At 61.9% G+C, this 55,343-nt stretch carries 55 protein-coding genes and 1 other RNA gene (1 of these 56 only partly in view); 42 read left to right on the plus strand and 14 right to left on the minus strand.

Going from position 1 to position 55,343, the window contains the following annotated elements; all coding sequences use genetic code 11:
* Positions 1-89: 89 nt before the first annotated feature.
* Positions 90-869, minus strand: coding sequence for a peroxide stress protein YaaA (gene yaaA, locus ACMCNM_RS06180; RefSeq protein WP_186702500.1), 780 nt, complete (start codon positions 867-869; stop codon positions 90-92).
* 136 nt (positions 870-1,005) lie between these two features.
* On the opposite strand from yaaA, the gene ACMCNM_RS06185 reads away from it, so the two are divergent.
* The 5 genes from ACMCNM_RS06185 (at position 1,006) to moaE (ending at position 5,126) form a co-directional block, all read left to right on the plus strand.
* A complete protein-coding gene (locus ACMCNM_RS06185) occupies positions 1,006-2,142 on the plus strand; it encodes a polysaccharide deacetylase family protein (protein WP_412764093.1) in 1,137 nt (378 codons plus the stop codon).
* 266 nt (positions 2,143-2,408) lie between these two features.
* Positions 2,409-3,803 (plus strand): PhoH family protein, encoded by a 1,395-nt coding sequence (locus ACMCNM_RS06190; RefSeq protein ID WP_027595314.1) that lies wholly within the window; start codon positions 2,409-2,411, stop codon positions 3,801-3,803.
* Between the two features lie 158 nt (positions 3,804-3,961).
* Entirely contained in the window at positions 3,962-4,432 is a 471-nt protein-coding gene (gene moaC / locus ACMCNM_RS06195; RefSeq protein ID WP_027595315.1) for a cyclic pyranopterin monophosphate synthase MoaC, read from the plus strand.
* The gene (gene moaD / locus ACMCNM_RS06200) at positions 4,432-4,677 is read left to right on the plus strand and encodes a molybdopterin converting factor subunit 1 (RefSeq protein WP_186677991.1); all 246 of its coding nucleotides are present in this window, start codon (positions 4,432-4,434) and stop codon (positions 4,675-4,677) included. Before moaC ends, moaD begins: the two co-directional genes overlap by 1 nt.
* Before the next feature lie 2 nt (positions 4,678-4,679).
* Positions 4,680-5,126, plus strand: a complete 447-nt coding sequence (gene moaE, locus ACMCNM_RS06205; protein WP_027595317.1) for a molybdopterin synthase catalytic subunit MoaE — start codon at positions 4,680-4,682, stop codon at positions 5,124-5,126.
* Between the two features lie 129 nt (positions 5,127-5,255).
* Here moaE and rhlB read toward each other — a convergent pair whose 3' ends face one another.
* Both rhlB and ACMCNM_RS06215 read right to left on the minus strand, forming a co-directional pair.
* Positions 5,256-6,719: an ATP-dependent RNA helicase RhlB gene (rhlB, locus tag ACMCNM_RS06210; protein WP_412764094.1), complete on the minus strand. Its 1,464-nt coding sequence runs from the start codon at positions 6,717-6,719 to the stop codon at positions 5,256-5,258.
* A 101-nt stretch (positions 6,720-6,820) separates the two neighbouring features.
* Positions 6,821-7,477 (minus strand): alpha/beta hydrolase, encoded by a 657-nt coding sequence (locus ACMCNM_RS06215; protein WP_027595319.1) that lies wholly within the window; start codon positions 7,475-7,477, stop codon positions 6,821-6,823.
* A 331-nt stretch (positions 7,478-7,808) separates the two neighbouring features.
* Between ACMCNM_RS06215 and ACMCNM_RS06220 the strand changes: the two genes are divergently transcribed.
* From ACMCNM_RS06220 to ACMCNM_RS06235, 4 genes are all read left to right on the plus strand, one after another.
* A complete protein-coding gene (locus tag ACMCNM_RS06220) occupies positions 7,809-8,837 on the plus strand; it encodes an amino acid ABC transporter substrate-binding protein (RefSeq protein ID WP_027595320.1) in 1,029 nt (342 codons plus the stop codon).
* Positions 8,838-8,904: 67 nt separating this feature from the next.
* Positions 8,905-10,083, plus strand: coding sequence for an amino acid ABC transporter permease (locus tag ACMCNM_RS06225; RefSeq protein WP_099455252.1), 1,179 nt, complete (start codon positions 8,905-8,907; stop codon positions 10,081-10,083).
* Between the two features lie 10 nt (positions 10,084-10,093).
* Positions 10,094-11,191 carry an amino acid ABC transporter permease gene (locus ACMCNM_RS06230; protein WP_027595322.1) on the plus strand — a complete coding sequence of 366 codons (1,098 nt, stop codon included), beginning with the start codon at positions 10,094-10,096 and terminating at the stop codon, positions 11,189-11,191.
* 10 nt (positions 11,192-11,201) lie between these two features.
* The gene (locus tag ACMCNM_RS06235) at positions 11,202-11,966 is read left to right on the plus strand and encodes an amino acid ABC transporter ATP-binding protein (RefSeq protein ID WP_003251792.1); all 765 of its coding nucleotides are present in this window, start codon (positions 11,202-11,204) and stop codon (positions 11,964-11,966) included.
* Positions 11,967-12,108: 142 nt separating this feature from the next.
* Here ACMCNM_RS06235 and algW read toward each other — a convergent pair whose 3' ends face one another.
* Positions 12,109-13,269, minus strand: a complete 1,161-nt coding sequence (gene algW / locus ACMCNM_RS06240) for a Do family serine endopeptidase AlgW (RefSeq protein ID WP_275747212.1) — start codon at positions 13,267-13,269, stop codon at positions 12,109-12,111.
* 214 nt (positions 13,270-13,483) lie between these two features.
* Between algW and ACMCNM_RS06245 the strand changes: the two genes are divergently transcribed.
* The 3 genes from ACMCNM_RS06245 (at position 13,484) to cysN (ending at position 17,344) form a co-directional block, all read left to right on the plus strand.
* Entirely contained in the window at positions 13,484-14,242 is a 759-nt protein-coding gene (locus ACMCNM_RS06245) for a Nif3-like dinuclear metal center hexameric protein (protein ID WP_027595324.1), read from the plus strand.
* 267 nt (positions 14,243-14,509) lie between these two features.
* Positions 14,510-15,427 carry a sulfate adenylyltransferase subunit CysD gene (gene cysD, locus ACMCNM_RS06250; protein ID WP_003251799.1) on the plus strand — a complete coding sequence of 306 codons (918 nt, stop codon included), beginning with the start codon at positions 14,510-14,512 and terminating at the stop codon, positions 15,425-15,427.
* A gap of 15 nt (positions 15,428-15,442) precedes the next feature.
* On the plus strand, positions 15,443-17,344 hold the full coding sequence (gene cysN / locus ACMCNM_RS06255) for a sulfate adenylyltransferase subunit CysN (protein WP_085273976.1): 1,902 nt from the start codon (positions 15,443-15,445) through the stop codon (positions 17,342-17,344).
* Between the two features lie 284 nt (positions 17,345-17,628).
* Here the strand turns inward: cysN and ACMCNM_RS06260 are convergent, their stop codons facing one another.
* Entirely contained in the window at positions 17,629-18,108 is a 480-nt protein-coding gene (locus ACMCNM_RS06260) for an Lrp/AsnC family transcriptional regulator (protein ID WP_027595326.1), read from the minus strand.
* A 127-nt stretch (positions 18,109-18,235) separates the two neighbouring features.
* On the opposite strand from ACMCNM_RS06260, the gene ACMCNM_RS06265 reads away from it, so the two are divergent.
* Complete coding sequence (locus ACMCNM_RS06265) at positions 18,236-19,432, plus strand: methionine gamma-lyase (protein ID WP_412764095.1); 1,197 nt, start codon at positions 18,236-18,238, stop codon at positions 19,430-19,432.
* Positions 19,433-19,494: 62 nt separating this feature from the next.
* On the opposite strand, the gene ACMCNM_RS06270 is transcribed toward ACMCNM_RS06265, so the two are convergent.
* Complete coding sequence (locus tag ACMCNM_RS06270; RefSeq protein WP_027593992.1) at positions 19,495-19,932, minus strand: YhcB family protein; 438 nt, start codon at positions 19,930-19,932, stop codon at positions 19,495-19,497.
* 135 nt (positions 19,933-20,067) lie between these two features.
* On the opposite strand from ACMCNM_RS06270, the gene ACMCNM_RS06275 reads away from it, so the two are divergent.
* The 3 genes from ACMCNM_RS06275 (at position 20,068) to zapE (ending at position 23,258) form a co-directional block, all read left to right on the plus strand.
* Entirely contained in the window at positions 20,068-20,703 is a 636-nt protein-coding gene (locus ACMCNM_RS06275; protein ID WP_027593993.1) for an alpha/beta hydrolase, read from the plus strand.
* A 25-nt stretch (positions 20,704-20,728) separates the two neighbouring features.
* Positions 20,729-22,078, plus strand: a complete 1,350-nt coding sequence (locus ACMCNM_RS06280) for a tryptophan--tRNA ligase (protein ID WP_412764096.1) — start codon at positions 20,729-20,731, stop codon at positions 22,076-22,078.
* Positions 22,079-22,163: 85 nt separating this feature from the next.
* Positions 22,164-23,258 carry a cell division protein ZapE gene (gene zapE, locus ACMCNM_RS06285; protein ID WP_027593995.1) on the plus strand — a complete coding sequence of 365 codons (1,095 nt, stop codon included), beginning with the start codon at positions 22,164-22,166 and terminating at the stop codon, positions 23,256-23,258.
* A gap of 116 nt (positions 23,259-23,374) precedes the next feature.
* Here zapE and ACMCNM_RS06290 read toward each other — a convergent pair whose 3' ends face one another.
* Together ACMCNM_RS06290 and ACMCNM_RS06295 are read right to left on the minus strand one after the other, a co-directional pair.
* Positions 23,375-24,295, minus strand: a complete 921-nt coding sequence (locus ACMCNM_RS06290) for a GlxA family transcriptional regulator (protein ID WP_172960431.1) — start codon at positions 24,293-24,295, stop codon at positions 23,375-23,377.
* Positions 24,296-24,508: 213 nt separating this feature from the next.
* Entirely contained in the window at positions 24,509-25,549 is a 1,041-nt protein-coding gene (locus ACMCNM_RS06295; protein ID WP_027593997.1) for an NADP(H)-dependent aldo-keto reductase, read from the minus strand.
* Positions 25,550-25,806: 257 nt separating this feature from the next.
* On the opposite strand from ACMCNM_RS06295, the gene rplM reads away from it, so the two are divergent.
* From rplM to ACMCNM_RS06330, 7 genes are all read left to right on the plus strand, one after another.
* Positions 25,807-26,235 (plus strand): 50S ribosomal protein L13, encoded by a 429-nt coding sequence (rplM, locus tag ACMCNM_RS06300; protein ID WP_008097538.1) that lies wholly within the window; start codon positions 25,807-25,809, stop codon positions 26,233-26,235.
* A gap of 14 nt (positions 26,236-26,249) precedes the next feature.
* A complete protein-coding gene (gene rpsI / locus ACMCNM_RS06305; protein ID WP_009404633.1) occupies positions 26,250-26,642 on the plus strand; it encodes a 30S ribosomal protein S9 in 393 nt (130 codons plus the stop codon).
* Between the two features lie 262 nt (positions 26,643-26,904).
* Positions 26,905-27,498 carry a ubiquinol-cytochrome c reductase iron-sulfur subunit gene (petA, locus tag ACMCNM_RS06310; protein ID WP_027593998.1) on the plus strand — a complete coding sequence of 198 codons (594 nt, stop codon included), beginning with the start codon at positions 26,905-26,907 and terminating at the stop codon, positions 27,496-27,498.
* Complete coding sequence (locus ACMCNM_RS06315; protein ID WP_027593999.1) at positions 27,498-28,709, plus strand: cytochrome b; 1,212 nt, start codon at positions 27,498-27,500, stop codon at positions 28,707-28,709. The genes petA and ACMCNM_RS06315 overlap by 1 nt, the downstream gene beginning before the upstream one ends.
* Positions 28,709-29,488, plus strand: coding sequence for a cytochrome c1 (locus ACMCNM_RS06320; protein ID WP_027594000.1), 780 nt, complete (start codon positions 28,709-28,711; stop codon positions 29,486-29,488). The genes ACMCNM_RS06315 and ACMCNM_RS06320 overlap by 1 nt, the downstream gene beginning before the upstream one ends.
* Positions 29,489-29,605: 117 nt before the next feature.
* Entirely contained in the window at positions 29,606-30,229 is a 624-nt protein-coding gene (locus ACMCNM_RS06325) for a glutathione S-transferase N-terminal domain-containing protein (RefSeq protein ID WP_412764097.1), read from the plus strand.
* Positions 30,230-30,239: 10 nt separating this feature from the next.
* Entirely contained in the window at positions 30,240-30,671 is a 432-nt protein-coding gene (locus tag ACMCNM_RS06330; protein WP_027594002.1) for a ClpXP protease specificity-enhancing factor, read from the plus strand.
* Between the two features lie 46 nt (positions 30,672-30,717).
* Here the strand turns inward: ACMCNM_RS06330 and ACMCNM_RS06335 are convergent, their stop codons facing one another.
* From ACMCNM_RS06335 to ACMCNM_RS06355, 5 genes are all read right to left on the minus strand, one after another.
* Complete coding sequence (locus tag ACMCNM_RS06335; protein ID WP_099430372.1) at positions 30,718-30,936, minus strand: YgdI/YgdR family lipoprotein; 219 nt, start codon at positions 30,934-30,936, stop codon at positions 30,718-30,720.
* 142 nt (positions 30,937-31,078) lie between these two features.
* Positions 31,079-31,657, minus strand: a complete 579-nt coding sequence (locus tag ACMCNM_RS06340; protein ID WP_027594004.1) for a BON domain-containing protein — start codon at positions 31,655-31,657, stop codon at positions 31,079-31,081.
* Positions 31,654-32,247 (minus strand): phosphoheptose isomerase, encoded by a 594-nt coding sequence (locus ACMCNM_RS06345; RefSeq protein ID WP_012274070.1) that lies wholly within the window; start codon positions 32,245-32,247, stop codon positions 31,654-31,656. The genes ACMCNM_RS06340 and ACMCNM_RS06345 overlap by 4 nt, the downstream gene beginning before the upstream one ends.
* 86 nt (positions 32,248-32,333) lie before the next feature.
* Positions 32,334-32,705, minus strand: coding sequence for a YraN family protein (locus tag ACMCNM_RS06350; RefSeq protein WP_027594005.1), 372 nt, complete (start codon positions 32,703-32,705; stop codon positions 32,334-32,336).
* A complete protein-coding gene (locus tag ACMCNM_RS06355; protein ID WP_412764098.1) occupies positions 32,705-34,522 on the minus strand; it encodes a penicillin-binding protein activator in 1,818 nt (605 codons plus the stop codon). Before ACMCNM_RS06355 ends, ACMCNM_RS06350 begins: the two co-directional genes overlap by 1 nt.
* Before the next feature lie 187 nt (positions 34,523-34,709).
* Between ACMCNM_RS06355 and rsmI the strand changes: the two genes are divergently transcribed.
* The 18 genes from rsmI to lpxC all read left to right on the plus strand — a co-directional run bounded on the left by rsmI (position 34,710) and on the right by lpxC (position 54,144).
* Positions 34,710-35,585 (plus strand): 16S rRNA (cytidine(1402)-2'-O)-methyltransferase, encoded by an 876-nt coding sequence (gene rsmI, locus ACMCNM_RS06360; RefSeq protein ID WP_186677744.1) that lies wholly within the window; start codon positions 34,710-34,712, stop codon positions 35,583-35,585.
* Positions 35,586-35,652: 67 nt separating this feature from the next.
* Positions 35,653-36,026: RNase P RNA component class A (rnpB, locus tag ACMCNM_RS06365), an RNA gene on the plus strand.
* Positions 36,027-36,334: 308 nt separating this feature from the next.
* Positions 36,335-36,790, plus strand: coding sequence for a division/cell wall cluster transcriptional repressor MraZ (mraZ, locus tag ACMCNM_RS06370; protein WP_004575120.1), 456 nt, complete (start codon positions 36,335-36,337; stop codon positions 36,788-36,790).
* Positions 36,787-37,734 (plus strand): 16S rRNA (cytosine(1402)-N(4))-methyltransferase RsmH, encoded by a 948-nt coding sequence (rsmH, locus tag ACMCNM_RS06375; protein ID WP_027594008.1) that lies wholly within the window; start codon positions 36,787-36,789, stop codon positions 37,732-37,734. Before mraZ ends, rsmH begins: the two co-directional genes overlap by 4 nt.
* The gene (gene ftsL, locus ACMCNM_RS06380) at positions 37,731-38,024 is read left to right on the plus strand and encodes a cell division protein FtsL (protein ID WP_099430370.1); all 294 of its coding nucleotides are present in this window, start codon (positions 37,731-37,733) and stop codon (positions 38,022-38,024) included. Before rsmH ends, ftsL begins: the two co-directional genes overlap by 4 nt.
* A complete protein-coding gene (locus ACMCNM_RS06385) occupies positions 38,024-39,760 on the plus strand; it encodes a peptidoglycan D,D-transpeptidase FtsI family protein (protein WP_172960429.1) in 1,737 nt (578 codons plus the stop codon). Before ftsL ends, ACMCNM_RS06385 begins: the two co-directional genes overlap by 1 nt.
* Positions 39,757-41,247: a UDP-N-acetylmuramoyl-L-alanyl-D-glutamate--2,6-diaminopimelate ligase gene (locus ACMCNM_RS06390; protein WP_412764099.1), complete on the plus strand. Its 1,491-nt coding sequence runs from the start codon at positions 39,757-39,759 to the stop codon at positions 41,245-41,247. Before ACMCNM_RS06385 ends, ACMCNM_RS06390 begins: the two co-directional genes overlap by 4 nt.
* On the plus strand, positions 41,240-42,607 hold the full coding sequence (locus ACMCNM_RS06395; RefSeq protein ID WP_186677737.1) for a UDP-N-acetylmuramoyl-tripeptide--D-alanyl-D-alanine ligase: 1,368 nt from the start codon (positions 41,240-41,242) through the stop codon (positions 42,605-42,607). Before ACMCNM_RS06390 ends, ACMCNM_RS06395 begins: the two co-directional genes overlap by 8 nt.
* Complete coding sequence (gene mraY, locus ACMCNM_RS06400) at positions 42,607-43,689, plus strand: phospho-N-acetylmuramoyl-pentapeptide-transferase (protein WP_027594013.1); 1,083 nt, start codon at positions 42,607-42,609, stop codon at positions 43,687-43,689. Before ACMCNM_RS06395 ends, mraY begins: the two co-directional genes overlap by 1 nt.
* A 6-nt stretch (positions 43,690-43,695) precedes the next feature.
* Positions 43,696-45,042 (plus strand): UDP-N-acetylmuramoyl-L-alanine--D-glutamate ligase, encoded by a 1,347-nt coding sequence (gene murD, locus ACMCNM_RS06405; RefSeq protein ID WP_085273655.1) that lies wholly within the window; start codon positions 43,696-43,698, stop codon positions 45,040-45,042.
* Positions 45,039-46,253 (plus strand): putative lipid II flippase FtsW, encoded by a 1,215-nt coding sequence (ftsW, locus tag ACMCNM_RS06410; protein WP_027594015.1) that lies wholly within the window; start codon positions 45,039-45,041, stop codon positions 46,251-46,253. Before murD ends, ftsW begins: the two co-directional genes overlap by 4 nt.
* On the plus strand, positions 46,243-47,322 hold the full coding sequence (gene murG, locus ACMCNM_RS06415; RefSeq protein ID WP_412764100.1) for an undecaprenyldiphospho-muramoylpentapeptide beta-N-acetylglucosaminyltransferase: 1,080 nt from the start codon (positions 46,243-46,245) through the stop codon (positions 47,320-47,322). The genes ftsW and murG overlap by 11 nt, the downstream gene beginning before the upstream one ends.
* Positions 47,315-48,763 carry a UDP-N-acetylmuramate--L-alanine ligase gene (gene murC, locus ACMCNM_RS06420; protein ID WP_027594017.1) on the plus strand — a complete coding sequence of 483 codons (1,449 nt, stop codon included), beginning with the start codon at positions 47,315-47,317 and terminating at the stop codon, positions 48,761-48,763. Before murG ends, murC begins: the two co-directional genes overlap by 8 nt.
* On the plus strand, positions 48,760-49,716 hold the full coding sequence (locus tag ACMCNM_RS06425) for a D-alanine--D-alanine ligase (protein ID WP_027594018.1): 957 nt from the start codon (positions 48,760-48,762) through the stop codon (positions 49,714-49,716). The genes murC and ACMCNM_RS06425 overlap by 4 nt, the downstream gene beginning before the upstream one ends.
* 5 nt (positions 49,717-49,721) lie before the next feature.
* On the plus strand, positions 49,722-50,591 hold the full coding sequence (locus ACMCNM_RS06430; RefSeq protein ID WP_027594019.1) for a cell division protein FtsQ/DivIB: 870 nt from the start codon (positions 49,722-49,724) through the stop codon (positions 50,589-50,591).
* A 14-nt stretch (positions 50,592-50,605) separates the two neighbouring features.
* Complete coding sequence (gene ftsA, locus ACMCNM_RS06435; RefSeq protein WP_027594020.1) at positions 50,606-51,868, plus strand: cell division protein FtsA; 1,263 nt, start codon at positions 50,606-50,608, stop codon at positions 51,866-51,868.
* 55 nt (positions 51,869-51,923) lie between these two features.
* A complete protein-coding gene (gene ftsZ, locus ACMCNM_RS06440) occupies positions 51,924-53,120 on the plus strand; it encodes a cell division protein FtsZ (protein WP_003251871.1) in 1,197 nt (398 codons plus the stop codon).
* Between the two features lie 112 nt (positions 53,121-53,232).
* On the plus strand, positions 53,233-54,144 hold the full coding sequence (gene lpxC / locus ACMCNM_RS06445) for a UDP-3-O-acyl-N-acetylglucosamine deacetylase (RefSeq protein ID WP_027594021.1): 912 nt from the start codon (positions 53,233-53,235) through the stop codon (positions 54,142-54,144).
* A gap of 52 nt (positions 54,145-54,196) precedes the next feature.
* Here lpxC and ACMCNM_RS06450 read toward each other — a convergent pair whose 3' ends face one another.
* On the minus strand, positions 54,197-54,652 hold the full coding sequence (locus tag ACMCNM_RS06450; protein ID WP_027594022.1) for a DUF721 domain-containing protein: 456 nt from the start codon (positions 54,650-54,652) through the stop codon (positions 54,197-54,199).
* A gap of 308 nt (positions 54,653-54,960) precedes the next feature.
* Between ACMCNM_RS06450 and secA the strand changes: the two genes are divergently transcribed.
* Positions 54,961-55,343: the 5' end (the start) of a preprotein translocase subunit SecA gene (gene secA / locus ACMCNM_RS06455; protein ID WP_085273642.1), read on the plus strand. The gene runs 2,353 nt beyond the window's last position; the window shows 383 of its 2,736 coding nt (coding positions 1-383); its start codon is at positions 54,961-54,963; the stop codon falls past the right edge of the window.

Here is a 55,343-nt window from a genome sequence, read left to right on the forward strand (position 1 = left end):
GGGATGGCGGGGATTTTCTCTGGTTTCGAGATCGAGCGCCGCCCGCGCGGCGCTCGATCTCAACGGCGACGATACCGTCGGGGAGAGCTTCAAGCCTGCGCGTGATCCCGCAAAAACACCAGGTGATCCGCCTTCGACTGCTCGGCACTGTAGTAGTACCCCTGCACGTCGAACTGCTTCAACTGCTCTGGGTCGTTGATGCGCTGCTCGATCACGAAGCGGCTCATCATCCCGCGGGCTTTCTTGGCGTAGAAGCTGATGATCTTGTACTGGCCGTTCTTGAAGTCCTTGAAATCGACGTTGATCACGCGGGCCTTCAGGGCGCTGCGTTTTACCGCGCTGAAGTACTCATTGCTGGCCAGGTTCAGCAGCACGTCATCACCTTGGTCGGCCAGGGCCTGGTTCAGCCATTCGCTGATGCGCGTGCCCCAGAAGGCATACAGGTCCTTGCCGCGGGCATTGGCCAGCTTGGTGCCCATTTCCAGGCGGTACGGCTGCATCAGGTCGAGCGGGCGCAGCAGGCCGTACAGGCCAGAGAGCATGCGCAGGTGGTCCTGGGCGTAGCTAAAGTCGTCTTCGCCAAGGCTCTCGGCGTCCAGACCGGTGTACACGTCACCTTTGAACGCCAGCAACGCTTGCTTGGCGTTGGCCGGGGTGAAGTCTGGAGTCCAGCTGCCGAAACGGGCGGCGTTGAGGCCGGCGAGTTTGTCGGACAGGTGCATCAGTTCACTGATCTGGGCGGGCGACAGCTCGCGCAGTTGCACGATCAGTGCCTGGGAGTCGTCCAGGTACTGGGGCAGGGTGAAACGCTCGGTCACCGGCGGGGTGTCGTAGTCGAGGGTCTTGGCGGGGGAAATCACCGTCAGCATCGGGTCGGCTCCTGGAATCGTTGGCGGGGATTCTACGGGCTGGGCCTGGCAAGTCCAAACTATGCCGACGATAGTCACAGACCATCGCTAAGCCAGGCGCTATAGTGCGCGTTTTGCTGTTGCGGAGCTTCCCACCGTGCGCATTGCATCGGCCTTGCTGGCCACGCTGTTGAGCTTGGCCGTGCAGGCCGCCCCATCACCCCAGGCAAGCCTGGACCGCAGCCTGTGGCCCGAGCAGTTGGACAGCCCGGCGCTGTTCGATGTGGCCTCGCGGGCCGAGATCCTCTCGTTCGCCCAGGTGCTGCACGAGAGCGAACTGCTGGACGATGGCGCACTGGCGGCCCGGCTAGGGTTGCGGCAGATCAACCTGCAAAAGGTCCGCCTGGTGCGGGCACGCCTGTGGCAGCGTTTGTGGCAGGGTTATCAACAGGCCCAGCGCAGCTGCGAACAGGATGCTTCGTTCTGCTACCCGGTCACGTCGATGGCGGAATTGCGTACGCAAGCAGCGACGTTCGCTGCAGATGTCGGCACGTTTTATACAGGCTGGATCGAGCCGAGCCATCAGTTCCATGTCCGTTACCTGGATGAGCAACTGCGCAAGGCCGCCCTGTTGCCGAACACCAGCAGCGAGGTCGAGCGCCTGTCCAACCGGGAACGCAATGGCGATGAGCTCAACGATCGCATGTTCCTGCTGACCTTCGTGGGGGGCCCAGGGCCCGACGGCGGCTATACCGATACCCTCACCCATTACCTGCGCCGGCAAAAGCTTGAAGGCACGTTCTTCGTGCTTGGCAATCGCCTGCAGCAACGCCGTGACGCTGCCACCGTGCAGGCCCTGCGACAGCTCTATCGCGGGCAATGCGTGGGCATTCAGGGCTGGGAATACCGCTCTCATGCCCAGTGGCAGGGCTGGCAGGATTCGTTGCGGCGCAGCCAGGCGCGGGTGCAGGCTGACCTGCCAGCGCAGTACGTGCCGCTGTTCCGCCCGCCTTATGGCCAGCGTCGGGCCGATGGCGAAGCGTTCATGGCCAGCCAGCAGTTGCAGGTGTCGTTGTGGGATATCGATGCCCAGGATGAGGGCGTGTTGAGCGCAGAGGCCTCGGCGCAGCGGGTGCTGACCTTGATGCTGCTATGGCGCAAGGGGGTGATCCAATTCCATGACAGCCTGCCCAAGGCACAGCCGGCGGTGGAATGGTTGCTGCGCAACACCGCCCAGAGCGGCATCGGCTGGGAGGGCTGCCACGCTTATGGGCATCGTGAGCAAGGGGACTAATATCTGACTGTAGACCTCACTTGCCCCCTCGCCAACCCCTGTTCGTCATTCGGAAAAATAAACTTCACCTGCGCGTAAAAATGCTTTTTTTAGTCATCGTTTATGCGGTATGAAGAAACCAGACAGCCGAGCCCTGCAGCACAGGTGGCGTCATCCACCGTGTCAGGTTCGCTTCCCGCCCGTAGCAACGCGGATACGGGAAGACCGGCAGTCACTCTGCGGCGCAGCAGACCGCGCCGTGTGGCTTCGACATAAGGTGACCGAGTATGGATGACCAAGGACGCAACCCTTCCTCCAGCAAGCCAATCCTGTATGTGCTCGATACCAACGTCCTGATTCACGACCCCAACGCACTGCTCAACTTCGAGGAGCACCACGTCGCCATTCCGATGACGGTGCTGGAGGAACTCGACAAGCTCAAGACCGGCAAACAAAGCATCGCCGCCGAATGCCGCCAGGCCATTCGCCTGATCGACCAGACCTTAGGTAACGCCTCGCCCAGCGATGTCGAGCAGGGCGTGCCGATCCAGCGCAACAAGAGTGGGCCCAAGGGCTTCCTGTCCATCCTGATGACCCCGCGCAACGAGCCGAACAAGCTGCTGCCGGAAAACCTCAACGACAACATCATCATCAACCAGTTGCTCGAAGTACGGGCCCGGCGCACCGACCTTGACGTGGTGCTGGTCACCAAAGACATCAACATGCGCCTGAAGGCGCGCGCCTGCGGTATCGCGGCCGAGGACTACAGCACCGACCAGCTGGTCGATGACGTGTCGCTGTTGTCCAAGGGCTATCATTCGGTCACCGGCTCGTTCTGGGACCGGGTCAGCAAGGTCGACACCCGCCAGGAACGGGGCCGCACCTGGCACCGTGTGCAAATGATCGACAACCTGCCGGCAGTGCATATCAACGAGTTCATCATCGATGAACAAGGCTTCGTCGGCTGGATCAAGGGCATCCGCGATGATGAACTGCTGCTGCTCGACCTGCATCAGGAACCCCTGTTGCACCAGGAAGCCTGGGGCCTGAAACCGCGAGACATCCATCAGAGCCTGGCCCTGTTCGCCTTGCTCGACCCGGATATCCACCTGGTCAACCTGACCGGCGCCGCCGGCTCGGGCAAGACCATCCTGGCCCTGGCCGCGGCCATCGAGCAGACCATGGTCAGCAAGCGTTACCGGCGCATCATCGCTACCCGCAGCGTGCAGGGGCTGGACCAGGAGATCGGCTTCCTGCCGGGCACCGAAGCGGAGAAGATGGAGCCCTGGCTGGGTGCCATCACCGACAACCTCGAAGCCTTGCACATGGATGACGAGAGCACCCACGGCAGTGTCGAGTACATCCTTGAGCGGGTGCCGCTGCAGTTCAAGTCGCTGAACTACATTCGCGGTCGCAGCTTCCAGCAGAGCCTGATCCTGATCGACGAGTGCCAGAACCTCACGCCGCACCAGATGAAAACCATCATCACCCGTGCCGGCTCCGGTTCCAAGGTGGTCTGCCTGGGCAACCTGGCGCAGATCGATACCCCTTACCTGTCCGCGACCAGCTCGGGACTGACCTACCTGACCGAGCGCTTCAAGGACTTCCCCCATGGCGTGCACATCACCCTGCAGGGTGTGCCACGGTCGGTGCTGGCCGAGTACGCCGAGTCGCATTTGTAACCCATCTAGCCGGGCGGTGCACCGCCCGGCCTCTTCGCGGGACAAGCCCGCTCCCACAGTAGATCCACTCGATTCAAGGGCAGCACCGACAGTACATGCCACTGCTCAAACCTGACCCACAGGTTTACACTCTGTGTTCCCTTCACAGGAGCAGAGCAGTGCTGACACATCTTGATTCCCAGGGGCGGGCCAACATGGTCGACGTCACTGAAAAGGCCGTAACCGAGCGCGAGGCGATTGCCGAGGCGCGGGTGCGCATGTTGCCGCAGACCTTGCAGATGATCGTCGACGGTGAGCACCCCAAGGGCGATGTGTTCGCCGTGGCGCGCATTGCCGGTATCCAGGCGGCGAAAAAAACCAGCGACCTGATCCCGCTGTGCCATCCGCTGATGCTGACCAGCGTCAAGGTCGAGCTCAGCGCCGAAGGGCAGGACGCAGTGCGCATCGTCGCCCGCTGCAAGCTGGCCGGCCAGACCGGCGTCGAGATGGAGGCACTGACCGCTGCCAGCGTTGCCGCACTGACGATCTACGACATGTGCAAGGCCGTGGACAAGGGCATGGTGATCGAGCAGGTGCGCCTGCTGGAAAAACTCGGCGGCAAGAGCGGCCACTACAAGGTGGACGCGTGATGAAGGTCAAGGTGATGTATTTCGCCCGTTACCGGGAATTGCTCGGGCTCGATGCCGAACGCGTGGAAGGTGACTTCGCGGTGATCGACGATGTGCGCAAGGCGCTGGTGGCCAAGGGCGGGCACTATGAATTGCTGGCGGAGCAGAACCTGATGTGCGCGCGCAACGAAGAGCTCTGCCGGCTCGACGAGCCGCTGCAAGAGGGCGACGAAGTGGCGTTCTTCCCGCCGGTGACCGGAGGCTGAGCATGACGGTGCGAGTGCAGCACGGGGCGTTTGACCCGGGTGTCGAGGTCAATGCCATGCATGCCGCGAATGTCGGCGTGGGTGCGGTGGTCGGGTTTGTCGGCTACGTGCGTGATTTCAATGATGGCCGCGAGGTGGCCGGGATGTTCCTTGAGCACTACCCGGGGATGACCGAGAAGGCGTTGGCCAAGATCGTGGTCGAGGCCGAGCAGCGCTGGCCCTTGCTCAAGGTCGAGGTGTTGCACCGGATTGGCGCGTTGGAGCCGGGCGAGCCGATCGTTTTCGTCGGTGTGGCCAGTGCCCATCGGCAGGCGGCGTTCGATGCCTGCAACTTCATCATGGATTACCTGAAGACCCGGGCGCCGTTCTGGAAGAAGGAAAACACCCAGGACGGGCCGCGCTGGGTGGAAGGCAAGCAGAGTGACCAGGATGCGGCGGGGCGCTGGTAGAACCGTTTTGGCTGGCCGGGGTTTTACCCCGGTTCGCGGGGCAAGCCCGCTCCCACAGGAATCTCGCAGACTTCAGGTCAGCACGATTTCTGTGGGAGCGGGCTTGCCCCGCGAAGAAGTCACCACCGATCAGTGGTGTTTTCGCGGCACCGGCTTGAGCAGTTCATCCGGCGGCATCTCGCATTTGATCTTGCGCCCCAGCAGCTCTTCGATCGCCGGCAGTTGGTAGGAATCGTCCTCGCCGGCAAAGCTGATCGACACGCCACTGGTCCCTGCGCGGCCGGTACGGCCGATGCGGTGAACATAGTCATCGGCATCTTCGGGCAGGGTGAAGTTGATCACGTGGCTGATGCCATCGATGTGGATACCCCGGCCCGCCACGTCGGTGGCCACCAGCACGGTAATCCGGCCTTCGCGGAAGCTCTCTAGCGTACGAATGCGCTTGTGCTGCGGCACGTCACCCGACAGTTGGGCGGCGTTGATGCCGTCGCGCACCAGCTTCTCTTCGATACGCCGCACTTCATCCTTGCGGTTGGCGAACACCATCACCCGTTCCCACTTGTTCTGGGTTACCAGGTTGTACAGCAGCTTGTACTTGTCGCTGCCGGCCACCGCGTAGACGTGCTGCTCGACCGTCTCGCTGGCGACGTTTTCTGGCTCGATCTCGACGATGGCCGGGTTGGTGGTCCACTGCTTGGCCAGGTTCATCACGTCGTCGGTGAAGGTGGCGGAGAACAGCAGCGTCTGGCGTTCGCTTTTCGGCGGGGTCTGGCGAATGATCTGACGTACCTGGGGGATAAAGCCCATGTCGAGCATGCGGTCGGCTTCGTCCAGCACCATCACTTCGACCATGTCCAGGTGCACTTCACCGCGCTGGTTGAAGTCCAGCAGGCGGCCCGGCGTGGCGACCAGGATGTCGCAATGACGCGCTTCCAGGGCCTTGAGCTGCTTGTCGAAGTCCATGCCACCGACAAAGCTCATGACGTTCAGGCCGGTGTACTTGGTCAGGGCGGCGGCGTCCTTGGCGATCTGCACCACCAGTTCGCGGGTTGGCGCGATGATCAGCGCGCGCGGTTCGCCCATGAAGCGTTCTTTGGGCGGCGGCGTCTGCTGCAGCTGGGAAATGATCGAGATCAGGAACGCGGCGGTCTTGCCGGTGCCGGTCTGGGCCCGGCCGATCGCATCCTGGCCGCGCAGGGTGTAACCCAATACCTGCGCCTGGATCGGCGTGCAGTAGGGGAAGCCCAGGTCGTGGATCGCGTGCATCACTTCACTGGACAGCTTGAAGTCGTGGAAGCGGGTTTTACCTTCCTGCGGCTCTACCACGAAATCTTCCAGCTTCCACAGGCTGGCCTGCGGCTTTGGCTTGCGTTCGCGGCGCGGTTTGTCCTTGGCCGGTTTGTCGGTGGCGGCAGGCGCTTGGGCCTCAGGGCTGGCGTCGGCGAGTGTTGGGGCCGGCTGAGGCGCTGGCTGAGACTGGGGCTGAGCCACAGCAGCGGGAGCAGGCGCGGGCGTTTTCACGCTGGCAGCGGGATCGACGGCCTGAGGCGCGGCGTCTCCTTTGCCGAATATTTTTTTGAGTGCCTTGAGCACGATCGTCTCATCAACTGGTTAAGGAATGTACGCCGGGCAGTGTAAAGCAAGAACTGGACACGGCGTAGCGGAATACACCTACATCGACGGGCGAGCCTGGCTTATTGCAATTGCTGGCTCAACCAGCCGTGGATGTCGCTCAGTTCGTTGATGGCCACTTCATGCTCCATCGGGTATTCGTGCCATTGGGCGGCAACACCCCAAGTATTCAGGTATTCGAAGGCCGTGCGCCCCATCGAAGGGATCACCACCGGGTCGTGCACGCCATGCAGGCACAGGGCCGGGGTGCGTTGCTGGCAGGCGCTGAGCTCGTGGGCATCGTTGAAGGTGGGCGCGTAGGTGGACAGCGCGATCACCCCGCCCAAGGCTTCTTGCCACTTTATATAGGCAGTGTGCAGCACCACAGCGCCACCTTGGGAGAAACCGGCCAGGAAAATCCGCGACAGATTGATGCCCTTGGCCTGTTCGGCCTTGATCAGGGCGATCACCTGTTCGGCCGATTCCTCCAGTTGCGCCTCGTCGATGGCGCGCGCCGGGGTCATGGCCTTGATGTCATACCAGCTGGGCATGGCATAGCCGCCATTGATGGTGACTGGGCGGGTAGGGGCCTGGGGCATGATGAACCGGGTACTGAGCAGTCGTTCCTGCATGAATTCGGCAACCGGTAGGAAGTCGTAACGGTCGGCGCCCAGGCCGTGCAACCAGATCACACAGGCGTCGGCGGTTTTCTGCGGTTCGAGAATCAGCGGGTTGGTCATGACTGCTCCGAAAGTGTGCGTGTCTTGTTTTCGTGTGCGTAAAAAGAAGGCGCTGCAAATGATTGTCGGAAAAAGAATGTCGCAACGATACAACTTTCCCTACTTGACGAGCGCTTAAACGCTTTAGCCGTCAACTGTGGTACGCCCTTTGCTATGAATCATCCGATGCAAGGGTCAGGCCGTGACGGTAACACCCTTTGCACGTGAAGGCTGTCATAGAACAGCCCATTGCGCCATTGACCCAATAACAAGCCAACACGGGTCGGATACGCCTCAAAAGGGTGCGGTGCAATTCCGGCTCGGTACAACAAGAGCGATTTGGAGGTTGTGAATGAAGATGTTGAAAACCACCCTGGCAGTCCTGACCGCTGCCGCTGCGCTGGGCGCTGTGACAACCGCCCAGGCCGGCGCCACGCTTGATGCGGTAAAGAAGAAGGGCTTCGTCCAGTGTGGCGTGAGCGACGGTCTTCCAGGCTTCTCGGTACCTGATGCGCAAGGCAAGATCGTCGGTATCGACGCCGATGTCTGCCGCGCCGTCGCTGCCGCCGTGTTCGGCGATGCGACCAAGGTCAAGTTCAGCCAGCTCAACGCCAAGGAACGCTTCACTGCGCTGCAGTCTGGCGAAGTCGACGTGCTGTCGCGCAACACCACCTGGACCAGCTCGCGCGATGCCGGTATGGGCCTGGTGTTCGCCGGTGTCACCTACTATGACGGCGTCGGCTTCCTGGTGAACAAGAAGCTGGGGGTTTCCAGTGCCAAAGAGCTCGATGGCGCGACCATCTGCATCCAGGCCGGTACCACCACCGAGCTGAACGTTTCCGACTACTTCCGCGCCAATAACCTGAAGTACACCCCGATAACCTTCGACACCTCCGACGAAAGCGCCAAGTCGCTGGAATCCGGCCGTTGCGACGTGCTGACCTCGGACAAGTCGCAGCTGTTCGCCCAGCGTTCCAAGCTGGCCGCGCCGACCGACTACGTGGTGCTGCCGGAAACCATCTCCAAGGAACCCCTGGGCCCGGTGGTGCGCAAGGGCGACGAAGAATGGTTCAGCATCGTCAAGTGGACCCTGTTCGCCATGCTCAACGCCGAAGAGGCCGGCATCACGTCGAAGAACGTCGAGGCTGAGGCCAAATCCACCAAGAACCCGGACAACGCCCGCCTGCTGGGTGCGGATGGCGAGTACGGCAAAGACCTCAAGCTGCCCAAAGATTGGGTAGTCCAGATCGTCAAGCAAGTGGGCAACTATGGCGAAGTGTTCGAGAAGAACCTGGGCCAGAGCACTGACTTGAAGATCGACCGTGGCATGAACGCCCTGTGGAACAACGGCGGCATCCAGTACGCGCCACCTGTGCGCTGATGGCTGCACCCTGCGGCGGCATCCCGCCGCCGCAGGCTGTTCGAATCCCTACTGTCCGGGGCACTTCATGCAAAATCGAATCGGCGCACAAAAGGGGCTATCCCTGAACGATCCGCGTGTGCGCGCGTGGTTGTTCCAGGTTCTCACGATCGTCTTCGTGGTGGGCCTGGGCTGGTACCTGTTCCACAACACGCAAACCAACCTGCAACACCGGGGCATCACCTCGGGCTTCGACTTTCTCGACCGCAGTGCCGGCTTCGGCATCGCCCAGCACCTGATCCCTTATGTGGAATCCGACAGCTACGCGCGGGTGTTCGTCATCGGCCTGCTCAACACGCTGTTGGTGACGTTCATCGGCGTCATCCTGGCGACCGTTTTGGGGTTCATCATTGGTGTGGCACGGCTGTCACCGAACTGGATGATCAACAAACTGGCAACCGTGTATGTGGAGACCTTCCGCAACATTCCGCCTTTGCTGCAGATTCTGTTCTGGTATTTCGCGGTGTTCCTGACCCTGCCAGGGCCGCGGGGCAGCATCAACATCAACGACCTGTTCTTCATCAGCAACCGTGGCCTGAACATGCCCGGCGCCTCGATGGCCGATGGCTTCTGGCCGTTTGTCATTGCTCTGGCGCTGGCGATCGCGGCCATTGTGGTGATGGTGCGTGTTGCCAACAAACGCTTCAACGAGACCGGTGAGCCGTTTCACAAGTTTTGGGTGGGGCTGGCGCTGTTCATTGCCATCCCTGGCCTCTGCGTGCTGCTGTTCGGCAGCCCCGTGCACTGGGAAGTGCCGCAGTTGAAGGGCTTCAACTTCGTCGGTGGCTGGGTGCTGATCCCGGAACTGCTGGCATTGACCCTGGCGCTGACGATCTATACCGCGGCGTTCATTGCCGAAATCGTGCGCTCCGGCATCCGTTCGGTCAGCCATGGCCAAACTGAAGCTGCGCGTTCGCTGGGCCTGCGCGAGGGCCCGACCCTGCGCAAGGTGATCATCCCCCAGGCACTGCGGGTGATCATTCCGCCGCTGACCAGCCAGTACCTGAACTTGGCGAAGAACTCGTCGCTGGCGGCCGGTATCGGCTACCCAGAGATGGTCTCGCTGTTCGCCGGTACGGTGCTCAACCAGACCGGCCAGGCCATCGAGGTGATTGCCATCACCATGAGTGTCTATCTCGCCATCAGCATCAGCATTTCGCTGCTGATGAACTGGTACAACAAGCGCATTGCGCTGATCGAGCGGTGAGGATACGCCCGTGAATGCTCACGTTTTCAAACCTGACATGCCGCCACCGGTGAAGACCGTCGGCGTGCTCGCATGGATGCGTGCCAACCTGTTCTCCAGCTGGCTCAATACCCTGCTAACCCTGTTCGCCCTTTATTTGGTGTGGCTGATCGTACCGCCTTTGCTGCAATGGGCGCTGATCGATGCCAACTGGGTCGGCACCACCCGCGCAGACTGCACCAAGGAGGGCGCCTGCTGGGTGTTCGTGCAGCAGCGCTTTGGCCAGTTCATGTACGGCTACTACCCGACGGAACTGCGCTGGCGCGTGGACCTGACCGTGTGGCTGGCCGTGCTCGGCGCCGCGCCGCTGTTCATCAAGCGCTTCCCTCGCAAGGCCGTGTATGGCCTGGGCTTCCTGGTGCTGTACCCGGTTCTCGCCTACACCCTGCTGCATGGCGGCTACCTGGGCCTGGAAAGCGTGCCGACTAGCCAGTGGGGCGGGCTGATGCTGACCCTGGTGATCGCCACCGTGGGTATCGTCGGTGCGTTGCCGCTGGGCATCCTGTTGGCATTGGGGCGGCGTTCGCGGATGCCGGCGGTGAAGGTGGTCTGCGTGACCTTCATCGAGTTCTGGCGCGGCGTACCGTTGATCACCGTGCTGTTCATGTCCTCGGTGATGCTACCGCTGTTCCTGCCTGAAGGCATGAGCTTCGACAAGCTGCTGCGGGCGATGATCGGCGTGATCCTGTTCCAGTCGGCGTACATCGCCGAGGTGGTGCGCGGTGGCCTGCAGGCTATCCCCAAGGGGCAATACGAAGCGGCTGCGGCCATGGGCCTGGGCTACTGGCGTGCGATGGGCCTGGTGATCCTGCCCCAGGCGCTGAAGCTGGTGATCCCCGGCATCGTCAACACCTTCATTGCCCTGTTCAAGGACACCAGCCTGGTCATCATCATTGGCCTGTTCGACCTGCTCAACAGCGTCAAGCAAGCGGCGGCCGACCCGGCCTGGCTGGGCATGGCCACCGAGGGCTACGTGTTCGCTGCGCTGGTTTTCTGGATTTTCTGTTTCGGTATGTCCCGCTACTCCATGCACCTGGAGCGCAAGCTGGACACTGGCCACAAGCGTTAGGAGTTTCGAAATGAGTGAAGCGATCAAGCAGCCTGCTGGCCCCGAAGGCATCATCCAGATGCAGGGTGTGAACAAATGGTACGGCCAGTTCCATGTGCTCAAGGACATCAACCTGAATGTGCGCCAGGGCGAGCGCATCGTGCTGTGCGGGCCATCCGGGTCGGGCAAGTCGACTACCATCCGCTGCCTTAACCGGCTTGAAGAGCACCAGCAGGGGCGCATCGTCGTCGATGGCGTCGAGCTGACCAACGACCTCAAGCAGATCGAGGCGATCCGCCGTGAGGTGGGCATGGTGTTCCAGCACTTCAACTTGTTCCCGCACCTGAGCATTCTGGAAAACTGCACACTGGCGCCGATGTGGGTGCGCAAGATGCCGCGGCGCAAGGCCGAGGAAATCGCCATGCATTATCTGGAGCGGGTGCGTATCCCTGAGCAGGCGCACAAGTACCCGGGGCAGTTGTCAGGCGGCCAACAGCAGCGTGTGGCGATTGCCCGGGCGCTGTGCATGAAACCGAAGATCATGCTGTTCGACGAGCCGACGTCGGCGCTCGACCCAGAGATGGTCAAGGAAGTGCTCGATACCATGGTGGGCCTGGCCGAGGACGGCATGACCATGCTGTGTGTCACCCACGAGATGGGCTTTGCCCGCACCGTGGCGAACCGGGTGATCTTCATGGACAAGGGGGAGATTGTGGAGCAGGCGGCGCCGGATGATTTCTTCGATCGGCCGCGCAGTGATCGGACCAAGTTGTTCTTGAGCCAGATTCTGCATTGATGCTGGTGGGGCCGCTTTGCGGCCCCTTCGCGGGACAAGCCCGCTCCCACAAGAATGGCGTCAACTTTAAGAAACTGATGCAATACCTGTGGGAGCGGGCTTGCCCCGCGAAGGGCTGCAAAGCAGCCCCAAATTTGAAGCCTTACTTCTGTTCCTGAGCGGCAGCCGGAGCAGGCGGCGGCCGCAGCCCCACCTCGGCGACCAGCTTCAGCTGCTGCCCATTGCGCATCACCTCAATGGTGATCTTCTCGTTGGGCTTGATCCGCGCCACCTGGTTCATCGACTTGCGCCCGTCACCCGCTGGCTCGCCGTTGATGCTCATGATCACGTCACCCAGCTGCAGCCCGGCTTTTTGCGCCGGCCCTTCACGGAAGATCCCTGCCACGACGATGCCTGGGCGATTTTGCATACCGAACGACTCAGCCAGTTCCTGGCTCAGCGGCTGCACTTCGATGCCCAGCCAGCCACGGATCACCTGGCCGTGTTCGACGATCGACTTCATCACTTCCAGCGCCAGCTTCACCGGGATGGCAAAACCAATGCCCTGGGAGCCGCCGGACTTGGAGAAAATGGCCGTGTTGATGCCGATCAGGTTGCCGTTGGCATCGACCAGAGCACCGCCGGAGTTACCCGGGTTGATCGCCGCGTCGGTCTGGATGAAGTCTTCGTAGTTGTTCAGGCCCAGCTGGTTACGGCCGGTGGCACTGATGATGCCCATGGTCACGGTCTGGCCGACGCCAAAGGGGTTGCCGATGGCCAGCGAGACATCACCAATGTGGATGTTGTCGGAGCGGCCGATGGTGATGGCCGGCAGGCTCTTCAAGTCGATCTTCAGCACCGCCAGGTCGGTTTCCGGGTCGCTGCCGATCACCCGCGCCAAGGTTTCGCGGCCATCCTTGAGCGCTACCACGATCTGGTCGGCGCCACTGGTGACGTGGTTGTTGGTCAGCAGGTAGCCCTCGGGGCTCATGATTACCGCCGAGCCCAGGCTCGACTCCCAGCGCTTCTGCTTAGGCAGGTTGTCGCCAAAGAAGCGGCGGAACTGCGGGTCTTCGAACAGTGGATGGGCGCTCTTGTTGACCACCTTGGTGGTGTACAGGTTGACCACCGCCGGTGCGGCCAGGGTCACGGCGTCGGCATACGACACCGGGCCCTGCATGATCCGGGTGGTTTGCGGGGCCTGCTGCAGGTTGACGTCCTGGCTGGGCAGGCCGACCCATTGCGGGAAGCGCTGGATGATCAGCATGGCGATCAACACACCGGTGAGCAGGGGCCAGCCAAAATAACGCAGAGCCTTGAACATGAACGAATCCTGGGAGTAGGGCGGGAGCCAGATAGCAGCGCCACGGGGCGCGAGCGCGCGCGATCATACACCTGAAACCGCTGATCGGCGAAGGCTTGTCTGGCCTGCACCCAGGCGGCTGACGCCGGTTTCCCCAAGGCCGGCGACGGCTCATAATGGCCGCCAGTATACGGGTGTTGAACCCGGCAAAAACGCAGATTTCGAGGAGATTTTCATGGCCGTCGCTCTGAACACCCTGGTCGAGGAAGCCGAGCGCTACCTGGGCAGTGCGAAGATCCAGGATTATTGCCCCAACGGGCTGCAAGTCGAGGGCCGTCCGCAGGTCAGCCGCATTGTCAGCGGTGTCACGGCCAGCCAAGCGTTGCTGGATGCTGCGGTCGAGGCCGAGGCCGACCTGGTGCTGGTGCACCATGGCTACTTCTGGAAGGGCGAGAACCCGTGCATCACGGGGATCAAGCAGCGCCGTTTGAAAACCCTGCTCAAGCACGACATCAGCCTGCTGGCGTTCCACCTGCCGCTGGATGTACACCCGGAGGTGGGCAACAACGTGCAGCTGGCGCGCCAGTTGGATATCACCGTCGAGGGGCCGCTGGACCCGGAAAACCCGAAAGTGGTTGGCTTGGTCGGTTCGCTGGCCGAGCCGATGACTGCACGGGATTTTGCCCGGCGGGTGCAAGAGGTGATGGGGCGTGAGCCGTTGCTGGTTGAAGGCGAGCAGATGATCCGCCGCGTGGGCTGGTGCACCGGGGGCGGGCAGGGGTATATCGATACCGCGATTGCCGCAGGGGTCGACCTGTTCATCAGTGGCGAGGCGTCGGAACAGACCTTCCACAGTGCTCGCGAAAACGGCGTCAGCTTCATCGCCGCCGGGCACCATGCCACCGAGCGCTATGGCGTGCAGGCCCTGGGCGACTACCTGGCCCGGCGCTTCGCCGTGGAACATCTGTTCATCGATTGCCCCAACCCGATCTAACCCTTCCGGATCTCCCACAGCCCCTGTAGGAGCAGCCTTGCGCTGCGAAGAGGCCGGTACAGGCCAAAGTGCCACCACTGGCCTCTTCGCAGCACAAGGCTGCTCCTACAACGGCTGGTGGTGAGTAGTCAGAGCCCAAACCCCCAGTCATATCGTTAGATTGTTTCGATCTAGCCCGCCTCCTAAATAGAATCAGCCGCTGTGATAAAGTGGCTCGCTCGAACACGGCCCGCAGGCCGTCCATAAGATCGTTTTTCGTGAGTAGCCATGGTCGACAAACTGACGCACTTGAAACAGCTGGAGGCGGAGAGCATCCACATCATCCGCGAGGTGGCCGCCGAGTTCGACAACCCGGTGATGCTGTACTCGATCGGCAAGGATTCCGCCGTGATGCTGCACCTGGCGCGCAAGGCCTTCTTCCCGGGCAAGCTGCCGTTCCCGGTGATGCACGTCGACACCCAGTGGAAATTCCAGGAGATGTACAGCTTCCGCGACAAGATGGTCGAGGAAATGGGCCTGGAGCTGATCACCCACGTCAACCCTGAGGGTGTGGCGCAGGGCATCAACCCCTTCACCCATGGCAGCTCCAAGCACACCGACATCATGAAGACCCAGGGCCTCAAGCAGGCGCTGGACAAGCATGGTTTCGACGCCGCCTTCGGTGGTGCCCGCCGTGACGAAGAGAAGTCGCGCGCCAAGGAACGCGTCTACTCGTTCCGCGACAGCAAGCACCGTTGGGACCCGAAGAACCAGCGCCCCGAGCTGTGGAACGTGTACAACGGCAAGGTCAACAAGGGCGAGTCGATCCGCGTCTTCCCGCTGTCGAACTGGACCGAGCTGGACATCTGGCAGTACATCTACCTCGAAGGCATCCCGATCGTGCCGCTGTACTTCGCCGCCGAGCGTGAAGTCATCGAGAAGAACGGCACCCTGATCATGATCGACGACGAGCGCATCCTTGAGCACCTCTCCGAGGAAGAAAAGGCCCGCATCGTCAAGAAGAAGGTGCGTTTCCGTACCCTCGGTTGCTACCCGTTGACGGGTGCTGTCGAGTCCGAAGCCGAGACCCTGACGGACATCATTCAGGAAATGCTCCTGACCCGTACGTCCGAACGCCAGGGCCGTGTCATCGACCACGATGGCGCCGGCTCCATGGAAGACAAGAAACGCCAAGGCTACTTCTAATTTCAGGGTTACTCCATGTCGCACCAATCTGATCTGATCAGCGAGGACATCCTCGCCTACCTGGCCCAGCACGAGCGCAAGGAACTGCTGCGTTTCCTGACCTGCGGCAACGTCGACGACGGCAAGAGCACCCTGATCGGGCGCCTGCTGCACGACTCGAAGATGATCTACGAGGACCACCTCGAAGCCATCACCCGAGATTCGAAGAAGTCCGGTACCACCGGCGAAGAAGTCGACCTGGCGCTGCTGGTCGACGGCCTGCAGGCCGAGCGCGAGCAGGGCATCACCATCGATGTCGCCTACCGCTACTTCTCCACCGCCAAGCGCAAGTTCATCATTGCCGACACCCCGGGCCACGAGCAGTACACCCGTAACATGGCCACCGGTGCATCCACCTGTGACCTGGCGATCATCCTGGTCGATGCCCGCTACGGCGTGCAGACCCAGACCCGTCGTCACAGCTATATCGCCTCGTTGCTGGGCATCAAGCACATCGTCGTCGCCGTCAACAAGATGGACCTCAAAGGGTTCGACGAAGGCGTGTTCGAAGACATCAAGGCCGACTACCTGAAGTTCGCCGATGCCATCAACCTGACGCCGAGCAGCCTGCACTTCGTGCCGATGTCGGCGCTCAAGGGCGACAACGTGGTCAACCGCAGCGAGCGTTCGCCGTGGTACACCGGCCCTGCGCTGATGGAGATCCTCGAGACCGTGGAAGTCGCGGCCGACCGCAACTTCACCGACCTGCGCTTCCCGGTGCAGTACGTCAACCGTCCGAACCTGAACTTCCGCGGCTTTGCCGGCACCCTCGCCAGTGGCGTGGTGCACAAGGGCGACGAAATCGTCGTGCTGCCGTCGGGCAAGAGCAGCCGGGTCAAGTCCATCGTCACCTACGAAGGTGAGCTGGAAAACGCCGGCCCAGGCCAGGCCGTGACCCTGACCATGGAAGACGAGATCGACATCTCCCGTGGCGACCTGCTGGTGCATGCCGACAACGTCCCGCCGGTGACCGACCAGTTCGACGCGATGCTGGTGTGGATGGCCGAAGAGCCCATGCTCCCCGGCAAGAAATACGACATCAAGCGTGCCACCAGCTATGTGCCGGGCTCGATCGCCAGCATCACCCACAAGGTCGATGTGAACACCCTCGAAAAGGATGCGGCCAGCGCGCTGCAGCTGAACGAGATCGGTCGCGTCAAGGTGTCCCTGGACAGCGCCATCGCGCTGGACGGCTATGACAGCAACCGCACCACTGGTGCGTTCATCGTCATCGACCGCCTGACCAACGGCACCGTTGGCGCCGGCATGATCATCGCGCAGCCAGTGCTGCCGCACGGCAGCACCGGCCAGCATGGCAAGCAGGCTCACGTGTCCACCGAAGAGCGCGCCCTGCGCTTCGGCCAGCAGCCGGCCACCGTGCTGTTCAGCGGCCTGTCCGGCGCTGGTAAGAGCACCTTGGCCTACGCCGTGGAGCGCAAGCTGTTCGACATGGGCCGTGCGGTGTACGTGCTCGATGGCCAGAACCTGCGCCACGACCTGAACAAGGGCCTGCCACAGGACCGCGCCGGCCGCACCGAGAACTGGCGCCGCGCCGCCCATGTGGCGCGCCAGTTCAACGAAGCCGGTATGCTGACCCTGGCTGCCTTCGTCGCCCCGGATGCCGAAGGCCGTGAACAGGCCAAGGCGCTGATCGGCAAGGAGCGCCTCGTGACTGTTTACGTCCAGGCCTCGCCAATCGCCTGCCGCGAGCGCGACCCGCAGGGCCTGTATGCTGCCGGTGGTGACAACATCCCGGGTGAAAGCTTCCCGTTCGATGTGCCGCTGGACGCTGACCTGGTGATCGATACCCAGAACACCAGTGTCGACGAAGGCGTGAAGCAAGTGCTGGATGTGCTGCGTCAGCGTGGCGCGATCTAAGCGCTGAGGCTGCATGAAAAACCCCGCTTCGGCGGTAATGCTGTTCACTTAAGAATGTCGGGGCCGCTCTGCGGCCCATCGCGGCACAAGGCCGCTCCCACACCGACCGCGTTATACCCCTATTTACAGGGCATGCGCGAACATTGTAGGAGCGGCCTTGTGCCGCGATGGGCCGCAAAGCGGCCCCAATACAGGCGATGGATAACTTAAGTGAACAGCATTACGCCTCGGCGGGGTTTTTTGTGGCACCTGTTTAGCGTGCATTTGCAATGAATAGCGCTGACTCAGATATGCTTTTCCGACACAGGAATCACGCGCCTCTCTTTCACTGCCTTATATGAAAAACTCGAATAAATCTCCTTAACGCCCGGCAACCGCTGCAGTACTTCCCGGGTGAATTCCCCAAACGATTCAAGGTCCCGCGCCAGTATTTCCAGCAAGAAGTCATAGCGCCCGGAAATATTATGGCAGGCAACGATTTCGGGTATTTCCATCAACCGCTTCTCAAAAGCCAAGGCCATGTCTTTGGTATGCGAATCCATCATGATGCTGACAAAAGCGGTTACGCCAAACCCCAATGACTTAGGGGAAAGAATGGCCTGGTACCCGGTGATATAGCCGTTATCTTCCAGCAATTTGACCCGCCGCCAGCAAGGCGAGGTGGTCAGCGCAACCTGGTCAGCGAGTTCGGAGACGGTAAGGCGGGCGTTGTCCTGCAGGGCAGCGAGCAGGGCGCGGTCGGTGCGGTCGAGGCTCGAAGGCATGGTTTGCCCTCCTGATCGAATAATTGTTGTTTTTGTTCCAAAAAGTGCTCGATTGCGTGGGCTATTTTGGAAAAATTCAGGCAGCTCGGTGGCATAAGCTTATAACAAACCACCAGAGGCTGTTGCCATGCGCGACTCCCATAACAACACCGGTTTTTCCACACGGGCCATCCACCATGGTTATGACCCGCTTTCCCACGGGGGCGCCCTTGTGCCGCCGGTGTATCAAACAGCGACCTATGCCTTCCCCACCGTTGAATATGGCGCTGCCTGCTTTGCAGGGGAGGAAGCGGGGCACTTCTACAGCCGTATTTCCAACCCGACGCTGGCCTTGCTGGAACAGCGCATGGCGTCGTTGGAAGGGGGCGAGGCCGGGCTGGCGCTGGCTTCGGGGATGGGGGCCATCACCTCCACGATCTGGACCCTGCTACGGCCGGGTGATGAGCTGATTGTCGGGCGCACGTTGTATGGCTGCACCTTTGCCTTTCTGCACCATGGCATTGGCGAGTTCGGGGTGAAAATCCGTCACGTCGACCTTAACGACACTAAGGCACTCAAGGCGGCGATTACCAGCAAAACACGGATGATCTACTTCGAAACACCCGCCAACCCCAACATGCAACTGGTCGATATCGCGGCGGTGGCTGACGCCGCGCGTGGGCATGATTTGCATATCGTGGTCGACAACACCTACTGCACGCCTTTTTTGCAGCGGCCCCTGGAAATGGGTGCCGACCTGGTGGTGCATTCGGCCACCAAGTACTTGAGCGGCCATGGCGATCTCACCGCAGGGCTGGTGGTGGGGCGCAAGGCGCTGATCGACCGGATACGCCTGGAAGGCCTCAAAGACATGACGGGCGCGGTGCTGTCGCCGCATGACGCTTCGCTGTTGATGCGCGGTATCAAGACCCTGGCCCTGCGCATGGACCGCCATTGCGCCAACGCCCAGCAGGTGGCGGAGTTTATCGCGCGCCAGCCGCAGGTCGAGTTTATCCATTACCCAGGGCTGCCCTCGTTTGCCCAGTACGAACTCGCTCAACGGCAGATGCGCCTGCCGGGTGGCATGATCGCATTTGAGCTCAAGGGCGGCATCGAAGCGGGGCGGCGCTTTATGAATGCCCTGCAGCTGTTCGCGCGGGCGGTGAGCCTGGGCGATGCCGAGTCGCTGGCGCAGCATCCGGCGAGCATGACCCATTCCAGCTATACGCCGACGGAGCGGGCGCATCACGGGATATCGGAGGGGTTGGTGCGCTTGTCGGTGGGGTTGGAGGACAGCGAGGACTTGCTGGCGGATGTTGAGCAGGCATTGCAGGCTTGTAGCTAAGAGGCCTATGAATTCAGCCCACAAAAAAGGCCTCCTGAGAGGCCTTTTTGGTAATCATCAAATCAACGCTTGAGCCCGTAGCTCTCATCGAGCATACCCGGCGAGTTCGGCGTTTTTGGCGCGTAGTCGCGTGGCACTTCGGCGGTGTCCTTCGGCGGGGTCAGACGGTCGCGGGGGCCTTGGGCCGCTTCGGAGTGCAGGGCGGCCAGCAGGCGCTGGCGGGTGACGTCGTCGAGGGCCAGGGTGTTGGCGCCATCGGCGAGGTGATCCTGGACATCCTGGTAGCTCTGGGTGAGTTTCTTGACCAGTACGGCGGTGCTGTTGAAGTGGGTGACCACTTCGTTCTGGTAGCTGTCGAAACGCTGCTGGATGTCATCCAGTTGACGTTGCGTGCTGCTCGGCGCGGCATTGGGCAGCAGGCGGGCTACGACGAAACCAACCACCACGCCGATGACCAGGGCCAGGGTCGGCAACAACCAAACAAGGAGCGAGAGTTCCACGAGTCCTTCCTCTATAAACGGCTTTGCTTTACGTTAACGGCTCAGACCTGCGCTGTATACCGCGAGCGATCGCAAATCAGAACAGAATTCCTCACCTAGACGAATCGACCCTTCCCGAGGTCACGGAGTAGTGCCTTGCTTGTCCGCGAAACCCCCTTGTTCATCGATGGCCCTTGTGGCCAGTTGGAAGCCTTGTACCTGGACGTGGCCGATGCCCGCGGCGTGGTGCTGATCTGCCACCCCAACCCGGTCCAGGGCGGCACCATGCTCAACAAGGTGGTTTCGACGTTGCAACGCACCGCGCGTGACGCCGGTTACGTGACCCTGCGCTTCAACTACCGGGGTGTCGGCCAAAGCGCCGGCAGCCATGACATGGGCGCGGGCGAGGTAGCCGATGCCGAGGCGGCGGCTGCCTGGTTGCGGGCGAAGCACCCCGAGCTGCCGGTGGTGCTGATGGGCTTCTCGTTCGGTGGTTTCGTCGCGACCAGCCTGGCAGGGCGCCTGGAAAGCGCTGGCGTTGAGTTGCAACACCTGTTCATGATCGCCCCGGCGGTGATGCGCCTGACAGACGAATTCCCGTTGCCGCAGCGCTGCCCGATCACCCTGGTGCAGCCCGACAGCGATGAGGTCGTCGATCCGCAGTTGGTCTACGAATGGTCTGACACCCTGTCGCGCCCCCATGAGCTACTGAAAGTGGCAGAATGCGGACACTTCTTCCATGGCAAGCTGACCGATCTGAAGGATCTGCTGCTGCCGCGCCTTTCGAATTGAGCCAAGCCTGAATAAGCGAACACCCATGACCACGCGCATCCTTACCGGTATCACCACCACCGGCACCCCGCACCTGGGCAACTACGCCGGCGCCATCCGCCCGGCGATCCGCGCCAGCCAGCAACCCGGTGCCGATTCGTTCTACTTCCTGGCCGACTACCACGCCCTGATCAAATGCGACGACCCGCTGCGCATCCAGCGCTCGCGTCTGGAAATCGCTGCCACCTGGCTGGCCGGTGGCCTCGATCCGGACAAGGTGACCTTCTACCGCCAGTCCGACATCCCGGAAATCCCCGAACTGACCTGGTTGCTGACCTGCGTTGCTGCAAAGGGCCTGCTCAACCGTGCCCATGCCTACAAGGCCTCGGTGGACAAGAACGTCGAGAACGGTGAAGACCCGGACGCCGGCGTGACCATGGGGCTGTTCAGCTACCCGGTGCTGATGGCCGCCGACATCCTGATGTTCAACGCCCACAAGGTGCCGGTCGGCCGTGACCAGATCCAGCACGTGGAAATGGCGCGTGACATTGGCCAGCGCTTCAACCACCTGTTCGGCCAGGGCAAGGACTTCTTCGCCCTGCCGGAGGCGGTGATCGAAGAGAGCGTGGCGACGTTGCCGGGCCTGGACGGGCGCAAGATGTCCAAGAGTTACGACAACACCATCCCGCTGTTCACCAGCGCGAAGGACATGAAAGACGCTATTTCGCGCATTGTGACCGACTCGCGCGCGCCGGGCGAAGCGAAAGACCCGGACACTTCGCACTTGTTCACCCTGTACCAGGCCTTCTCGACGCCGGAGCAATGCGCCGGGTTCCGCGAAGAGCTGCTGCAGGGCCTGGGCTGGGGCGACGCCAAGCAGCGTCTGTTCCAGCTGCTGGATGGGCAACTGGCCGAGAAGCGCGACCACTACCATCAACTGATCTCGCGTCCATCGGACCTGGAAGACATCCTGTTGGCCGGTGCCGCCAAGGCCCGCAATATCGCCACGCCGTTCCTTGAGCAACTGCGCGAAGCCGTTGGCCTGCGTTCGTTCCGCAGTAGCGTCCAGGCCAACACCGAAGTGAAGAAAAAGGCCGCCAAGAGCGCGCGTTTCGTCAGCTTCCGTGACGAGGATGGCAGCTTCCGCTTCCGCCTGCTGGCCGCCGACGGCGAGCAACTACTGCTGTCGCGCAGCTTCGCCGACGGCAAAAGCGCCGGCGCCGTCAGCAAGCAACTGCAGCAAGGTGGCGAAGCCGATGTGCGTGCTGAAGGGCTGAGCTTCAGCCTGTGGCTGAATGGCGAGCAGGTGGCTGAAGGGCCGCAGTTCGACACGGCCGAAGCCCGTGATGCGGCTGTTCAAAGCCTCCACGAGGCCCTGGTGCCACAGCAGGACTGAGACAGTTTGACGCAAGTCTGATTGCCATTAAGCGGGCCTGTCGCTACAGTGACGGCCCGTTTTTTGTTGCCTCGCTAACGAAATCATGACGCCCCTAGAACGATACCAAGCAGATCTGAAACGTCCCGACTTCTTCCATGATGCGGCGCAGGAGACTGCGGTGCGTCACTTGCAGCGCCTGTACGACGACCTAGTACACGCGCAGAACAACAAGCCGGGCGTGTTCGGCAAACTGTTCGGCAAGAAAGAGCAGACGCCGGTCAAGGGCTTGTACTTCTGGGGTGGGGTAGGGCGTGGCAAGACCTACCTGGTCGACACCTTCTACGAGGCGCTGCCGTTCAAGCAGAAGATGCGGACGCACTTCCACCGCTTCATGAAGCGCGTGCACGAGGAAATGAAAACCCTCAAGGGCGAGAAAAACCCGCTGACCCTCATCGCCAAGCGTTTCAGCGACGAAGCCAAAGTCATCTGCTTCGACGAGTTCTTCGTTTCCGACATTACCGATGCGATGATCCTCGGCACCTTGATGGAGGAGCTGTTCAAGAACGGCGTGTCCTTGGTGGCGACGTCCAACATCGTGCCGGACGGCCTGTACAAGGACGGCCTGCAGCGTGCGCGCTTCCTGCCCGCCATCGCCATGATCAAGCAGTACACCGACGTGGTGAACGTCGACAGTGGCGTGGACTATCGCTTGCGTCACCTGGAGCAGGCCGAACTGTTCCACTTCCCGCTCAATGACGCCGCACACCAGAGCATGCGTGCCAGCTTCAAGGCACTGACCCCTGAGTGCACCCAGGCTGTCGAGAACGACGTGCTGATGATCGAAAACCGCCCGATCAACGCTCTGCGCACCTGCGATGACGTCGCCTGGTTCGACTTCCGCGCCCTGTGCGACGGGCCGCGTAGCCAGAACGACTACATCGAGCTGGGCAAGATCTTCCATGCCGTGTTGCTGAGCAATGTCGAGCAGATGGGCGTTGCCACCGATGATATCGCCCGCCGGTTCATCAACATGGTCGACGAGTTCTACGACCGTAACGTCAAGCTGATCATTTCGGCTGAGGTGGAGTTGAAGGACCTGTACACCGGTGGCCGTCTGAGCTTTGAATTCCAGCGGACTTTGAGCCGGTTGCTGGAGATGCAGTCGCACGAGTTCCTGTCGCGCGCGCACAAGCCGTAAGGCATGGGGGCTGCTGCGCAGCCCTTTCGCGACACAAGGCCGCTCCTACAAGAGATCGCGTTCTTTTGTAGGAGCGGCCTTGTGTCGCGATGGGGCGCGTAGCGGCCCCCTAGGCCTCAAGCCTCTTGCATGAACTGCTGCCGATACTGGTTCGGCGACAACTCCGTGTGCTGGCGGAACAACCGGGCAAAGAAGCTGGCGTCGTCGTAGCCCACTTCGTAGCTGATGGTCTTGATGCTCTTGCGCGTGCTCGACAACAAGCCCTTGGCGGTCTCGATCCTTAGCCGTTGCAGGTAATGCAGCGGCTTGTCGCCCGTTGCGCCCTGGAAGCGCCGCATGAAGTTGCGAATGCTCATGCCGTGGTTGCGGGCCACGTCCTCGAAGCGGAACTTGTCGGCGAAGTGCTCTTCCAGCCAATGCTGGATCTGCAGGATGATCAGGTCCTGGTGCAGTTTCTGCCCACCAAAACCCATGCGCCCCGGGGTGTAGTTGCGCTGCACTTCGTAAAGGATGTCGCGGGCCACGGCGCGGGCCACGTTGGCACCGCAGAAGCGCTCGATCAGGTAGATATACAGGTCACAGGCCGACGTCGCACCGCCCGCGCAATAGATATTGTCGGCATCGGTCAGGTGCTTGTCCTGGTTCAAGCGGATTTTCGGAAAACGCTCGGCAAAATTGGCGAAGAAACGCCAGTAGGTCGTCGCCTCCTTGCCGTCGAGCAGGCCGGACTCGGCCAGCCAGAACACACCAGAGGCTTCAGCGCACAGCACGGCGCCACGGGCATGTTGCTCACGCAGCCACGGCAACACCTGTGGATAACGCTGCATGAGGTTGTCGAAGTCGTCCCAGAACGCTGGGAGGATGATGATATCGGCATCGTTCAGGCCGCCGTCGACCGGCAGCTGGACATTACTGAAGCTGTCCACGGGCTGGCCGTCTGGGCTCACCAGGCCAATTTCGAACATGGGCTGCAGGCCCAGGCCCAATTGCTTGCTGTACCGCAGGCTGGCGAGGTGGAAGAAATCCTTGGCTTGCATCAAGGTCGAAGCAAACACCTTGTCAATGGCCAGGATGCTGACGCGCCGCAGCGACGCGGAGGGTTGGGTAAACATCATTGTCATTGTTCTTATAGGGTAGAGTGGTCAATCACCGGCTGGATCGTCTTATTTTTTGGCGATTGTGTCTACCCCGCAGAATTGCACGGTCCCTTTCGCGAGTTCACCCGCGAAAGGGACAGCGTTGCACTGGGTTCAGGGCGCCGGGTTGGGCTGGTCCTGATGGATCGCCTCGATCGCCGCCAGCAGCTCATCGCTCAGCTTCAGGTCCAGGCTCGCCAGGTTGCTCTCGAGCTGTTCGACGCTAGTCGCACCGATAATGTTGCTGGTCACGAACGGCTGGCGTGTGACGAACGCCAGGGCCATCTGCGCCGGGTCCAGCCCATGTGCCTGGGCCAGCTGCACATAGCGGCTGCAGGCCGCCACGGTCTGCGGGTTGGAGTAGCGGGCGAAGCGGCTGAACAGCGTCAGGCGGCCTTTTTCTGGCCGGGCGCCGTTCTCGTATTTGCCCGACAGCATGCCAAAGGCCAGCGGCGAATAAGCCAGCAGCCCGCATTGCTCACGGATCGCGATTTCCGCCAGGCCCACCTCGAAACTGCGGTTGAGCAGGTTGTACGGGTTCTGGATCGATACCGCGCGCGGCCAGCCGCGGGCTTCTGCCAGTTGCAGGAACTTCATTGTGCCCCACGGCGTTTCGTTGGACAGGCCAATGTGGCGGATCTTGCCCGCGCGCACCTGCTCATCGAGCACTTCGAGGGTCTCTTCCAGTGGGGTGAAGTGGTCTTGTGGCAGGTGCTGATAGCCCAGCTTGCCGAAGAAGTTGGTGCTGCGCTCCGGCCAGTGCAGCTGGTACAGGTCGATGCGGTCGGTTTGCAGGCGTTTCAGGCTTTCGTCCAGCGCCGCGACGATGTGCTGGCGGTTGTGCTTGAGCTGGCCATCACGGATGTGGCTGATGCCGTTGCCGGGGCCTGCGACCTTGCTGGCCAGGATCCAGTCGTCGCGATCGCCCTGCTCGCGGAACCAGTTGCCGATGATGCGCTCGGTGGCGGCATAGGTCTCTGGGCGCGGTGGCACCGGGTACATTTCGGCGGTGTCGATGAAGTTGACCCCGGCGGCCTTGGCCATCGCAATCTGCTTGAAGGCCTCGTCCTGAACGTTCTGTTCGCCCCAGGTCATGGTGCCCAGGCACAGGGCGCTGACGTTGAGATCGGTACGGCCGAGCTGGCGGTATTCCATCGGGAAAACTCTCCTTGGTAAAGAAGCCCATAAAAGCAGGTTGAAATTTTTCGCGCAATCTGGATAATTCGGCACCTCTCCGTGTGGCGGAAGTGATGCACCACCACGCAGGAAGAACCCCGTCGAACATTGGCGTGCCCGACCCGAGCCCCCAAAAGCGTCTGTGTTCGGCTGCGCGCTTGCCCTTGGCAAGCTGTGCACTATCCAGTAAGATTCGCCGTCTATTTTTCGCTGGGCGGCCTCTGAGGCTTTAGAGAATGAAAACTTTTACTGCTAAACCGGAAACAGTAAAGCGCGAGTGGTTCGTAGTCGACGCCGCTGGCCAGACCCTGGGTCGTCTGGCTACCGAAATCGCTAGCCGTCTGCGTGGCAAACACAAACCAGAATACACCCCTCACGTTGACACCGGCGACTACATCGTCGTCATCAACGCCGAGCAAATCCGTGTAACTGGCGCCAAGTCTTCCGACAAAATGTACTACTCCCACTCCGGCTTCCCAGGCGGTATCAAGGAAATCAACTTCGAGAAGTTGATCGCCAAGGCCCCTGAGCGTGTTATCGAAACCGCGGTCAAAGGCATGCTGCCGAAGAACCCGCTGGGTCGCGACATGTACCGTAAGCTGAAAGTGTACGCGGGTGCTGCTCACCCACACACTGCTCAGCAGCCTCAAGAACTGAAGATCTAACGGGATAGTTCATTATGTCGGCGACTCAAAATTACGGCACTGGCCGTCGCAAGACCGCAACCGCTCGCGTTTTCCTGCGTCCGGGTACTGGTAACATTTCCATCAACAACCGTTCTCTGGACGTGTTCTTCGGCCGCGAAACCGCTCGCATGGTTGTTCGCCAGCCGCTGGAACTGACCGAGACCGTTGAGAAGTTCGACATCTACGTCACCGTTGCTGGTGGTGGTGTCAGCGGTCAAGCCGGTGCGATCCGTCACGGTATCACCCGCGCTCTGATGGAATACGACGAAACCCTGCGTGGCGCTCTGCGTCGTGCTGGCTACGTCACCCGCGACGCTCGTGAAGTTGAGCGTAAGAAAGTGGGTCTGCGTAAAGCGCGTAAGCGTCCTCAGTACTCCAAGCGTTAATTTCGCTTCGGCAGTCGAAAAAGCCCGGTTCCTTTGGAGCCGGGCTTTTTTTATGTCTTGAACTAACCTGTCAGCATGTCCGTGACGGCTTACCGCATAGACGCAGATCAAGCAAAGCGAGGGTTGTAGCCCGCAATCGGGTAATCACCTTGTCAGTGTGTGGATTTGTTTCTTACCATGGCGGCCAATTTTTAGTGCCACAGACATTACCTAAGTACAGGCCTGATCCAACAGGCCAAGCAAGCTGATGGGAGAGGACTGAATGAGCAATGACGGCGTCAACGCAGGCCGGCGCCGCTTCCTCGTAGCCGCGACCTCTGTGGTCGGGGCGGCGGGGGCAGTGGGGGCTGCGGTACCGTTCGTGGGGTCATGGTTTCCCAGTGCCAAGGCGAAAGCCGCGGGTGCACCGGTGAAGGTGAATATCGCCAAGGTCGAGGCCGGGCAGCAGATGGTGGCCGAGTGGCGTGGCCAGCCTGTATTCATCGTACGGCGAACGGAGGAGATCCTCGGGAACCTCAAGAAAATTACCGCAGACCTGTCCGACCCCGAGTCGAAGGCCTCGGTGCAACCCACCTACGTCGACCCGCAGGTGCGCTCGATCAAGCCGGAAATACTCATTCTCGTAGGCCTGTGCACCCACCTGGGCTGCTCGCCGACGTTCCGCCCTGAAGTGGCGCCCGCCGACCTGGGGCCAAAGTGGGTAGGGGGCTATTTCTGCCCGTGCCACGGTTCCCACTATGACCTGGCTGGCCGTGTCTACAAGTCGCAGCCGGCGCCTCTCAACCTGCCAGTGCCGCCGCACTCGTATGAGTCGGACGACATCATTGTCATCGGCGTCGATCAGGAGAACGCATGATGAGCAAGTTCATGGACTGGATTGATGCGCGCTTCCCCGCCACCAAGATGTGGGAAGACCACCTGAGCAAGTATTACGCGCCCAAGAACTTCAACTTCCTGTATTTCTTCGGCTCCCTGGCGTTGCTGGTGTTGGTCAACCAGATCGTCACCGGTGTGTGGCTGACCATGAGCTTCACGCCCTCGGCAGAAGAGGCCTTCGCCTCGGTCGAGTACATCATGCGTGACGTGGAATACGGCTGGATCCTGCGCTACCTGCACTCCACCGGCGCGTCGGCGTTCTTCATCGTGGTCTACCTGCACATGTTCCGCGGGCTGCTCTACGGCTCCTACCAGAAGCCACGTGAGCTGGTCTGGCTGTTCGGCATGCTGATCTACCTGGCGCTGATGGCAGAGGCCTTCATGGGCTACCTGCTGCCTTGGGGGCAGATGTCGTACTGGGGTGCCCAGGTGATCATCTCGCTGTTCGGTGCGATTCCGGTGATCGGCGACGACCTCACCCAATGGATTCGTGGTGACTACCTGATTTCCGGTATTACCCTGAACCGCTTCTTCGCCCTGCATGTGGTAGCCCTGCCGATCGTCATTCTGGGCCTGGTGGTGCTGCACATCCTGGCCTTGCATGAAGTGGGTTCGAACAACCCCGATGGCGTCGACATCAAGAAGAAAAAGGACGAAAACGGTATCCCGCTGGACGGCATTCCGTTCCACCCGTACTACACCGTCAAGGACATTGTCGGCGTGGTCGTGTTCCTCTTCGTGTTCTGCGCTGTGGTGTTCTTCTTCCCGGAAATGGGCGGTTACTTCCTGGAGAAACCGAACTTCGAGCAGGCGAACGCCTTCAAGACGCCTGAGCACATTGCACCGGTGTGGTACTTCACGCCGTTCTACGCGATCTTGCGTGCGGTGCCTGACAAGCTCATGGGTGTGATCGCCATGGGTGCCGCCATCGCCGTGCTGTTCGTGTTGCCTTGGCTCGACCGCAGCCCGGTGCGCTCCATGCGTTACAAAGGCTGGATCAGCAAGCTCTTCCTGCTGGTGTTCTGCGTGGCCTTCGTCATCCTCGGCATATTGGGCGTGCTGGCACCGACACCAGGGCGCACCTTGCTGTCGCAGGTGTGCACGGTGTTGTACTTCGCCTACTTCCTGCTGATGCCGTTCTACACAAGGCTCGAGAAGACCAAACCGGTTCCGGAAAGGGTGACTGGCTGATGAAAAAGTTGATTGCAGTATTTTTGCTGGCAGTGATGCCTGCCTTTTCCTTCGCTGCGGAACACGGCCTGGAGCTGGACAAGGTCGACATCGACCTGACCGACAAAGCGGCCATGCAGGATGGTGCGCGTACCTTTGCCAACTATTGCATGGGTTGCCACAGCGCCAAGTTCCAGCGCTACGAGCGGGTCGCCGATGACCTGGGTATCCCCCACGAGCTGATGCTTGAAAAGCTAGTGTTCACCGGTGCCAAGATTGGTGACCACATGAACATCGGCATGAAGCCAAGCGATGCCAAGACCTGGTTCGGCGCCGCGCCACCCGACCTGACCCTGGTCGCCCGGGTGCGGGGTACCGATTGGCTGTACACCTACCTGCGCAGCTTCTATGAGGACAAGTCGCGTCCTTATGGGGTGAACAACAAGGTGTTCCCTAACGTCGGCATGCCCAACGTACTGGTCGGCCTGCAGGGCAACCAGGTGGTTGGCTGCAAGCAGGTGCAGAGTGTGGTCGATGGCAAGAAGCAGTTTGACCCGCTGACGGGCAGCCCATTGACCCATGAAGCGTGCGACCAGCTGACCATCACGCCGAATTCCGGTACCCTGACGACCGAGCAGTTCGACGAGAAGGTCAAGAACCTGGTGACCTTCCTGGCCTATTCGGCCAACCCGGTCAAACTGGAAAGCCAGCGCATTGGTACCTATGTGTTGCTGTACCTGGCTTTCTTCTTCGTATTCGCCTATTTGCTCAAGCGTGAATACTGGAAGGACGTGCACTGATCACGCAGTAATTTCTGGTAGTTGAACGCGCCCGGGGGGCCCTAGCAGATTTGCCAGGGTACCCCGGGCGCGTTTTCATTTAGAGTTTTACGAGCATCTCGTGCGAGGAGGCGCTACATGGGCGCAACCAACAGGTTAGCCTGCTATTCCGATCCCGCTGATCACTATTCTCATCGGGTACGCCTCGTTCTTACCGAAAAAGGCATCAGCGTGCAGATCGTCGACGTCGATCCTGGCCGTCTGCCGCCCAAGCTGGTTGAGGTGAACCCCTATGGGAGCGTGCCGACCTTGGTCGACCGCGACCTGGCGTTGTATGAGTCGACCGTGGTGATGGAATACCTCGAAGAGCGTTACCCGCATCCACCCTTGATGCCGGTGTACCCTGTGGCGCGTGGCAACAGCCGCCTGCTCATGCACCGCATCCAGCGTGACTGGTGTGCCCTGGCGGACACCGTGCTCGACGCGCGCAGCACTGACGCTGCCCGGGCCGAGGCGCGCAAGGCATTGCGTGAGAGCTTGACTGGTGTCTCGCCGCTGTTCGGTGAGTTCGCCTGCTTCATGAGTGATGAGCAAAGCCTGGTCGATTGTTGTCTATTGCCCATACTCTGGCGTTTGCCGGTCATGGGTATCGAATTGCCGCGGCAAGCCAAGCCGCTGCTGGATTACATGGAGCGACAGTTTGCCCGCGAGCCTTTCATGGCGAGCCTGTCCTCCGTAGAACGTGAAATGCGCAAGCTTTAAGGAGCTGTTGATGAACTCCAGTCGCCCCTATCTGGTTCGAGCACTGTACGAGTGGATCGTCGACAACGATTGCACGCCCCATATGCTGGTCAATGCCGAATTCCCGGCAGTCCAAGTGCCGCAAGGTTTTGCCAGTGATGGTCAGATTGTCCTGAATATCTCGCCGAGCGCCGTGCGCAGCCTGCACATGGATAACGATGCGGTGAGCTTCGAGGGCCGCTTCGGCGGCGTCGCCCACACGTTGTTCGTGCCGATTGGTGCGATCCTCGGTATCTACGCCCGTGAGAACGGGCAGGGCATGGTCTTCGAGCTGGAGCCGTCGTTGCTGGAAGGCGATGAGCTGGAAGACGACGACGTCGAGCCGGATGATGACGGCCCACCTGAAGGGGGTGGCCAGCCGCCGCGTCCGACGGGCCGGCCGAGCCTCAAAGTGGTCAAGTAACAAAAAAGGCGATCCAACCGGATCGCCTTTTTATTTGCAGCTGCGATTACAGGTCGCTGATGGTGCGCACCTGGTCTTTGTTGATGCGGGTGCGTTTGCCGTCGAGTTGCTGGAACTCGTAGAAGCCGGTGGCCTTCTCGTAGCGCGGCGCGTCGACGGCCTGGAACTCGCGGCCGTCGTTCAGGGTGATCAGGCTGGGTGTGGAGCAGCCGGCCAGAGTGGCGAAGGTGCCAATCAGCAGGGCAGGCAGCAGGAGCTTCTTCATGCGGTGTTTCCTGAATTTCTGAAGGGTAAAGCTTTGTGGTGGCCTGTATGCGCCTCATCGCCGGCAAGCCGGCTCCCACAGGTAAACCACGAACCCTGCGAGAGCCGGCTTGCCGGCGATGAGATCGGAACAGGCCAATGAATCAGTCGATGTACTCGAACAGCTTGACGATCTTCTGCACGCCCGACACGCTCTGGACTACGCCGGTGGCGGCGTTGGCCTCTTGCTGGGTCACCAGGCCGAGCAGGTAGACAATACCGTTTTCGGTAATCACCTTGATGCGCGAGCTTGGCACGGCGTTGTCGGTCAGCATTTGGGTCTTGATTTTGGTGGTCAGCCAAGCGTCGTTGTTGCGCGCGAGGATGGAGGACGGCTGCATCACCTGCAGTTCGTTGTGTACCTTCTTCACGCGCTGAACTTGGCCTGCAGTCTGCTCGGCCAAGCTCTTGAGGTCGGCGCGCGGGGTTTGGCCGGCGAGCAGGACAATGCCGTTGTAGCTGCTGACAACGATGTGCGAGCCCTTGTCCAGGTCTGGGCTGGCCTTGGAAATATTCACCGCAGCCTTGGTTTCGATCAGCGAGTCATCGATCTTGCTGCCGATGGTACGCGTGCCGCGATCGTCCTCGATTGGCGAATTGCGGGTGGAGGTCAGCACCGAGCTGCAGCCGGTGACGCTCAGGCACAGGGTCAGGGCCATCAGGCCGAGGCGCATAGGGGTCATTCTTCACTCCCGAACAGTTGGCTGTCGATCAGGTCGCACAGGCAGTGGATCGCCAGCAGGTGGACTTCCTGGATACGCGCGGTGACTGTCGAGGGCACGCGGATTTCCACGTCCTCGGGCAGCAGCAGCGAAGCCATGCCGCCACCGTCACGTCCAGTCAATGCTACGACAATCATTTCGCGATCATGTGCGGCCTGGATCGCTTGAATCACGTTGGCCGAGTTGCCGCTGGTGGAAATCGCCAGCAACACATCGCCGGGCTGGCCCAGGGCGCGAATCTGTTTGGAAAAGACTTCGTTGTAGCTGTAGTCATTGGCAATCGAGGTCAGCGTCGAGCTGTCGGTTGTCAATGCGATGGCCGGCAGGCTCGGGCGCTCGCGCTCGAAGCGGTTGAGCAGCTCTGACGAGAAGTGCTGGGCATCGCCGGCCGAGCCGCCGTTGCCGCAGGCGAGCATCTTGCCTTCGTTGAGAAGCGCATTGACCATGACCAAGCTGGCCTGCTCGATGTGCGGTGCCAGGATGTCCATTGCCTGTTGCTTGGTATCGATGCTGGCCTGGAACAGCCGGCGAATTCGGGATTGCATGTCCATCTGGTGACCTTAAGTGGGGCGGTGGCCTTTGCTGCGCGCATCAACGACCAGCCCGCGAAACATAGAGCAAAAAATACGAAGTGGGTTCAGCATTCGAAGGCGTTTTTCAGCCATTGAAGCGGTCTGCCTGCGTGGTGGCTGCCCTGCAGGGCGACAACGTCGAAGCGGCAGGGGTGTGTGGCCCAGCGGCATTCCTTCTGCAGGAAAAGGCTGGCAGCCAACACCAGCCGTTTCTGCTTGCGCCCGTCGATACTGCCGAGGGCGCCACCGAAGCTCGCGTGCAGCCGGTAGCGGACTTCGACGAATACTACTGTATCGGCGTCGAGCATGACCAGATCAAGCTCACCGCCTTTGCATCGCCAATTGCGTGTCAGCAGCTGCAAACCTTGCCCTTGGAGGTACTCAAGGGCTTGGTTTTCGGCTGCATGGCCGGCCTGGGTAGGCGATGCGTCGGGCATCAGCGGGCGGTGTCTGGCAGGCGCTTGACCTGACCACCAGCGAACTCGGCCCACGGCAGTTGACGTTCGATGCGCTGGTTGGCGTTCATGCTCAGGCTGCCGGACAGGCCCTGGATGCGGTTATCCGGCAGGGCTTTCAGCTGGCCCAGGCGGGGTGCCAGGCTGTAGGCATCCACACCCATGGCGTACAGGCGGCCGAGGCTGCCGGCTGCTTGTGGCCATTGCTGGACCACTTGCTGGCGCAGGCTGTTGCTGGTGTCGAGCAGCCACGGTGTTTCGCAGAAACGAATGCCGTTCATGTCGTTGTACTGGTTGACGTCACCGCTGGCGCTGTACAGGTTCGAGGTGGCGTAGACCGGCACGTCGCCCGCGTACTGGAAGTTCAGGGTCGGCTTGATCTGCTGGGCCTGCTGCGGTGTCGAGGCAAGGAAGATGAAGTCGATGTCCTGGCGGCGCGATGGCTGCGCGGCGATGTTGCCGCCTACCGTGCTTTGCAGGCTCTTGGCGCGGCCTTCGCTTTGGCGCAGTTGGAACAGGTCGGCAATTTGCTGGGCCAGGGCGACCGGTTGAGCGATGCGCTCGGCGGCGAGCAGGGTGCCGCCGTTGCTTTCCCAGTCTTTGCGGAAAGCGGCGAGCACGCGGTCGCCCCATTCACCACTTGGCACAAGGGCAACGGCACGTACCTTGCCGTCGGCGCGGGCGCGGCGCGAGACTTCGCGGGCTTCGTCTTCAGCGGCGAGGCCGAACTGGAAGAGTTGCGGCGGGGCTGTTTGGCCGGCGTCTGCGTAGTTCAGTGCCAGTGTGGTGATTGGCAACTGCTGATTAGCAGCGAGCTTCTTCACCAGGGGTTTTTCCAGCGGGCCGACTACAAGTTGCACACCAGCGGCCTGGGCCTGGCGGTAGAAGTCGTCCAGCGAGGTGATGCGCGAGCTGTCGAATACCTGCACGGCTGGCGCCGGTTGGCCCGACTGCTGGGCCTGGAAGTGAGCGGCCATGAAACCATCGCGCAGCGCGCGGGCGACACCCGCCAAAGGCCCTTCCTGGGGCAGCAGCAGGGCGATCTTGGTCAATGGCTGGCTGGCCAGCTCCTTGAGCTTGACCAGCGCCACCGGCAGTTGCTGGGCGGCTGGGTGGTCCGAGTGCTGTTTGCGCCAGGCATCGATGGCGGCTTGCTGTTGCTCCAGGGTGCCGGCGGTTTTCACCGCCAGGGCCAGGCTGGTCCAGCCGGCCAGGACCGGGTCGGTGGCGGGCTGCTGCAACTGCTCTGCAGGCAATGCGGCGACCAGTGCCCAAATGGCGTCATTGTTGGCGCTGGCGGCCTGGCCGCTGAGCAGCGGGGCGAGCAGGATGCGCTGTTGTGCCGCTGCCAGCGACTGGCCATCGGCTTCAAGGGCGGCCGCGTGGACGCTGTAGGTGCGTGCTTGCTGTTCTACCGGCAGTTCGCCAACGCGCTGCAAGCTGGGGTGCGACAGCGCGCTCAGTGCCGCTTTGGGCTGGTTGCGGCTCATCGCCAGCTCGGCGCCAAGGGTGCTGGCGAACACTTGCTGGGCGGGCTTGAGCGTGTCCATCGGGACCTGCTCGAGAATGCGTGCGGCGCGCGGGTAGTCCTTCTGCTTGTACGCAAGGTCTGCGGCGCTCAGGCGCAGCAGGGCGGCGTCTTCCGCGGACTTGCTGGAGGCGGCCTTTTCGAGCAGTTGCTCGATACTGGCGTCCGGAGTGCGCGGCAGCTCGCCCAGGCTGGATGAGGGCGAGCTGGCGCAGGCTGCCAGCAGGGTAGCGAGGCAGAGGGCTGAGAGCAGCCGCAGGCAAGCGATCATGTAAAGGTCCTGTTACTCGATCAAGTTGGCCGGCAATTGTACCCAAGCACTGGCCGGGGCGCGATGTTGCTGATGCTGATCCTTCACTATAGGCGGCTGGCCGGTGAACGCCTGCGAAGTTCTTTGCGCCCTGTTGCGGGCGCTCGGGCTACAATGGCGCCTTTGATCCGAAAGACAGGTGTGCGCAGTGACTGATGTGGCAGGGGCTTCGAAATCCACCGTGGGTACGCTGTATGTGGTCGCAACGCCCATCGGCAACCTCGACGACATGAGCGCCAGGGCGCTGAAGGTGCTGGCGGATGTCGCCCTGATCGCGGCCGAGGACACGCGCCACTCGATCCGCCTGCTGCAGCATTTCGGTATCGACACACCGCTGGCGGCCTGCCATGAGCACAATGAGCGTGACGAAGGTGGGCGTTTTCTGACCAAGCTGTTGGCCGGCGACAACGTGGCGCTGGTGTCCGACGCCGGTACGCCGTTGATTTCTGACCCTGGCTACCACTTGGTGCGCCAGGCGCGGGCGGCGGGTGTGAATGTGGTGCCGGTGCCCGGCGCGTGCGCGCTGATCGCCGCGCTTTCTGCCGCGGGCCTGCCCTCCGACCGTTTCATCTTCGAAGGTTTTTTGCCGGCGAAGACGGCGGGGCGCCGGGCACGCCTGGAGCAGGTGAAGGAAGAGCCACGTACGTTGATCTTCTATGAGGCCCCTCACCGCATCCTCGAGTGCCTCGAAGACATGGAGGCAGTGTTCGGTGCTGAGCGCCCGGCCCTGTTGGCCCGCGAGCTGACCAAAACCTTCGAAACCCTCAAAGGGCTGCCCTTGGCCGAACTGCGTGCTTTCGTCGCGGCCGATAGCAATCAGCAGCGCGGTGAGTGCGTTGTATTGGTGGGGGGTTGGAGTGCGCCTGAGGGCGAGCAGGCCATCAGTATCGAGGCGCAGCGTGTGCTGGACTTGCTGTTAGCGGAGTTGCCGCTCAAACGGGCGGCGGCACTTGCGGCGGAAATTACCGGTGTGCGCAAGAACCTGTTGTATCAACTTGCCTTGGAAAAGCAGAAAGCACAGTAGTGGCAATTTGATATAGTTTACGGTATCGCTTGTTCTTGAGCGCGGCTGCCGTTAACCTTGTCAGCGGAGAGTCGATTGGACAGTCGCTGCCTGTTTTTGTTCCGCAGCTTTTGTTGCGAAACGGCAGGGGGAGGAAAGTCCGGGCTCCATAGGGCAGAGTGCCAGGTAATGCCTGGGAGGCGTGAGCCTACGGAAAGTGCCACAGAAAATAACCGCCTAAGCACTTCGGTGCCGGTAAGGGTGAAAAGGTGCGGTAAGAGCGCACCGCGCGACTGGCAACAGTTCGTGGCTAGGTAAACCCCACTCGGAGCAAGACCAAATAGGGTTCCATTAGGCGTGGCCCGCGTCGGAACCGGGTAGGTTGCTAGAGGCGTCCAGTGATGGCCGTCGTAGAGGAATGACTGTCCTCGACAAAACCCGGCTTACAGATCGACTCTCCACCTCTCCCTCCCTGCTTGAATCGATAGCAGGCGCGCTCTGGTAATACCGAAAAAATCTTACTCTTAATAAATCACTTTAACTTCGAACTCCATACGCTTGCGTGGGTTTGATTTTTCTCGTGTTTTTTTCCCGCCTGAACTCTTTCCACATTCCTTTATCGCGCTAAATCTCGGTCCTGTAAGGCTTTTCCTTATGAACGTGCCTTGACGGTGCAGCGGGCGGATTCCTATAGTGTGCGCAAGTGGCAGAAAGTGGGATGAAGTGGGTTTTCTGGCACAAAAAAGCTACCATTGTGGGGAATCGCAGCCGTGTTCCGCGGAGCCAACGCCGTCAGCCTCGATGCCAAAGGCCGTCTCGCCATGCCGAGCCGGTACCGCGACGAGCTCGATTCGCGTTGCAATGGTCAGCTGATCGTGACCATCGATGCTGTAGACCCCTGCTTGTGTGTCTACCCCCTTGATGAGTGGGAACAGATAGAAGCCAAGTTGCGTGCCTTGCCGTCGTTGCGTGAGGAAAACCGCCGCCTGCAGCGTTTGCTGATCGGTAATGCGGTTGACCTGGAGCTCGATGGCAGTGGGCGTTTCCTGGTACCGCCCCGCCTGCGTGAGTACGCCAAGCTCGACAAGAAGGCGATGCTGGTGGGGCAACTGAACAAATTCCAGCTGTGGGATGAGGATGCCTGGAACGCGGTTTCGGCAGCCGACCTTGCAGCTATTCAACAACCGGGCGCCATGCCCGACGAATTGCGTGACCTGATCCTGTGACCATAGATAGCGGCTTCAACCACATTACCGTCCTGCTCGACGAAGCTGTCGAGGCATTGGCCCTGCGCGCCGACGGTTGCTATCTGGACGGCACCTTTGGCCGTGGCGGACACAGCCGTCTGATCCTCAGCAAGCTCGGGCCGCAAGGGCGGCTGCTGGGCTTCGACAAAGATCCACAGGCGATTGCCACAGGGCAAGCGCTGGCGGCCGAAGACGGCCGCTTTGTCATTGTGCAGCGCAGCTTTGCCGAGTTGGGCGCGGAAGTGGCCGAGCGCGGCCTGGCTGGCAAGGTCAGCGGTATCCTGCTTGACCTTGGCGTTTCCTCGCCGCAGCTGGATGACCCTGAACGCGGCTTCAGTTTCCTCAATGATGGCCCGCTGGACATGCGCATGAACCCTGACCAGGGCATCAGCGCTGCCGAGTTCATCGCTACCGCACCCGTGGAAGAAATTGCCCGCGTATTCAAAGAGTACGGTGAGGAGCGTTTCGCCGGGCGCATGGCGCGCGCGGTCGTGGAACGCCGCGAAAAGCAGCCCTTCACCCGTACTGCCGACCTGGCCGAAGTGCTCAAGGTCGCCAACCCTGCGTGGGAAAAGGGCAAGAACCCGGCCACCCGCGCCTTCCAAGGCCTGCGCATCCACGTCAACAACGAGTTGGGTGACCTTGAGGCTGGGCTTGAGGCCGCGCTCGATGCGCTGGAAATCGGTGGTCGCCTCGCGGTCATCAGCTTCCACTCGCTCGAAGACCGCATCGTCAAATTGTTCATGCGCAAGCTGGTCAAGGGCGAGGCAGACAACCTGCCGCGCAACCTGCCGGTACAGCACAAGGTCTTCGAACCGAAAATCAAGCTCATCGGCAAGGCACAGTTCGCGTCCGAGGCTGAGCTCAAGGCCAACCCGCGGTCGCGCAGCGCCGTGATGCGGGTGGCGGAGAAGCTGCGGTGAGCAGGCTGTTTGCCAAGCCATTGCCAGGCGGAAGCTTCCTGATGCTTCTGCTGTTCGTCGGTGTCCTGGTTTCGGCCATCGCCGTGTCCTACAGCGCCCACTGGAACCGTCAGTTGCTCAATACCCTGTACGGCGAATTGAACGAGCGCGACAAGGCCCAGGCAGAGTGGGGGCGCTTGATCCTTGAGCAAAGCACCTGGACCGCCCACAGCCGTATCGAGAGCCTCGCTTCCGAGCAATTGAAAATGCGCGTCCCTGCGGCTGACGAAGTGCGGATGGTGGCGCCATGATGAAGCTCGAAGGCGCACTCTACCCCTGGCGCTTCCGGGTAGTGATCGGTTTGCTGGCACTGATGGTGGGTGCCATCTGCTGGCGCATCATCGACCTGCAGGTCGTCGACCGTGACTTCCTCAAGGGCCAGGGTGATGCCCGCAGCCTGCGGCATATTCCGATTCCTGCGCACCGTGGCCTGATCACCGACCGCAACGGCGAGCCGCTGGCGGTCAGTACGCCGGTCACCACCCTGTGGGCCAACCCTAAGGAAATGCAGGCCGCCAAGGACCGTTGGCCGCAGCTGGCGGCTGCATTGGGGCAAAACGCCCAGCAGTTGACCGAGCGCCTGACCCAGCAGGCCAACAAGGAATTCATCTACCTGGTCCGCGGGCTGACCCCGGAGCAGGGCCAGCAGGTGCTCGACCTGAAAGTGCCGGGCGTGTATGGCCTGGAAGAGTTCCGCCGCTTCTACCCGGCCGGTGATGTCACCGCGCACATGGTCGGCTTTACCGACCTCGATGACCACGGGCGTGAAGGGGTTGAGCTGGCCTACGACGAATGGCTGGCCGGCGTGCCGGGCAAGCGACAGGTGATCAAGGACCGGCGTGGCCGGCTGATCAAGGACATTCAGGTCACCAAAAACGCCAAGGCCGGTAAGACCTTGGCGTTGTCGATAGACCTGCGCCTGCAATACCTGGCCACCCGCGAACTGCGCAACGCCATTGCCGAACAGGAAGCCAAGGCCGGCAGCCTGGTGATCATGGACGTCAAGACCGGTGAAGTCCTGGCCATGGTCAACCAGCCGACCTACAACCCAAACAACCGCCGCAGCATGTTCCCTGCTGCGATGCGTAACCGGGCGATCATCGACGTGTTCGAGCCAGGTTCGACCGTCAAGCCGATCTCCATGAGTGCGGCGCTGCAGAGCGGGCGCTGGAAAACCACCGACAAGGTCGAGGTTTACCCGGGCAGCCTGCAGATCGGCCGCTACACCATCAAGGACGTTTCCCGCAGCGAGGGCCCGATCCTCGACCTGACCGGCATCCTGATCAACTCCTCTAACGTCGGCATGAGCAAGATCGCTTTCGACATCGGTGGCGAGGCCATCTACCGGGTCATGTCCCAGGTCGGCCTGGGGCAATACACCGGCCTGGGCTTCCCGGGCGAGCGGGTGGGCAACCTGCCTAACCACCGTGAGTGGCGCAAGGCCGAGACCGCGACCCTGTCCTATGGCTATGGCGTATCGGTGACTGCTCTGCAGCTGGTGCATGCCTACGCGGCGCTGGCCAACGACGGCAAGATGGTGCCGCTGTCGATCCTCAAGGTGGACAAGGCGCCCGAGGCTGTTCAGGCGATTCCGAAAGAAACCGCCGAAACCGTTCAAGGCATGCTGCAGCAGGTGATTGAGGCGCCGCGCGGGGTATTCCGTGCGCAGGTGCCGTTCTATCACGTGGGTGGCAAGTCCGGTACGGCGCGTAAGGCGACCGTTGGTTCCAAGGGCTACACCGAAAACGCCTACCGCTCGCTGTTCGCAGGCTTCGGCCCGATGAGCGATCCGCGTTACGCCATCGTCGTGGTCATCGATGAACCAAGCAAGGGCGGCTACTTCGGTGGTCTGGTTTCGGCGCCTGTGTTCAGCAAGGTCATGTCGGGCACCCTGCGGTTGATGAACGTGCCGCCAGACAACCTGCCGCCGCCACCCACCGCACAACCACAAGTCACTGCAGCTGCCGCCAAGGGAGGGCGTGGATGATGACAATGCCATTGAGCAAGCTTTTCGCCCACGCCAGCCGCGATCCGCTGATCCGCGAGCTGACCCTGGACAGCCGCGCCGTGCGTCCGGGTGACCTGTTCCTGGCCGTCCCGGGTGCCAAGGTCGATGGCCGCGACCATATCGCCGACGCCTTGGCCCGTGGCGCTGCCGCCGTTGCCTACGAAGAGCAGGGCGCTACCGTGCTGCCGATCACCGACGTGCCGCTGATTCCGGTCAAGGGCCTGATCGCCCAGCTGTCGGATATCGCCGGTCGCTTCTATGGCGAACCTAGCCGCCAGTTGAACCTGGTCGGGGTTACCGGCACCAACGGCAAGACCAGTGTCACTCAGTTGGTGGCGCAGGCGCTTGACGTGCTGGGCCAGCGTTGCGGCCTGATCGGCACCCTGGGTACCGGCTTCTACGGTGAGCTGCAGAGCGGCCGCCTGACCACGCCGGACCCGATCGCGGTGCAGTCGACGCTCTACGACCTGAAAAAGGGCGGTGCCAAGGCAGTAGCGATGGAGGTGTCCTCGCATGCCCTGGAGCAGGGGCGTGTCGCCGCATTGGCGTTCGACATCGCGGTCATGACCAACCTGTCCCGTGATCACCTGGACTACCACGGCAGCATGCAGGCCTATGAGGCGGCCAAGGCCAAGCTGTTCGCCTGGCCGAACCTGCGTTGCCAGGTGGTCAATCTGGATGATGACTTTGGTCGTCGCCTGGCGCTGGCGTATGCCCGCCGTCCGAGTGCCGATCATATCGAGACCCGGCTGCTCAGCTACAGCCTGGAAAACCCGGAAGCGTCGTTGTATTGCCGTGAAGCCACCTTCGATGACGATGGCGTGCGCGCAATCCTCGTGACCGCCCAGGGTGAGCGTACCTTGCGCAGCCAGCTGCTTGGCCGCTTCAACCTGAGCAACATGCTCGCGGCCGTGGCCACGCTGCTGGCCCTGGATTATTCGCTGGACGAAATTCTCAAGGTCACCCCGCAGTTGCAAGGGCCGGTTGGCCGCATGCAGCGCTTGGGTGGCGGCGACAAACCGCTGGTGGTGGTCGATTACGCCCACACCCCGGATGCCCTGGAAAAAGTACTCGAGGCCCTGCGCCCACATGCGCACGGCAAGCTGCTGTGCCTGTTCGGCTGCGGTGGCGACCGTGACCGTGGCAAGCGCCCGCTGATGGCCGGCGTGGCCGAGCGCCTGGCCGACCGCGTGCTGGTTACCGATGACAACCCGCGCAGTGAAGACCCACTGCGGATCTTCGACGATATCCGCCCTGGTTTTGCCAAGCCAGACAGCGTCGAGTTCGTCGCTGGCCGCGGCGAAGCCATCGCCCACCTGATCGCCACTGCCGCAGCCGATGACGTCATCGTCCTGGCCGGCAAGGGGCACGAGGATTACCAGGAGATTCGCGGCGAGCGCCACGATTTCTCCGATCTGGTCGAAGCCGAGAAGGCACTTGCAGCCTGGGAGGCTCCACATGCTTAAAGCCATGACACTCAGCCAGCTGACCACAGCACTGAGTGCTCGCCTGGTCAGCGCCGACGCCAGCTTTAACGGCGTCAGCATCGACAGCCGCAGCGTCACTGCCGGGCAGTTGTTCGTCGCGCTGACGGGGCCACGCTTCGATGGCCATGATTACCTGGCCGATGTAAAAGCCAAGGGCGCCGTTGCCGCGCTGGTCGAGCGCGAAGTTGCCGATGTAGACCTGCCGCAGTTGCTGGTCGCCGACTGCCGTCTGGCCCTGGGCCAGCTCGGGGCGCTGAACCGCGCTGCGTTCGACAAGCCTGTCGTAGCCATCACCGGCTCCAGCGGCAAGACCACGGTCAAGGAAATGCTGGCCAGCATCCTGCGCACCCGTGGCCTGGTGCATGCCACCCGCGGCAACCTGAACAACGACCTCGGTGCCCCGTTGACCCTGTTGGAAATTGCCCCGGAGCACAGCGCGGCGGTGATCGAGCTCGGTGCTTCGCGCATCGGTGAAATCCGCTACACCGTCGGCCTGACCCAGCCCCAGGTGGTCATCATCAATAACGCCGGCACCGCCCACGTGGGTGAGTTCGGCGGCCCTGAGAAAATTGTCGAAGCCAAGGGCGAGATCCTCGAAGGCCTGGGCGAGGGCGGCACGGCCATCCTCAACCTGGACGACAAGGCCTTTGGCATCTGGAAGGCACGTGCCGGGGCGCACACGGTCATCAGCTTCGCCCGCAATGACGCTAGCGCCGATTTCCATGCCACTGACATTGGTCGTGATGCGCGTGGTTGCCCGTCGTTCAAGCTGCATGGCGCCGGTGAAACCGTAGACGTGCAACTCAACGTGCTGGGCGAGCACAACGTCAGCAATGCGCTGGCTGCCGCCGCTGCTGCCCATGCCGTCGGTCTGAGCCTGAGCGGCATCGCCGCTGGGCTGAACGCCGTGCAACCGGTCAAGGGCCGCACCGTGGCGCAGATCGCGCCAAATGGTGTGCGCGTGATCGACGACAGTTACAACGCAAATCCCACCTCCATGTGCGCGGCCATTGATATACTCGCCGGCTTTTCCGGCCGCACCGTCCTGGTGCTCGGGGATATCGGCGAATTGGGCCAATGGGCGGAAGAAGGCCACCGTCAGGTGGGTGACTACGCGCGTGGCAAGGTCGACGCCCTGTACGCAGTGGGTACCAACATGACACATGCGGTCAAGGCGTTCGGCGCCAATGGCCGTCATTTCGCTACTCAAGCTGAGCTGATCGACGCGGTTAGCGCCGAAAATGCCAGCGACACCACAATCTTGATCAAGGGCTCGCGTAGCGCTGCGATGGAAAACGTCGTGGCGGCTTTGTGTGGTTCAAGCGGGGAGAAACATTAATGCTGCTGCTGTTGGCTGAGTATCTGCAACAGTTCCATAAAGGCTTCGCGGTCTTCCAGTACCTGTCCCTGCGCGGGATCCTGGGTGTACTGACCGCGTTGTCACTGGCGCTGTGGCTGGGCCCTTGGATGATCCGTACCCTGCAGATCCGCCAGATCGGTCAGGCTGTCCGTAACGACGGCCCGCAATCGCACTTGTCCAAATCCGGCACCCCCACCATGGGCGGCGCGCTGATCCTGTCTGCTATCGCCGTCAGCACCCTGCTGTGGGCTGATCTGTCCAACCGCTATGTGTGGGTCGTGCTGATCGTCACCCTGGCGTTTGGCGCCATCGGCTGGGTCGATGACTACCGCAAGGTGATCGAAAAGAACTCCCGTGGCTTGCCAAGCCGCTGGAAGTACTTCTGGCAGTCGGTGTTTGGCCTGGCTGCTGCGGTCTTCCTTTACAAGACCGCCCCGACTAGCGTTGAAACCACACTGATCCTGCCGTTCATCAAGGATGTCACCATCCCGCTGGGCGTTGGCTTCATCGTTCTGACCTACTTCGTCATCGTCGGCTCCAGCAACGCGGTCAACCTCACCGATGGCCTCGACGGCCTGGCCATCATGCCAACGGTCATGGTGGGCGGTGCATTGGGCATCTTCTGCTACCTGTCGGGTAACGTGAAATTCGCTGAGTACCTGCTGATCCCGTATGTGCCGGGTTCGGGGGAACTGATCGTGTTCTGCGGCGCATTGATCGGCGCTGGCCTGGGCTTCCTGTGGTTCAACACTTACCCGGCGCAAGTCTTCATGGGTGACGTTGGCGCGCTGGCGCTTGGCGCCGCGCTGGGCACCATCGCGGTGATCGTTCGCCAGGAAATCGTCCTGTTCATCATGGGCGGCATCTTCGTGGTGGAGACCCTGTCGGTGGTGATCCAGGTCGCCTCCTTCAAGTTGACCGGCAAGCGTGTGTTCCGCATGGCGCCGATCCACCACCACTTTGAACTCAAGGGCTGGCCTGAGCCACGGGTGATTGTCCGTTTCTGGATCATCACCGTGATTTTGGTGCTGGTCGGCCTTGCAACCCTGAAACTGAGGTAGATGAGCGTGTCACTGATCGCTTCCGACCAATTCCGCATCGTTGTCGGCCTCGGCAAGAGCGGCATGTCCCTGGTTCGCTTCCTGGCGAGCCGGGGCATTGCCTTTGCGGTCGCCGACACCCGCGAGCAACCGCCGGAACTGGACACCCTGCGCCGTGATTACCCGCAGGTGGAAGTGCGCTGTGGCGAGCTGGACGTGGACTTCCTGTGCCGCGCCAACGAACTGTACGTGAGCCCGGGCCTGGCCTTGTCCACCCCGGCGCTGCAACAGGCTGCGGCACGGGGTGTGGCCCTGTCGGGCGACATCGAGCTGTTCGCCCGCCATGCCAAAGCGCCAATCATCGCCATCAGCGGCTCCAACGCAAAAAGCACAGTGACCACCCTGGTCGGCGAAATGGCTGCCAAGGCGGGCAAGCGCGTGGCCGTGGGCGGTAACCTCGGCACGCCAGCCCTGGACCTGCTGAGCGATGAGGTGGAGCTGTATGTGCTGGAGCTGTCCAGCTTCCAGCTGGAAACCACAGACCAGCTCAACGCCGAAGTCGCCACCGTGCTGAACATCAGCGAAGACCACATGGACCGCTACAGCGGCCTGCCGGCTTATCACCTGGCCAAGCACCGCATCTTCCGGGGCGCTCATCAGGTGGTGGTAAACCGCCAGGACGCGCTGAGCCGGCCATTGCCGGTCGAAGGCCGGCCGTGCTGGAGCTTTGGCCTGAACCAACCGGACTTCAAGGCCTTCGGCCTGCGTGAGGTCGACGGCGAGAAATACCTGGCGTTCGAATTCCAGAACCTGATGCCCGTGCGCGACCTGAAAATTCGCGGTTCGCACAACCACAGCAACGCCCTCGCAGCCCTGGCCCTCGGCCATGCCGCAGGCTTGCCGTTTGCACCGATGCTCGACGCCCTGCGCGAGTTTGGTGGCCTGGCCCATCGTTGCCAGTGGGTGCGCGAGCGCAATGGTGTCAATTGGTACGACGACTCCAAGGCCACCAACGTCGGTGCTGCGCTGGCGGCCATCGAAGGCCTGGGCGCGGATATCGCCGGCAAGCTGGTGTTGATCGCCGGCGGTGACGGCAAAGGTGCCGACTTTGCCGCGCTGCGTGAGCCAGTGGCGCGCTTCTGCCGTGCGGTGGTGCTGTTGGGCCGTGATGCCGAGCGCCTCGCCGAAGCGTTGGGCGAAGGTGTACCGCACGTGCGGGTCAAGACCCTGGAAGAGGCCGTCGAGCAGTGCGCCGCCCTGGCTCAGCCGGGTGATGCCGTGCTGTTGTCGCCGGCCTGCGCCAGCCTCGACATGTTCAAGAACTTTGAAGAACGCGGGCGCCTGTTCGCCCAAGCGGCGGGAGGGCTGGCATGATCTTCGGTATCTTCAAGCCGTACCCGTCGCCGCTGATCAGCGGCCGTGGCATCGACCTCGACTTCGCCATGCTTGCCGGCTGCCTGGCATTGCTGGGCCTGGGCCTGGTGATGATCACCTCGGCGTCCTCGGAAGTGGCCGCGGTGCAGTCGGGTAACCCGCTTTACCACATGTTCCGTCACCTGGTGTACGTGGTCATCGGCCTGGTCGCCTGCGGCGCCACCATGCTGGTGCCAATCGCCACCTGGCAGCGCATGGGCTTCATGATGCTGCTGGGCGCCTTCGGCCTGCTGGTGCTGGTGCTGGTGCCGGGTATCGGCCGGGAAGTGAACGGTTCCATGCGCTGGATCGGCTTCAGCTTCTTCAACGTGCAGCCGTCGGAGATCGCCAAGGTCTTCGTGGTCATCTACCTGGCCGGCTACCTGGTACGCCGGCAGACCGAGGTGCGCGAGAGCTGGATGGGCTTCTTCAAGCCGTTCATCGTGCTGCTGCCGATGGCTGGCCTGCTGCTGATGGAGCCGGACTTCGGTGCCACCGTGGTGATGATGGGCGCTGCGGCGGCCATGTTGTTCCTCGGCGGGGTGGGGTTGTTCCGCTTCAGTTTGATGGTGGTGCTGGCGGTGGTCGCGGTGTTTGTCCTGGTGCAGGCCCAGCCGTACCGGATGGCACGTTTGATCACCTTTACCGACCCCTGGTCCGACCAGTTCGGCTCGGGCTACCAGTTGACCCAGGCCTTGATCGCTTTCGGCCGCGGTGAGTGGCTGGGCGTGGGCCTGGGCAACAGCGTACAGAAGCAGTTCTACCTGCCCGAGGCGCACACTGACTTCGTGTTCTCGGTGCTGGCTGAAGAGCTCGGCGTGGTCGGCTCGCTGGTCACCATCGCGCTGTTCGTTTTCGTCACCGTGCGCGCCTTGTACATCGGCCTGTGGGCCGAAAAGGCCAAGCAGTTCTTCGCCGCCTACATGGCATTCGGCCTGGCCTTCCTGTGGATCGGCCAGTTCCTGATCAATATCGGCGTGAACGTCGGCCTGCTGCCGACCAAGGGCCTGACCTTGCCGTTCCTCAGTTACGGGGGCAGCTCGCTGGTGATTTGTTGCGCCTGCGTGGGCTTGCTGCTGCGTATCGAGTGGGAGAGCCGCACGCACCTGGGCAGCGAGGAACACGAATTCAACGAAAGCGATTTTGCCGAGGAGACCAGTCATGGCCGCTGACGGCAAGAACGTACTGATCATGGCAGGCGGTACCGGGGGCCACGTGTTCCCGGCCCTGGCCTGCGCCCGGGAATTCCAGGCACGGGGGTACAACGTGCACTGGCTGGGCACGCCGAAAGGCATCGAGAACGAACTGGTGCCCCAGGCCGGTCTGCCGTTGCACCTCATCCAGGTCAGCGGCCTGCGCGGCAAGGGCAAGCTGTCGCTGCTCAAGGCGCCGTTCACCCTGGTCAAGGCGGTGCTGCAGGCACGGCGCATCATTCGTCAGCTCAAGCCTGTGTGCGTGCTGGGCTTCGGCGGCTACGTGACCGGGCCGGGCGGTGTGGCCGCGCGGCTGTGCGGTGTGCCGCTGGTCATTCACGAACAGAATGCGCGCGCGGGTACCGCCAATCGGTTGCTGGTGCCACTCTCGGCACGCGTCTGCGAAGCTTTCCCGAACACCTTCGCGGCCAGCGAAAAACGTCGCACCACCGGCAACCCGGTGCGCCCGGAGCTGTTCATGGACGCGCGACGCGCACCCTTGGCCGAACGCCGTGCACGCCTGCTTGTGCTCGGGGGCAGCCTGGGTGCGGAACCATTGAACAAATTGTTGCCTAAGGCCCTGTCTGAAGTGCCTGCAACACTGCGGCCAGAGGTGTTCCACCAGGCTGGCAAGCAACACGCGCCTATCACCGCCGAGCGTTATCACGAGGCGGGCGTCGAGGCTCAGGTAGAGCCTTTCATCAAGGACATGGCCCAAGCCTATGGCTGGGCCGACATCGTCGTGTGCCGGGCCGGTGCCCTGACCGTCAGCGAACTCGCGGCGGCGGGCCTGCCTTCGATGCTGGTGCCGTTGCCCCATGCGATCGACGATCACCAGACCCACAACGCCCACTATCTGGCTCGGGAAGGCGCTGCCTTCCTGATGCCACAAGCGACAACTGGCGCAGCGCAGCTCGCTGAACGCCTGAACGAGGTGCTGATGCAACCCGAGAAACTCAACACCATGGCTGGCACCGCACGGCGCCTGGCCAAACCTGCCGCAACCAGCACCGTGGTCGATATCTGCCTGGAGGTGGCTCATGGTTGAAAGCCAGAAAGCCATGCCGCAGCCAAAAATGGGCCGCATCCGTCGCATCCACTTCGTCGGTATCGGCGGCGTGGGCATGTGCGGCATCGCCGAAGTGCTGCTGAACCTGGGCTATGAAGTGTCCGGTTCCGACCTCAAGGCCTCACCGGTTACCGAGCGGCTGGAGTCGTTCGGCGCAGAGATCTTCGTTGGCCACCGTGCCGAAAACGCTGCCAACGCCGACGTACTGGTCGTGTCCAGCGCCATCAACCCGGCCAACCCGGAAGTCGCCACTGCCCTGGAACGTCGTATTCCCGTGGTGCCGCGTGCCGAGATGCTCGCCGAGCTGATGCGCTACCGCCATGGCGTGGCCGTTGCCGGCACGCACGGCAAGACCACCACCACCAGCCTGCTGGCCTCGGTGTTCGCCGCTGGCGGCCTGGACCCGACGTTCGTCATCGGCGGGCGCCTGACCGCAGCGGGCACCAATGCCCAGCTCGGCACCAGCCGCTACCTGATCGCCGAAGCAGACGAGAGCGACGCCAGCTTCCTGCACCTGCAACCGATGGTCGCCGTGGTCACCAACATCGACGCCGACCACATGGCCACCTATGAGGGTGACTTCAACAAACTGAAGAAAACCTTCGTCGAGTTCCTGCACAACCTGCCGTTCTATGGGTTGGCAGTGATGTGTCTGGACGACCCGGTGGTGCGCGAGATCCTGCCGCAGGTCAAACGCCCGACGGTCACCTACGGCTTCAGCGAAGAGGCCGACATCCGCGCCATCAATGTGCGCCAGCAGGGCATGCAGACGCACTTCACCGTGCTGCGCCGCGACTGCGAGCCGCTGGAGGTGTCGGTGAACATGCCCGGCAACCACAACGTGCTCAACGCCCTGGCAACCATTGCCATCGCCTCTGACGAAGGCATCAGCGACGAGGCCATCGTCCAGGGGCTGTCCGGCTTCCAGGGCGTCGGCCGACGCTTCCAGGTCTACGGCGAGCTGCCGGTCGACGGCGGCAGCGTGATGCTGGTCGACGACTACGGCCACCACCCGACTGAAGTCGCTGCGGTGATCAAGGCCGTGCGCGGGGGCTGGCCAAGCCGTCGCCTGGTGATTGTCTACCAGCCGCACCGTTACAGCCGCACCCGCGACCTGTACGACGACTTCGTACAAGTGCTGGGCGACGCCAACGTGCTGCTGCTGATGGAAGTCTACCCGGCCGGTGAAGAGCCGATTCCGGGTGCGGACAGCCGTCAGCTGTGCCACAGCATCCGCCAGCGCGGCAAGCTTGACCCGATCTACATCGAACGTGGCGCCGAGCTTGCGCCCCTGGTCCAGCCGCTGCTGCGTGCCGGCGACATCCTGCTGTGCCAGGGTGCCGGTGATGTCGGTGGCCTGGCCCCGCAATTGATGAAAAGCCCGCTGTTCGCTGGCGCCAAGCAGGAGAAGTCGAAATGACCAGCGCCTACGACAAGCTGCACTCGACCCTGGACGTCAAGGCGTTCGGCCGCGTCGCCGTGCTGTACGGCGGCAAGAGTGCCGAGCGTGAAGTCTCGCTCAAGTCCGGCGCCGCCGTGATCGACGCCTTGACCCGCGCCGGTGTCGACGTGGTTGCCATCGATGTGGGCGACGACCTGCTCGACCGCCTGCAACACGAGAAGATCGACCGCGCCTTCATCATCCTCCACGGCCGTGGCGGTGAAGACGGCAGCATGCAAGGCCTGCTCGAGTGCCTGGGCATCCCTTACACCGGCAGCGGCATCCTCGCGTCGGCCCTGGCCATGGACAAACTGCGCACCAAACAGGTGTGGCAGAGCCTGGGCATTCCGACCCCGCGCCACGCGGTATTGGCCAGCGAAAGCGATTGTTTGAAGGCCAGTACGGAACTGGGCTTCCCGCTTATCGTCAAACCCGCCCATGAAGGCTCTAGCATCGGCATGGCCAAGGTGAACAGCGAGCAGGAACTGGTCGCCGCCTGGCAGGACGCCGCCAAATACGATTCCCAGGTACTGGTGGAGCAGTGGATCCACGGGCCGGAGTTCACCATCGCGGTACTGCGCGGCCAGGTGCTGCCGCCGATCGCCCTGGGTACGCCGCACGTGTTCTACGACTACGACGCCAAGTACATCGCCAACGATACCCAGTACCGCATCCCGTGCGGCCTGGACAGCGTCAAGGAACAGGAACTCATCGACCTGACCGCGCGCGCCTGCGATGCCATCGGCATCGAAGGCTGGGGGCGGTTGGATGTGATGCAGGACGAGCAGGGCCGGTTCTGGCTGCTCGAAGTCAACACCGCACCCGGCATGACTGATCATAGCCTGGTGCCCATGGCGGCCCGCGCGGCCGGCTTGGACTTCCAGCAATTGGTGCTGGCAATCCTGGCCGCCAGCGTCGAGACGCGAGGTTAACAGCCATGCAAGGCGCGATGTTACGTCATCAGCAACCCGCCACCGGCCGTAACAAGCCGGTGCCGCGTGGTGCCAGTCGAATGGTGGCCAAAGAGCCCATGTCGGCGCGCCTGCCCAAGGCCAACTTCAGTGGACTCAAGCGCCTGCTTTGGCCGGTGCTGCTGGTGGCAGCAGGCTTCGGCGCCTATGAAGGTGCCATTCGCCTGATGCCCTACGCCGACCGGCCGATCACCAAGATCGCGGTGCAGGGCGACCTCAGCTACATCAGCCAGCAGGCGGTGCAGCAGCGGATCGCCCCGTTCATGGCGGCGAGCTTCTTCAGTGTCGACCTGCCGGCGATGCGCGCAGAGCTCGAGCAGATGCCGTGGATCGCCCACGCCGAGGTGCGGCGCGTGTGGCCGGACGAGGTGGTGATCCGCCTGGAAGAACAGCTGCCAGTGGCACGCTGGGGTGATGAAGCCTTGCTCAATAACCAGGGCCAGGCCTTTACCCCGCGTGAGCTGGCCAACTATGAGCACCTGCCGCAGCTGTTCGGGCCGCAGCGTGCTCAGCAACAAGTCATGCAGCAGTATCAGGTATTGAGCCAGATGCTGCGCCCCATGGGCTTTTCCATCGCTCGCCTGGAACTGCGCGAGCGAGGCAGCTGGTTCCTGACCACCGGTGCGGGCAGCACCGGGCCAGGCATCGAACTGCTGTTGGGGCGCGACCATCTGGTGGAGAAGATGCGCCGTTTCATTGCCATTTACGACAAGACGCTTAAAGAGCAGATCACCAACATCGCCCGCATCGATCTGCGATACGCCAACGGACTTGCCGTTGGTTGGCGGGAACCGATTGCACCGACGACGGCCCAACCCGCCGTTGCGAAGAATTAGAGAGAGGCAGGACCATGGCAAACGCGCATAGCGGCAAAATGATCGTCGGGCTGGACATTGGCACCTCCAAGGTGGTGGCGCTGGTCGGCGAAGTGGGCGAAGACGGCACCCTGGAGATCGTCGGGATCGGTACCCATCCGTCCCGCGGCCTGAAGAAGGGCGTGGTGGTGAACATCGAGTCGACCGTGCAGTCGATCCAGCGCGCGGTGGAAGAAGCGCAGCTGATGGCGGGCTGCCGCATACACTCGGCGTTCGTCGGCGTGGCCGGCAACCATATCCGCAGCCTGAACTCCCACGGCATTGTCGCCATTCGCGACCGTGAGGTCAGCGTTGCCGACCTCGAGCGCGTGCTCGACGCCGCCCAGGCCGTAGCCATCCCGGCCGATCAGCGCGTGCTGCACACCCTGCCGCAGGACTACGTGATCGACAACCAGGAAGGCGTGCGCGAGCCGCTGGGCATGTCCGGCGTGCGTCTGGAAGCCAAGGTCCACGTGGTCACCTGTGCGGTCAACGCGGCGCAGAACATCGAGAAGTGCGTACGCCGCTGCGGCCTGGAAATCGACGACATCATCCTTGAGCAGCTGGCTTCGGCCTACTCGGTGCTGACCGACGACGAAAAAGAGCTCGGCGTGTGCCTGGTGGACATCGGTGGCGGTACCACCGACATCGCCATCTTCACCGAAGGCGCGATCCGCCACACCGCGGTCATCCCGATTGCCGGCGACCAGGTGACCAACGACATCGCCATGGCCCTGCGCACTCCGACTCAGTACGCCGAAGAAATCAAGATCCGCTACGCCTGCGCACTGGCCAAGCTGGCCGGCGCCGGCGAAACCATCAAGGTGCCGAGCGTGGGTGATCGCCCACCGCGCGAGCTGTCGCGCCAGGCCCTGGCCGAGGTGGTGGAGCCGCGTTACGACGAGCTGTTCACCCTGATCCAGGCCGAACTGCGCCGTAGCGGCTACGAGGACCTGGTGCCGGCCGGTATCGTCCTGACCGGCGGCACCGCGAAGATGGAAGGCGCCGTTGAACTGGCCGAGGAAATCTTCCACATGCCGGTACGCCTGGGCGTACCGCACAGCGTTCGGGGGCTGAGCGACGTGGTGCGCAACCCGATCTATTCCACCGGCGTGGGCCTGCTCACCTACGGCCTGCTGAAGCAGTCCGAGGACATGGTCCTGACCGGTAACAGCAACAGCAGCAGCAACAGCTATGGCGATGAACCGAAGGCCCCAGTGCTTGAGCGCTTCAAGCGGTGGGTCCAGGGCAATTTCTAAGTTTCAAAGCAGTAGTGGTAGGCGCAACAACTAGAGAACTGTAAGGAGAGGGAAAATGTTCGAGCTCGTAGACAACGTCCCGCAAAGTCCGGTCATTAAAGTGATCGGCGTTGGCGGTGGTGGCGGCAACGCCGTCAACCACATGGTCAAAAGCAGCATCGAAGGCGTGGAATTCATCTGCGCCAACACGGATGCTCAGGCGCTGAAAAACATCGGCGCGCGCACCATCCTGCAATTGGGCACTGGCGTGACCAAAGGCCTGGGTGCAGGTGCCAATCCAGAAGTCGGCCGTCAGGCCGCGCTGGAAGACCGTGAGCGCATCGCCGAGGTGCTGCAGGGCACCAACATGGTGTTCATCACCACCGGCATGGGTGGCGGTACCGGTACCGGTGCAGCCCCGATCATCGCCGAAGTGGCGAAGGAAATGGGCATTCTCACCGTCGCCGTGGTGACCCGTCCGTTCCCGTTCGAAGGTCGCAAACGTATGCAGATCGCCGATGAAGGCATCCGCATGCTGGCCGAGAGCGTCGACTCGCTGATCACCATCCCTAACGAGAAGCTGCTGACCATCCTGGGCAAGGATGCCAGCCTGCTGTCCGCCTTTGCCAAGGCTGACGACGTGCTGGCCGGTGCCGTGCGCGGTATCTCCGACATCATCAAGCGCCCTGGCATGATCAACGTCGACTTCGCCGACGTGCGTACCGTGATGGGTGAGATGGGCATGGCGATGATGGGTACTGGCTGCGCCAGCGGCCCGAACCGTGCGCGTGAAGCCACCGAGGCGGCGATCCGCAACCCGTTGCTCGAAGATGTCAACCTGCAGGGCGCCCGCGGCATCCTGGTGAACATCACCGCCGGCCCTGACCTGTCGCTGGGTGAGTACTCCGACGTAGGTAGCATCATCGAAGCCTTCGCCTCTGACCACGCGATGGTCAAGGTCGGCACCGTGATCGACCCAGACATGCGCGATGAGCTGCACGTCACCGTGGTCGCCACTGGCCTGGGCGCACGCATCGAGAAGCCGGTCAAAGTGGTGGACAACACCCTGCAGACCGCTCAACAGGCATACGAGGCTTCCAACCCGGCACCGGTTCGCCAGGAGCAGCCTGCGGTCAACTACCGTGATCTGGAGCGCCCGACTGTAATGCGCAACCAGGCCCATGCAGGTGCCGCCGCGGCAGCTAAACTCAACCCTCAGGATGACCTGGACTACCTTGATATCCCGGCTTTCCTGCGTCGTCAGGCTGATTAATGGAATTTATCAGGGGTATAAAGGTGATTGGTATTCAGCAAAGGTCGGGTCTGTTATCATCCCCAGCCTTTGTTGATACCTGTTCGCAATTTGCGCTGAAGCGGCCAATGCCATGATTAAACAACGCACCCTGAAGAATACCATCCGTGCCACAGGTGTCGGTCTGCACTCCGGGGAGAAGGTATACCTGACCCTCAAGCCTGCACCTGTTGACACCGGCATCGTCTTCCGCCGCGCTGATCTCGACCCTGTGGTCGAAATCGCAGCGCGTGCGGCCAACGTTGGCGAGACAACCATGTCGACGACGTTGGTCAACGGTGACGTCAAGGTCGATACGGTCGAGCACCTGCTCTCCGCCATGGCGGGCCTGGGCATCGATAACGCCTACGTCGAGCTCTCCGCCTCGGAAGTGCCGATCATGGATGGCAGCGCCGGACCCTTTGTATTCCTGATTCAGTCTGCCGGCCTGGAAGAACAGGACGCAGCCAAGAAGTTCATCCGCATCCTGCGTGAGGTGACTGTGGAAGAAGGCGACAAGCGCGCTACCTTCCTGCCTTTCGACGGGTTCAAGGTGAGCTTCGAGATCGACTTCGATCACCCGGTCGTCAGCGGCCGGACCCAGAGCGCCAGTGTCGATTTTTCCAGCACGTCGTTCGTGAAAGAAGTCAGCCGTGCCCGCACCTTCGGTTTCATGCGGGACATCGAGTACCTGCGCAAGCATAACCTTGCGTTGGGCGGCAGTGTGGAAAACGCCATCGTGGTAGACGAGACAGGCGTGTTGAACGAAGACGGCCTTCGCTATGAAGACGAATTCGTGAAGCACAAGATTCTCGACGCCATCGGTGACCTCTACCTGCTGGGCAACAGCCTGATCGGCGAGTTCAAGGGCTACAAGTCCGGGCACGCGCTGAACAACCAACTGTTGCGCAAGCTCATTGCTGAAACCGATGCCTGGGAAGTGGTCACTTTCGAAGATGCCAGCACGGCACCGATCTCGTACATGCGCCCTGTTGCGGCCGTGTAAGTTCGAACACTCTCTAGTTCATTAAGGCCACCTTCGGGTGGCCTTTTTTATTTCAGCCTTTATCCCGGGCGTGGCTGGCAAGGCGTTCCAGGGCAGCGCGCAATTTCGGGTCGGCAATCCCCTCGGCGGTATCGCGAAGGCTTTCGGCGGCATTGCTCGACAGCGCCGCAGCATGCCCGCCACGCTTGGCAGGCACCAATGGCGGTTGCACCTTGTACAAGATGCGCCGTAGGTTGCCGAACGCTTCCATGGCCTGCAACTCACGCATAAGGCGCTTTTGCTGATAGCGCAAGCGAGTAGCCCAATGGCCGTCGGTAACCACCAGCAACAATACGCCATCACGCCACGATGCCACGTGGCAGTGCTCGCGGGCAGCTGGCTGCAGTTGGCTTTCCAGCAAGCGCTGCAGGTGTTCCAGGCGTTCGGCCTGGTTCAGCAGCAGGCGCAGCGGGCGCACCTGGCGCAGCAGGGCGGACGGTAGCTGGGCAGGGGAGGGTTTGTAGGCCATGGTGGTCGCAGGAGGTTACAAGAGCGGCAGTTTAACACCTCTGTTGCCTGTGCCGGCCTCTTCGCCGGTACAGACCACACAAGGTAAGACTCATTCTCGATACGTTTCATCTTGCTGAGCCTTGAACTCAGGGAAAATGACCCTATCTAAGAAACGCCCCTGCCAAAACGCTGTATCAGCATCGTGGAAATCCACCACTTTCCTCACCATCGTTTCCGGGTAGAATGCTCGTTCGCATGCGGCCTCAGGGCTGCACGGGCGACTCATGGGGCCGCCCTCCATCCCTACGTGTGGAAGATCCTGCCGATATGTTTGCGCCTTTGTTAAAGAAACTTTTTGGAAGCAAGAATGAGCGTGAAGTCAAACGCATGCTCAAGACGGTGACTATCGTCAATGCCTTCGAAGAGAAGATGGTGGCCCTCTCCGATGAGCAACTGCGGGGCAAGACCGCAGAGTTCAAGGAGCGCTTGGCCAAAGGCGAGACACTGGACCAATTGCTGCCCGAAGCCTTCGCTGTCGCCCGTGAGGCCGGCAAGCGCGTCATGGGCATGCGCCACTTCGACGTGCAGCTGATCGGCGGCATGACCCTGCACGAGGGCATGATCGCAGAAATGCGCACCGGTGAAGGCAAGACCTTGGTCGGTACCCTGGCCGTCTACCTCAACGCATTGTCCGGCAAAGGCGTGCACGT

Origin of the sequence: Pseudomonas sp. NGC7 (assembly GCF_047159675.1) — a bacterium.
GTDB classification, from domain to species: Bacteria; Pseudomonadota; Gammaproteobacteria; order Pseudomonadales; family Pseudomonadaceae; genus Aquipseudomonas; species Aquipseudomonas kermanshahensis.

Excerpts from the sequence above, each read along its gene's own strand:
- yaaA (WP_186702500.1), bottom strand. The coding sequence starts at position 869 with ATGCTGACGGTGATTTCCCCCGCCAAGACCCTCGACTACGACACCCCG.
- ACMCNM_RS06190 (WP_027595314.1), top strand. The coding sequence starts at position 2,409 with ATGGATGACCAAGGACGCAACCCTTCCTCCAGCAAGCCAATCCTGTAT.
- moaD (WP_186677991.1), top strand. The coding sequence starts at position 4,432 with ATGAAGGTCAAGGTGATGTATTTCGCCCGTTACCGGGAATTGCTCGGG.
- moaE (WP_027595317.1), top strand. The coding sequence starts at position 4,680 with ATGACGGTGCGAGTGCAGCACGGGGCGTTTGACCCGGGTGTCGAGGTC.
- ACMCNM_RS06215 (WP_027595319.1), bottom strand. The coding sequence starts at position 7,477 with ATGACCAACCCGCTGATTCTCGAACCGCAGAAAACCGCCGACGCCTGT.
- ACMCNM_RS06220 (WP_027595320.1), top strand. The coding sequence starts at position 7,809 with ATGAAGATGTTGAAAACCACCCTGGCAGTCCTGACCGCTGCCGCTGCG.
- ACMCNM_RS06225 (WP_099455252.1), top strand. The coding sequence starts at position 8,905 with ATGCAAAATCGAATCGGCGCACAAAAGGGGCTATCCCTGAACGATCCG.
- ACMCNM_RS06235 (WP_003251792.1), top strand. The coding sequence starts at position 11,202 with ATGAGTGAAGCGATCAAGCAGCCTGCTGGCCCCGAAGGCATCATCCAG.
- algW (WP_275747212.1), bottom strand. The coding sequence starts at position 13,269 with ATGTTCAAGGCTCTGCGTTATTTTGGCTGGCCCCTGCTCACCGGTGTG.
- ACMCNM_RS06245 (WP_027595324.1), top strand. The coding sequence starts at position 13,484 with ATGGCCGTCGCTCTGAACACCCTGGTCGAGGAAGCCGAGCGCTACCTG.
- cysD (WP_003251799.1), top strand. The coding sequence starts at position 14,510 with ATGGTCGACAAACTGACGCACTTGAAACAGCTGGAGGCGGAGAGCATC.
- cysN (WP_085273976.1), top strand. The coding sequence starts at position 15,443 with ATGTCGCACCAATCTGATCTGATCAGCGAGGACATCCTCGCCTACCTG.
- ACMCNM_RS06260 (WP_027595326.1), bottom strand. The coding sequence starts at position 18,108 with ATGCCTTCGAGCCTCGACCGCACCGACCGCGCCCTGCTCGCTGCCCTG.
- ACMCNM_RS06265 (WP_412764095.1), top strand. The coding sequence starts at position 18,236 with ATGCGCGACTCCCATAACAACACCGGTTTTTCCACACGGGCCATCCAC.
- ACMCNM_RS06280 (WP_412764096.1), top strand. The coding sequence starts at position 20,729 with ATGACCACGCGCATCCTTACCGGTATCACCACCACCGGCACCCCGCAC.
- zapE (WP_027593995.1), top strand. The coding sequence starts at position 22,164 with ATGACGCCCCTAGAACGATACCAAGCAGATCTGAAACGTCCCGACTTC.
- ACMCNM_RS06290 (WP_172960431.1), bottom strand. The coding sequence starts at position 24,295 with ATGCAAGCCAAGGATTTCTTCCACCTCGCCAGCCTGCGGTACAGCAAG.
- ACMCNM_RS06295 (WP_027593997.1), bottom strand. The coding sequence starts at position 25,549 with ATGGAATACCGCCAGCTCGGCCGTACCGATCTCAACGTCAGCGCCCTG.
- rplM (WP_008097538.1), top strand. The coding sequence starts at position 25,807 with ATGAAAACTTTTACTGCTAAACCGGAAACAGTAAAGCGCGAGTGGTTC.
- rpsI (WP_009404633.1), top strand. The coding sequence starts at position 26,250 with ATGTCGGCGACTCAAAATTACGGCACTGGCCGTCGCAAGACCGCAACC.
- petA (WP_027593998.1), top strand. The coding sequence starts at position 26,905 with ATGAGCAATGACGGCGTCAACGCAGGCCGGCGCCGCTTCCTCGTAGCC.
- ACMCNM_RS06315 (WP_027593999.1), top strand. The coding sequence starts at position 27,498 with ATGAGCAAGTTCATGGACTGGATTGATGCGCGCTTCCCCGCCACCAAG.
- ACMCNM_RS06320 (WP_027594000.1), top strand. The coding sequence starts at position 28,709 with ATGAAAAAGTTGATTGCAGTATTTTTGCTGGCAGTGATGCCTGCCTTT.
- ACMCNM_RS06325 (WP_412764097.1), top strand. The coding sequence starts at position 29,606 with ATGGGCGCAACCAACAGGTTAGCCTGCTATTCCGATCCCGCTGATCAC.
- ACMCNM_RS06330 (WP_027594002.1), top strand. The coding sequence starts at position 30,240 with ATGAACTCCAGTCGCCCCTATCTGGTTCGAGCACTGTACGAGTGGATC.
- ACMCNM_RS06335 (WP_099430372.1), bottom strand. The coding sequence starts at position 30,936 with ATGAAGAAGCTCCTGCTGCCTGCCCTGCTGATTGGCACCTTCGCCACT.
- ACMCNM_RS06340 (WP_027594004.1), bottom strand. The coding sequence starts at position 31,657 with ATGACCCCTATGCGCCTCGGCCTGATGGCCCTGACCCTGTGCCTGAGC.
- ACMCNM_RS06345 (WP_012274070.1), bottom strand. The coding sequence starts at position 32,247 with ATGGACATGCAATCCCGAATTCGCCGGCTGTTCCAGGCCAGCATCGAT.
- ACMCNM_RS06350 (WP_027594005.1), bottom strand. The coding sequence starts at position 32,705 with ATGCCCGACGCATCGCCTACCCAGGCCGGCCATGCAGCCGAAAACCAA.
- ACMCNM_RS06355 (WP_412764098.1), bottom strand. The coding sequence starts at position 34,522 with ATGATCGCTTGCCTGCGGCTGCTCTCAGCCCTCTGCCTCGCTACCCTG.
- ACMCNM_RS06385 (WP_172960429.1), top strand. The coding sequence starts at position 38,024 with ATGAAGCTCGAAGGCGCACTCTACCCCTGGCGCTTCCGGGTAGTGATC.
- ACMCNM_RS06390 (WP_412764099.1), top strand. The coding sequence starts at position 39,757 with ATGATGACAATGCCATTGAGCAAGCTTTTCGCCCACGCCAGCCGCGAT.
- ACMCNM_RS06395 (WP_186677737.1), top strand. The coding sequence starts at position 41,240 with ATGCTTAAAGCCATGACACTCAGCCAGCTGACCACAGCACTGAGTGCT.
- mraY (WP_027594013.1), top strand. The coding sequence starts at position 42,607 with ATGCTGCTGCTGTTGGCTGAGTATCTGCAACAGTTCCATAAAGGCTTC.
- ftsW (WP_027594015.1), top strand. The coding sequence starts at position 45,039 with ATGATCTTCGGTATCTTCAAGCCGTACCCGTCGCCGCTGATCAGCGGC.
- murG (WP_412764100.1), top strand. The coding sequence starts at position 46,243 with ATGGCCGCTGACGGCAAGAACGTACTGATCATGGCAGGCGGTACCGGG.
- murC (WP_027594017.1), top strand. The coding sequence starts at position 47,315 with ATGGTTGAAAGCCAGAAAGCCATGCCGCAGCCAAAAATGGGCCGCATC.
- ACMCNM_RS06425 (WP_027594018.1), top strand. The coding sequence starts at position 48,760 with ATGACCAGCGCCTACGACAAGCTGCACTCGACCCTGGACGTCAAGGCG.
- ACMCNM_RS06430 (WP_027594019.1), top strand. The coding sequence starts at position 49,722 with ATGCAAGGCGCGATGTTACGTCATCAGCAACCCGCCACCGGCCGTAAC.
- ftsA (WP_027594020.1), top strand. The coding sequence starts at position 50,606 with ATGGCAAACGCGCATAGCGGCAAAATGATCGTCGGGCTGGACATTGGC.
- ftsZ (WP_003251871.1), top strand. The coding sequence starts at position 51,924 with ATGTTCGAGCTCGTAGACAACGTCCCGCAAAGTCCGGTCATTAAAGTG.
- lpxC (WP_027594021.1), top strand. The coding sequence starts at position 53,233 with ATGATTAAACAACGCACCCTGAAGAATACCATCCGTGCCACAGGTGTC.
- ACMCNM_RS06450 (WP_027594022.1), bottom strand. The coding sequence starts at position 54,652 with ATGGCCTACAAACCCTCCCCTGCCCAGCTACCGTCCGCCCTGCTGCGC.